The following is a 57671-nucleotide window of genomic DNA, read 5'->3' as shown; positions in this document are numbered from 1 at the left end:
GGGCGTTTTCAGGCAACGCCAGCGGCAGCAAGTGAGGCGAGTCCTGCGGTGTCTCGATGGGTTCAGCCAGCGGGGGAAGAAGCGACTCGTTTGCGGGCGCGAAGTTCGTGGGTTCGACGTGAGGAACCGACAGTTGAATGGGCTTGTCGTGCTGGCCGGGAATCGGCGGTACGCCAAATAGGTGCTCATCCGCTAAGACGGAACTGCAACAGAGAACTGCTGAGCACCACGCTGAAGCGAGGAGTTGTCGGAGTTTGGATTGCGGACTTGCCGTCATGGAGTGACCTCGATCGTGCCACACCATTCTTGCAGAACGACCACCTCGAGCAGATGCTTCAAGTGAGGTGTTCCGACACGATCCAGCAGCGTTGGAGGAAGGTGTCGGAAGTTAAGTCGCGCTGTTATACGGTAGATGCCTGGTTCTTTGGGCAAGTGTACCGGATAGCTTTGGCTTTGCTTGGAAAGAGGTGCCAGGCTGCCCTTGGCGATACGGAAAGTTGGCGGACGGCCGAAGGAAGCGGAGATACCTTCCGCCGGACGTACAATGTTGATCGGTGTCAGGAAGCGATTCACGGAAAGAATTACCGAGTGATCGGTCCCTTCCGACGTAAGTGCGGTGAACTTGTTCTGGAAATTGAGCAGGAACCGATCGTACGGAACCTTACCCCCGAGCACCGCATGGCTGTGTTCGTCGCGCAGGTCGCCGTTGTCGTCGAGATCGCCCGACGCGAAAACAACCCGTCCTTGTTCGTCATGGACAATGACCGAAACCCAGGCCTGACGCTCGGCCGTAAAGCCGGTGGGGAAGCTGTGTCCTGAAAGCTTGCTTTTCACTTCGACGTTGATGTGAACCTTGTCACCCATGCCGGCTGACTGCGGAGCACTTACAAAGAGGTCGGCGGCTTGCGACAGGACTTCGTATCGCTTCTGAGCGGCGATACGGAGGCTATGGCGGTTCTTCTTGCGAAGTTCGGTGAGCGTTTCCTTCTGATAGTCGGTCAGCATGTTCCAGTTGCGGTAATCGACCTCGAACATCCAATCGAGTTTCTCGGGGAACTCGGTGTCAGGCAGTAGCGAGTAGTCGGGACCGGCAAAGGTGTGGTCGGTAAGACGGCGAAGGGGAAGCTGGTCTTCCGGTACTTCGGGGACAACAGCAGCGCGGCCGAGGGGACGTTCGCAATCCTGGAACGGAACGCCTTGTACGGGGCCCATGTGGCACTGTTGGCAGGTAATGCCTTGCTTGGCTGCCGGGCTGTTTTGCCATTCGCTGAAGGCTTCTTCGAGACGCACGCCTTGAGGGTTGGTCACGTCGTGGCATTCGCCGCAGAACTGCGAGGTCTTGATGTAGGGTAGGCCCTGTGACTCGTGTGTGCCCATCGCCTCGCCGCCGTCGGCATCGTCGAAGGGGCCGTACATGCACGCGTCGAGCAGTTTGCCAGGTTCAACCGGAACGCGACCACTGGCCTTGTAGTGCTTGGTACTGCGGCGGTGGCAAGAGACACAGGTCACCCCTTCCATCGAGATCCGCGACCGGTGGACATTGCGTCGATTGGCGTTCTCGCCCAGGGCGGTGCCAACAGGCGTGTGGCAACGCGTGCAGAAGGTTCCCTGCGTGCCGCTGGTGCGTTCCATGAGGGTCAAGTTGAAGGCCTCGAACACAGGGCTATGCTGGGCATAGGCGTGCATCGATCGCGACCACTCGTCGTACTGCTTGGGATGGCAGGTCTGGCACTGCTTGGCCGAAGGAAACTCCATTTCGGTCAAGGGAGTGATATTGCAGTTCTCGGGCAGGGCGTATTCCAGGGCACCGTTTTCGATCCAGCGGTATATTGCTTCCTGTTGCCCTGGGGTGAGCCATTCCATCTTGTCCGGCGGCATTTCAGGCGTACGAGGCATGCCAGTTCCTGGCTGGGCGTGTTCGTCCCATTCCACGTAGGCCAACAGGGCCGAGTCTTTGGGACTGCCCGGAACGACCAGGCGGTCCTTGCCAACCTTGCCGGCCAACAGGGCTTCGTAGGTGCTAAGGTCGACCCGCTTCGTGTTGGGGCGATGGCATCCAGCACATTTGTTGGCCAGGGTCATGTAGACTTCCGGCCAATCGACATCGTAGGGGTGGGGCTGGGAAATGAGATGTGGAATCGCTTCCACCGTGGTAGGAGCTGCTCCCCAGAGCCAAAGCGCGCAGACCAGGCCGAGACCAACGGTCAGAACCGCCAATTGGGAGGTTAGTTTTCTGGCAGCGGGCATTCGGGCATCCTTCCCGTGATCGACCTTGCGCTGGCCGTCCAGTGGCCAGAACAACTTGGGGTGCGTGCACTGCATCCCCTGATATCACTGGTCGGCAAAGTGAGGGGGGAAGCCTTAGCTAACTAAGTGTGCCTATGGCTTTTAGAATAATCGGAAAGGCTTATTGTGAAGCTTCATGTTCCGCCGTCGAATCTTGAAGAATTTCGACTTTCAGACCGAGCCGAACTAGGGAGTCATGTTCAGCTGCTTTACCGCTTCTACCAAGTCTTTGTCGCGTGCCTTGGTTGCCGATTCTTCTGCTAGTTTTAGCATCGCGCCAGCAGCTTTCGTCTGGCCATCTGCTATCAGTAGCGGCACGTGCTTGATGGCGTGCTGGGCGATCGCCGCGTGAACTTTGGAAGACATACTTGAACCGGCTGCTAGCTGCATCGCTTTGAGGTGCCATTCCCCCTGATCGATCGCAAAACGCGTGTGCCAGTCTTGGATGATCTGCGAGCAAGTTGCGAAGTCACCACCGCGGGCCGACTCGGCCAGGGCATAGCGGAAGCCTGCGAACTGCTGGGGAGAACCATTGGGCATGGCCATGGCCGCGGCTGCCATTTCCTGGCCGATCTTAGCGTGGTCGTCCAGCCGCTGAGCGGATTGAATTCGGGAGTTCCATTTTTCCTGGAAGGCAGCCGCCGGTGCCGAGATATCGGCTTCGGTCGGAATGTTGGCCTGCTCGATCAGGTCGTCTGCCAGTTGATAGGGGTCGGTAAGAACAGCAACCATTTTGTCGATTTCTTCATCTGGTAGAAACGCGGTCGCGAATTCTTCACGAGCGCGATCGGCCCCGCCGTCCGGAGTGACCAGGAGAAACGCACCGATGATCTTTTTAGTCTCGGCCTGGGTGGGGAGTTCTTGTTCAGCCAGGAACTTGGCGAGCCCTGCCGGGATATCGGCAAGCGTGTAGCGGCGGTTTTCACCGTTCATGCGAATCACCAGGCGATTAGCGTCCGACTCGACAACACGAATCATGGTACCGTTCACGTCGAGTTCCGAGTCTGCCGGCAGCTTGGTAAGCCGCGATGAAACGGCCTGCCAGAACTGCTGATTCAAGTCGGCTAACTGCTTCAAGTCGTTGAACTTCTCTTGATGCTTCGGCGAGGTGACCAGAGGCGCTGCCTGGGCGAGCAACTGTTGAGCCGCAGAAGCGTTGCGGTCGATGACTTGTTGACGTGCCTGCTTCATGAGACCGGCCAGCTGATCGACATTCGCCGTCGAAGCGGCAGCCGGAGCGGTCATCATCGGCTCAGGGGTTGTGGTCTCCGTTTCTGACGGGGTGGAAGTCATTTCGGTTGGTTTCGAAGGACTATTCGCGGCGACCATGCTGCCGGCGAGGTACTTCTTCTTGCCGGCTTCCAACGCGGCCAAGGCACTTCCATCGGCACCTGATTGGGTCCACAGTTCGCGGATGTACTCGATGTCGGCCTTCGGCGAGAGCAGCAGATGCGAAGCTTCGATGCGCTGCTTGACGGTGTCTTCCCCTTTCAGGCGGCTCAGGGCGATGGCTCGCTGGAAGCCTTCGGGAAGTTGGCCTCGTTCGTATCCTTTATTTTGACCAGCAAAGCGAACCACAACGCGCATGTCATCGAGCGTGCTGATGGTGAATGTCGTGCTTCCGACGGTCAGTTCTTCGTTTTCACGCAGCGACGCGGTGCCGTCGTTGAGGGCTTTGTTGTAGGCCATCAAGTCTTGGACAAACTGATCGACGCGATCGAAATCGGTTTTACCTTCAGGCGTTTTCGGAGTCATACGCACCTGGTCGAGAGCAATCGAGGACTTGGCATAATCCTTCTCGCTGATTCCAATCCAGGCCGCTTCCAGGGCTGCTTTCAGTTCGGCTTGATCCTCGGCGGTGGCCTTGGGTTCTGGCGGCTTGCTGTTCATCGCCGGCATGCCAGCCATGGTGTCTTCGGGGTTCCCCAGGCCAGGGATCGAGTTGGCCAGATCGTTGGAAGTGGGACGCTTGCCCGATTTTGGTCCTGGAGGGGACTTTCCACCGTTTGACGTCGATTCTTCTTCTGGCTGGGCGGGAACTTCTGGGCTGGTGGTTTCCGGCTGGGGATCTGCCTGAGCGATAGGCTCGTCCGCGGGTTCAGTGAAGACGAAATACGCTCCACCGGCGACTGCGGCGAGCAGCAGAATCGCGACGCCACCCATGTACATGCCAAAAGCGGAGTTCTTGGCGCGGCTTTTGGCCGAGGTCGCGGCGGATGTCTTCTTGGCTTTCAGCGAAATATCGCCGCTGGAATCGGAAGATGGATTCGCGGCAGGTGCAGTCGGGGCCGCGGCTTGAGCGGGCGCTGCCGTCGCAGGCTGAGCGACCGCGGCAGGCGCAATCTGACCGCTGAAGTAGGCCTGCAGTTGTTGGTCGTAAGCTTGCTTTTGAGCTGGATCCAACAGGCAGTTCTGTGCCAATTGGATTTCTGAGAGCAAAGTGTGGCGAAGTGGTTCGTCGGCAGGGGCCATCGGAATCGAGGCGCGCGACATGGCATTTTGCGCGGCAACCATGATCTTGCCGGTGTCGGCCTCGTACACGGGCAGCCCCAACAGCGTATAGCAATCGGGTCGACCAGTGACGTTGAGACCCAACCACATTTGGTAGGGATTGGTAGCTTGAGTCATTCCTCGAAACTCGCAAGTACGTAATGTTTATTTCAAGGCTAGTTGCCGTTTTACCAAATTGCCCTGCCGGGACCGGGTTTCGCCTCTGCTAGTACGACGAGGAAGCGACCGATTTTGTTTCGTAAATCGGTTATATCGACAATGATGGGGGGATAATTCATTGCCTGGGGGGGTAATTGCCCCAATTGTAGCGAGTTCGAAGCACGTGGAAAGAGATGTTCTCTCCTCAATGTTAGCGTCCTCGGACAAGATCTTGGACATTTGGGTAACGATATTTTTGTAAGGGCGAAATCTAGAAAACTTCATAAAATGTCAATCACAGAAATCTCCTCGCTAATCACGTTTTACGGAAATCGCATCTTGGATTGAGATCGTCTACACCAGGGCAAGACTATATGCTTCTCAACACCCAACCCAGCAACAGAGATACCTCAGAGAGGGCACCTGATCATGAACTTTTCGCTGCAACGCACCGTTCCTATAGCCATAGTTTGCTGCTGTGCGGCACTGATGGCCGTATGGATCGGATCTATCACCTCGACAGCCCAAGAATCGGCGACTGACTTGAAACAAATGGAAAAGCTTTATCAGCAAGGAAATTACAAGGAAGCCTATGAGGCGGCCGAGAAGCTTTTCGTTGATCCTGCGCAAGATCCCAAAGAAATCGCTCGAACAATCTACGTCCCGATTCAATCGCTGCAGCGATTGGCGCGCTATACCGATGTGGATGCGTTTCTAGAGAAAACTGCCGAGGCCCAAAAGGATCAGTGGCGAGTTCTGGCGGCAATTGCGGCACAGTATCAAACTTTGACCCATTGGGGCGTGATCAACGACAACAAGTTTGAACGCGGGCCAGTGCGCGGCGGCGGACGGCGCGTGAATAGTATCGACCGAGATCGCACGCGTGCGTTGCAGTTGTATGTCGAAGCGATGAAAGTCGCGCAGACGAAAGATGCTGAGCCTGACATGGCGAACCTCTTTCAGCAATTGTCGGGCTTCTTCCTCAGCGGTGGCTATGGCCGCGCGGCTTGGCAACTCCAATATCTGACCGACATCACGACGCTGCCGGACTATGACGAAAGCTACAACTACGGTGGCTCGAATCAAGGGGCTCCGGTCGATGAAGAGGGGAATCCAATTTTCTACCACGTTCCTAAATCGTGGGAGGACGCCAAGAACGATGGTGAGCGGATGCGCTGGGCCATGGAGCAGGTTGCCGAGTACGATCCGAATCGAACCGGCCAGGTAAAGCTGCAATGGGCCAGCTTTCTTAATTCGCAGTTTGGCGTGCAAACGCTGCAGCAGTATCAGTGGTTCTTTGCTCCCCGCAATGACGAAGACGACAACGAAACACCTCATCTCCTGCAACTGGACACGCTGGCAGACAACGAAACGATTGCCCGGTTGGCTACGGGGATTAAGCGTTTCATGCTGCCGGACGAATTTAATCACATCAAAATCTGGCAGGATTTAATCGAAGACAAGGACTCGCAGCGCGGGTCTGCCTACGATCAGTTGGCGTCGGTCTTTGAGAATCGTCGGCACTATCCCAAAGCGGCGCAAACTTGGAAGGATGCAATCGCGGACGTCGGTCCCGGTTCGAACAATTATCGCAAGTCGCGACTCGAGCAGATTGTGGGCAACCTGGGGCAGTTCCAAGGGGGGCAGGTCAATGCGGCCGGCCAGGGAGCAACGCTGCAGTATCTGTTCCGTAACGGAAGCGAAGTTGAGTTCACCGCCCACGCGATCAAGATCGAGCAGTTGATTTCAGATGTTAAGAAGTATCTGAAATCGAATCCGGGTCGTCTCGATTATCAGAAGATGCAGTTTCAACAAGTCGGCGAAAAGATTCTCTTCGAATCTGGTGGCGACGTTTACCTTGGCAACCAGGTTGCCAAGTGGGGCCAGAAGCTCGACCCTCGTCCTGGGCACATGGATCGCCGCATCAACGTACACGCACCGCTGAATAATGCCGGGGCCTACATGGTGACGGCCAAGATGAAGGACGGCAACGTCTGCAAGGTCGTGGTCTGGGTAGTCGATACGGTGATCGTCAGCAAGCAACTCGACCAGAAAAAGTACTACTACGTTGCCGACGCGGTCAGTGGTAAGCCGATCGAAAAGGCTAATGTCGAGTACTTCGGTTATAAGGTCGAGCAGGTTCGCAATCAGAATCGCTTCAACGTTCTGGTCAAGAACTTTGCTGAATTCACCGATGCGGATGGCCAGGTGATTCTGGCCGACAACCCGCTGACGCACGAGTATCAATGGCTGGTCTTGGCCCGCAGCGATAAGGGACGGTTCGCGTTCATGGGCTTTCAGCACATTTGGTATGGTCGCCAGCACGATGCGACCTACAACCAGGTGCGCAGCTACGGGATCACCGATCGGCCTGTGTATCGACCGAATCAAACGGTGAAGTTCAAGTTCTGGACGCGCCGTTCGCAGTACGATCAGGCCGACGTCAGTCAGTTCGCCGGTCAGTCATTCAACATTCAGTTGCGTGATCCGCAGGGGAACGAGATCTTCAACAAGCAGTTTACCGCCGACGAGTATGGCGGCATGGACGGCACCTGGGAGATCCCTTCTGACGCGAAGCTGGGGCAGTACAACCTTTACACCAACCACGGCGGCATTCAGTTCCGGATTGAAGAATACAAGAAGCCGGAATTCGAAGTGACAGTCGATGCCCCCGAAAAGCCGGTTGAGCTGGGTGAAAAGATCACGGCCAAGATCAATGCGAAGTACTACTTCGGTTCGCCGGTCACCAATGCCACGGTGAAGTACAAGGTCGAGCGTTCGCCATATAACCGCCACTGGTACCCGACCGATCGTTGGGACTGGTGCTTCGGGAATGGTTATTGGTGGTTCGCTTACGACTACGCCTGGTACCCTGGCTACAACCGGTGGGTAGGTTGCATTCGCCCCGCTCCGTTTTGGATTGGGTGGTCGCATAATCCTCCTGAACTTGTTTTGGAGCAGGAAGTCGAGATCGGCGAAGACGGGACCGTGGAAGTCGAAATCGACACGGCCCTGGCCAAAGCGTTGCACGGCAACGAAGACCACCAGTACACCATCACGGCGGAAGTTCGCGATCAATCGCGACGTACGATCGTCGGTTCCGGCAAGGTGCTGGTCGCTCGCGATCCGTTCAAGGTTTATACGTGGGTCGATCGCGGCTATTACGATGTTGGCGATACCATTCACGCTCACTTCCTGGCCCAAACACTGGATGCTCGGGATGTTGCCGGCAAGGGAGAGCTGAAGCTTCTGAAGATCACCTACGACGATCAGAAGCAGCCGATCGAGACCGAGGTGCAGTCTTGGGACGTCGAAATAAAAGGGGAGGGAAGTGTTTCCCAAACCATGAAGGCCACCGCTGCCGGACAGTATCGGTTGAGTCTCAAGGTTACCGACGAGGCGGGCCACACGCAGGAAGGTGGGTATATCTTCACCATTCGCGGCCAAGGCTTTGACGGTTCCGCGTATCGCTTCAACGACCTGGAGCTGATTCCCGACAAGAAGGAGTACCAGGCCGGCGATACGGTCAAGCTGCAAATCAACACGAACCGAGTCGGCAGTACGGTGCTGTTGTTCGTGCGTCCCTCCAACAGGGTTTACTTGCCACCCAAGGTGATTCATCTGACTGGCAAAAGCACCGTGCATGAAATTGCCGTGCTCAAGAAGGACATGCCGAACTTCTTTGTCGAAGCCCTGACGATTGCCGATGCCCAGGTGCATGACGAAGCGAAGGAGATCGTCGTGCCGCCAGAAACTCGCGTGCTGGACCTGCAGGTCGAGACCGACGCCAAGGAGTATCTGCCTGGCAGCAAGGGGACAATCAAGCTGAAGCTGACGGACCACACCGGCGAACCATTCGTGGGCTCGACGGTGCTGACCATGTACGACAAGTCGGTCGAGTACATCAGTGGTGGGTCGAATGTACCTGACATCAAAGAGTTCTTCTGGAAGTGGCGTCGCCACCATTACCCGCAGACCGAACATAGCCTGAACTTGTACAGCTACAACCTGACCCCCAAGGGGCAGTTGGCTCTGCAGTACCTGGGGGCGTTCGGTAACAGCGTAGCGGACGAGTTTTCCGACCGAAACGAAGGCATGGCAATGGAAGGTACCGCTGGCGGATTTGGAGGAGGCCGCGCCATGATGCGAGGCGCGATGGCCAAGAACGCTATGGCTGATGCCATGCCGATGGCGGCGGCTGCGGCTCCGATGCGCACGGGAGATTTGTTAGTAATGGATGCGGAAGGGGAAGATAAATCGGGAGTACTACCTGCCCCCGGCCAATCCAATTTGGTGGACCCGACCGTGCGATCGAACTTTGCGGACACGGCTCTGTGGATTGGCAGTGTCGAGACGAACGAAAAGGGTGAGGCGGAATTCAAACTGGATCTGCCTGAGAACCTGACTGCCTGGAAGATTCGTACTTGGGCGATGGGGCAAGGAACCAAAGTTGCCTCCGCCGAGAGCGAAGTAGTCACGCGTAAGAATCTGATCGTTCGCCTTCAGGCACCACGCTTCTTCGTGCAGAAGGACGAGGTCGTCCTCTCGGCGAATGTTCACAACTATCTGAAGTCCGAGAAGTCGGCCGTGGTCTCGCTGGATATCCCCACAGGATTGATGTCGAGTGAGACGCCTCTGACGCAGAAGGTCACCATTCCGGCTGGTGGTGAAGTGCGTGTCGATTGGACGGTGAAAGTGACCCAGGAAGGGGAAGCGACCATCACCATGAAGGCGCTCACCGACGAAGAATCAGACGCCATGCAGCAAAGCTTCCCGGTTTACGTGCACGGTATGCTCAAGACCGAATCGTGGGCAGGCACCGTGCAGCCGGAGCAGAACTCGCAAGGCATCACCATCAGCGTGCCGAAAGATCGCCGACCGGAAGATTCTCGCTTGATCATTCGCTACTCGCCAAGCCTGGCCGGTGCGATGGTCGAAGCGTTGCCGTACCTGATTGACTACCCTTACGGCTGCACCGAACAGACCTTGAACCGCTTTGTGCCGACGGTGATTACCCGCAAGGTGTTGGGCGAAATGGGAATCGATCTGAAGTCGATTGCCGAGCATCAGAATAATCTTAACGCTCAGGAAATCGGCGATCCGAAGGAGCGAAACGAGCGGTGGAATGCCGCTCGGGATGGTAAGCTCAAGAATCCGGTCTTCGACGACGCGGAACTCGAAAAGATGGTTAAGAGCGGCGTTCAGCGGCTGACCGAGATGCAAAACTCGGACGGCGGTTGGGGCTGGTTCTCTGGCTATCACGAGCACAGCTATCCCCACACGACCGCAGTGGTCGTACGGGGGCTGATCATTGCCGAACGAAACGGCGCGGCAGTCGTGCCAGACGTGATCGAGCGTGGCAAGCAGTGGCTGATCAACTACCAGAACCAGGAAGTTCAAAAGCTGCAAAACGCCGACGAAAAGAAAAACCCATGGAAGCTGAAAGCGGATAACCTCGATGCGGTGATCTTCGCGGTTCTCGCGGAACAAGGTCACGATAACAACGCCATGCGAGGTTTCCTCTACCGCGACCGAACGAATCTTTCGGTGTACGGTAAAGCGTTGTTCGCCTTGGCCCTGCATCAAGTAGGAGATGCCGAGAAGCTCGCCATGCTTCGCCGCAATCTCGATCAGTACCTGGTGACCGATCAGGAAAACGAAACGGCCTATCTGAAGATGCCGGCGGATAGTTCCTGGTGGTACTGGTACGGCGACGCGATCGAAGCCAATGCCTACTACTTGAAGCTTTTGGCCGCGACCGATGCCGACAACGTCACAGCCCGCCGTCTGGTGAAGTACCTGCTGAATAACCGCAAGCACGCCACCTACTGGAAGTCGACTCGTGATACGGCGCTGTGCGTCGAAGCGATGGCCGACTACCTGCGGGCCACCGATGAACTGAACCCTGAGATGACCGTCGAGATTTTCATCGACGGTGAGAAAAAGGCCGAAACCGAGTTCACCAAGAAGAACCTCTTCACGGTGGACAATACGGTCGAACTCACCGGTATGCAAATCACCGACGGCCAGCATAAGGTCGAAGTTCGCCGCAAGGGAGAAGGTCCGGTGTACTACAGTGCCTACCTGACCAACTTCACGCTGGAAGACTTCATCACCAAGGCAGGTCTGGAGGTGAAGGTCGAACGACGCTTCTACCGTTTGGATCGTGATGAAGACGCGACGGCCAAAGCGGTCGGAGCACGCGGTCAAGCTTTGAAAGAGAAGGTCGTGAAGTACAAACGCACCTTGCTTGAGAACGAGTCTGAGATTACCAGTGGCGATCTGGTCGAAATCGACCTGGTGATCGAAAGCAAGAACGACTACGAGTACTTGATGTTCGAGGACAAGAAGGCCGCTGGCTTCGAGCCGGTCGACCTGCAAAGCGGCTACAACGGCAACTCGCTGGGTGCCTACATGGAACTGCGGGACGAGAAGGTAACCTTCTTCGTGCGTCAGTTGCCGCGTGGCAAACACACGTTGACCTACCGCTTGCGGGCCGAGATCCCTGGTAAGTTCAGCGCCTTGCCAGCGGTGGCCCAGGCCATGTACGCACCGGAACTGGTCGGTAACTCGGATGAGATGAAGATCGGGATCAAGGACATCGAGAAGTAGTCGTCATCCAATTAGGTGAAACGAAAAAAGGGTCGGCCTGCTATCTGGTCGACCCTTTTCTTTGGGAGAGATGGGACTACTTCGGTTCCCAGTCCGGGCCATTGTCGGCAGGCATCGACTTGTGCCAGTCGAGCACCGTCTCTTTAAGCGCCGCGACTGCCTGAGGGTTCTTCTTGGCGACGTTGGTGGTCTCGCTTTTGTCCTGCTCTAGGTCGTACAGTTGGACGTCGCTGCCGTCGTAGCTGCACAGCAGTTTCCATTTTCCATCGCGGACGGCCAGGTCGGGCAATTGCTTGCCCTGGATCTCGGGGCGATCAGGAGGACGGCGAAAGCAAATGGGGGAGGAATGCGATGCGTCTGATTTCCCCAGCAACACATCCGGCAAGGCCTCGCCGTCGAACTTCACGTCGGCCGGGGCACTGGCTCCGCAAATCGAAACCAGGCTCGGTACCAGGTCGAACGCCGCGAAGACGGAAGTGTCGTTCGTCGTCCCCTTTTTGTCGGCAGCGATAAGGCCTGGTCCCCAGGCAATCAGCGGCGAGCGGACGCCCCCTTCGTACAGGGTGGTCTTGTGGCCGCGATAAGGACCGGCACTGCCAGCGCCCAGTTCAGGGCCGTTGTCCGAGCACATCAAAATCAGCGTGTTGTCACGCAGCTTTTCATTACTACGCACAAAGTCGAACAATTTGCCGAGCTGTTCGTCCATCGTTTCCAGCACACCCAGGTAGAGTTGCCGTTTGGTTTGATCGCCACGGCGTTCTTTCGGCGGAAAGAAAGGAGAGTGAACATCGTCCGGCCACACGTTCACATAGAACGGCTTGTCGTTGGCCTGGGCCTGTTGGATGAAATCGATGGTGGCGTCAACAAATGTCTGTGTGATCTTATCTCGCTTTTCCCAGGTGATCTTGCCGCGTCCGAGCTTGTCGCTCCCTAGTGTATGCAGTCGCGGTTTCTTGCCGTCGTAGGCATCGAGTTCCGCCAGAACGCGGTCTCCCAGGCCTTCGAAGTTGGTGAGCGACGCATCGACGCCATACTCGGTAATCAGGGGTGCTTCACCCACATCACGCTGGCCTCCCATGTGCCATTTGCCGAAGTGCCCGGTGGCGTAGCCGGCGTCGTGCAGCATGCGGGTCAGCATCGGGGCGGAAGGATCGAGCCACTGGGCCATCCCCCGCTTCTCGTTCAATTCGCGGTGGGCCAGGTAAGACGAGATCTTCCAACGCTGCGGATACTGCCCCGTCGAGATTGCCGTACGCGATGGCGAGCAGATGGGCGAGTTGACATAAAACTGCGTGAAGCGAATCCCTTCCTGGGCCAAGCGGTCGCAGTTCTCGGTGGTGGCATCCTGATTGCCAAAGCTGGAGAAGTCCCCCCAGCCCATATCGTCGATGAACACCAGGATGACATTCGGCGGGCGGTCGGCAGCGGAAACGGAGGTCGTAAGGATGCCGCAAAGTAGCAGCAACATAGATAAGCGAACTAGCTTCATGGGGGTGGTCCTCGCAGGAAAAGCATCGGTCATGGGCCCCTCAATCTACCAAACGAGGGCCTAATTCCAATCAATTTCACCGTTGCCAGGCGTCAGAACGTGCGGTTTCATCGGCAGAATGCAACCAAGTTCATGACACTCGAAAAGGCTCTCATGATGACCGACGAAACTCCTGTGGCTGTGGTGATCGGTGCGACTGGTGGTATTGGCTCGGCCACCGGGCGGATTTTGTCGTCTCGCGGCTATCGCTTGATGTTGGTCTCGCGCAGCGAGGAAAAGCTTCATGCGCAGGCTGGCGAGCTTGATGCCGAATACTTCGTGTCCGACGCCACGCAGTTCGATCAAGTCGAAGCGGCCACAAAGCAAGCGCAGGAAGCATTTGGTCAGGTCGACTCGATTATCAACTGCGTTGGTTCGTTAATCCTCAAACCGGCGCATCTCACTACGCAAAAGGAATTGGAACAGACGCTCGCGCTCAACGTGACCACGGCGTTCGCAGCGATTCGCGCGGCCAGTACCGTGATGCGAGAGCGCGGGGGGAGCGTTATCCTGTTCTCTTCCGCTGCCGCACGCATCGGTCTAACCAATCATGAAGCCATTGCCGCCGCCAAAGGAGCCGTTGAAGGGCTGATCAAGTCGGCCGCGGCGACCTATGCCGGCAAGAACATCCGGGTAAACGGTATTGCCCCAGGATTAGTCGAAACGCCACTCACCGAGGTGATCTGGTCTCGCCCGCGATCAGCCGAGACCTCGAAAGCGTTGCATCCGCTCGGGCGTTTAGGAAAGCCGGAGGAGATCGCTTCGCTGGCCGCCTGGTTGGTCGATCCCCAGAACAGTTGGATCACCGGCCAGGTCATCGGTATCGATGGCGGGCTGGCTAGTCTGAAGACAGGCTAAGTGACCTTAGACCACCGAACGGGAATCACGGAACGTGCTGCGAGTTCCTCCTGGCAGGGCGACTGGTGTCTCATATCCCTCTCACGTTCGAGCAGGCCGTCTTCAGCCGCCGAACGCATGAGTTTGATGACTTGCCCCCAAGCATGAAACCAGTCTTTAAGTGATAGTCTTCAAGGATTGACCTGCAATCCAAAAACTAATTTACCGAATGGACGCGGTTGAAGGGGGCAGATGGTGTTCCACTCACCCAATCGTGTCCTAGATGTCCTGTTAGCTGCCAGAAGCAAGTGTGCGAGGACAATTCCTGTTTCCTTTTAAGCCAACATTATTGGCTTCCCTGTACCTCCACTACCTCCCATGAACTGCTGTCTATGTATACTGTTGCATCACCACCCATTCTAGTCTTGTCCGCAAGCGAAAAATGCACGACCCAGCGTCCATTATCCTTGCGGACAGAGCTTGTCATTAATTCAGGGGCATATCCATAATCTTGAATTGTTTGTATTGCAATCTGCAAGGCCTTCTTTTCTTCAATTCCCATCTCATTCGTTCCTCTGCAACTGGTAAGCGAAAATGTCGCTACAACCAAGGATAGCCATATAGGTGCATGGCCCTTTATATGTCGTGAAAAGCAGTTCATTAGCTCAGTTCCAAATGTTGCCTTTTGACGGTTTGGGGGAAGAAAAGGTGTCAGGGAAGAAAAGGTGTCAGGACTCTTTTTGGCCGCTAGCTGTTTTCTTTGGTCGGCCTCTGGGGCGTAGGGTCGAGTCTAGATTGAGACGGCAGGCGGTCGATTGGGTCCATTTGGGGTCGCCCAGCGGGGAGCCTCGGCGGATGGCGTGTTGGATCGCGTTCACTTCCTTTTCGGTCAGGGCCTGATTGACGCGATCTTTCCAGCGAGGTGGTCTGGCTACCGGCCACGGCGAGAGAAATTTGGACCGCTTGCCGTGATGATCCAACCAGTGGGCAAGCGAGCCCCATTTCCAGTCCTCGGCCACGGCCACCAAGCCAGCCTGCAAGGCATTGCGTTCGACATATCGGCAGACAACCAGGAAGTGCCCGTCATCCTGCACGGGAAAGCTTTTAAACCGGCCTTGGTAGAGATGCCCCTGGCCAGAGGTGTGGTAGTGGGCGTGCCGCCGCATAGTGTGGGTCAGCGTGACCCACCGCAAAAAATTGCTCATACCGCCGTCCGCCGTGGGGCGGATCACCAAGTGCCAGTGGTTGGGCATCAACTGGTAGGCCAGCAACTGGCATGGATACCGCGAAAGCCCCTCGGCTAAGATACGCTCGAAGGCATCGAAGTCCTCCGGCTTATCGAAAATAGTCGCTCGTGCGTTGCCTCGATTCAACGCATGATAAACGCTCCCAGCCTCGTCCGCTCGTTTTGGCCTTCCCATGGAAGCATGATAACACAAGCGGTGGAGAGAACAAAGAGTCCTGACACCTTTTCTTCTCCTGGACGTCAACTGGACCACGCCAGGTATTCGCCTTGGCATTTATCAATGTGGCTACTCGAAAGGTGTTTGCTACGCCTTCCACTTTCTCGACCGGCGGCAAGTGGATCGAACAGAAAGCCAGAGACTTTCTGGAACATGTGAAAACAGAGGGTCTGGCCTGCACGATCCTCATGCGAGACTTAGACAAAGCGTTCTCCGAGCGATTCAATTCGGTGTTCACCAGTCGTGGTATCGACGTGAAGCCTGTTGGTCCTCGGGCACCCAACCTGAACGCATTTATCGAACGATGGATTCAGTCGCTGAAGCAAGAAGTGTTGGACCACTTTATAGTGTTTGGCCAATCGCACTTCGACTACATAGTCCATGAATATATCGACCACTATCACGAGGAACGACCCCATCAAGGAATTGGCGACCTACTACTAGCGAGTCGTGGCGAGCCAGATAATGAAGATGTGGACGATGAAGTAACCACCCTCAGCATGGCTGATATCCGGTGCAAGACGCGGCTGGGTGGGATCCTGAAGTCTTACACTCGCGTTGCTTGAATTGGGTTCGGGTAATCTATTTGCATCTACTTCTACGATGGTGATGCGCGCCGACCGTGGATTTGGCTTGATTCTGGTTCTTTACCTCAATCTTATTGGCTGAAATCGTCAGTTTCAGTTGGCATTCAGAATCGTGATTGGTCGGAATTTTGCTCAGAAATTGCCGCTGATTTCTGTTGGCATCGTTTCTATACAGGGCGGTGCGGCCTCATTTGTTTACGTAGGTTTTGAAACAGCTTCTAGTCTGACGTCTTATCGCTCTTCTCAGAGGACAATTCTCGGACTAGGCGATCGAAGAAGTTTTTTGAGGCTTCTCTAAGCTCTTCACGGTTGCACTTTAATCGCAGGTCTGTTTCGATAACACGCGTCTCACCTTTCGTATTAGCGAAAATCATGCTCCCAAGTTGCAGTTCTTTGGTAGCCTTCCCGGGTGCTTTCACTAACAAATGATCTTGACTCAACAAGAGTCGCGCAGGAGGGTTCTTGGAGCCGTTTCCATTTTCGTAGATAAGAAGTCCAATCAACTCAACATCAGAATTAGTTTCATAGCTTTTCAAAAAAGCAGCGCCAATCCATCGTTTGTTTTTAAATTCCGACGAAAGCGTAAATGATTCGATAAAGTACTCCGTCTCTTTCTTAGACATTACGAGAGAGTCAACAACGGCTTCAATCTTGTTAGGCCCGCTTAACTGGTTCATGGGTAAACCAATCAACGTTTCGCCCGCAGTTGCGTTACTTGCTAACTCCAAGATGGCAACTATCTGAAAAAGTATCAAACACTTAAACATGTATTTCACAGTACAATTCCTTCAACTTCGATAAATACGGTGCAAAATGCTCTTCTCGCGTCTCCGATACAAAGTGCTTCCTACCCTCCAGCGATTTCATCTAAGTCATCCGGGTCGTAGATAGGAGGAGACGGTGGCGGTGAATGCCCTGGAGGATTGTGCCCCTCACTTAATCTTTGCGCATTTTTTAGCAGGAAGTGGTTGAGGAACGGACCTCCGGGTAATGTCGAGGTAGCCATGTTCCACAAGAACATGGCGGACAGCTCGACGATGATGTATCGCTAACAACATATCGGTCAGTGCATCCCCGCGGGTGCATGCTTCATGGTTCAGTTCTCGTTCGTATTGTAGACCAGCGGTACGGAACGTGTCACGCTCGATGTCGTTGATGGGAACGCGAGCCGCGAAGCGGCTGGCGGGTGTTCCGGCGGCGAAGCCGCCGGGGTAGCTCGCTTCGTTGGCCCAACGCTGGGCCGCATGAAGATCATCGGTCGTCCAGTCCAGGTAATGCCCCTGGCGGGCGGCCAGGTATTCGGTGCGGCGTTTCGCCGCCCCGATTCCGGCCTCGCAGGCCCCGTTGTAACGAGGCACGCGAACCGGTGACAGCAGCGGTACGACCTGATGCTCCGTTAGCCAGGCACCGAAGTCGCCGCTCTTGAAGGCCGAGCCGTTGTCGCTCTTGAGCACCAGCGGTGCTCCATACTCAAGTCCGAGTGCCTGGAGTACCGAGACTGCCTCGGCCGCGGTGACATTCGCCACCGGCGTCCAGGCCAGTTGCATGTTAGAACGCTTCCTTCTTGTTCGAGAAAGGAAGAAGCTATTCCGCCATCGCTTCCGATTCGGTTTTCATCGTGGCGATCGACTCGAAGACCTTGTCGAGGCTGTCTTTGAACAGGTCGCCGATCAGCAGGTCAGTGATGTCGCCGCGGTGGTCGGGGAAGCGGCGGACGAAGCGGCCAAAGTTGAAGCCGTCGTAGTATTCGCAAACCAGCTTACGCATGCGTTCCATGCCCACCAGGTAGGCCGGTTCCCAGTGCCCTAGCTGTTGGCGGCTGGTGTCCCCCTTCTTTAGCCCCTCGACGATCGCATCGGCGGCGAGTTCGCCTGACTTGAGTGCTAGAAGGACGCCGGAAGAGTAGAGTGGATCGAGGAAGCCAAGGGCATCGCCGATCAGCACCCAGCCATCGCCGGAGGCCTGCTTCGATTTGTAGGTGAAGTCTTTGGTGGCGAAGATTTTGGTGACCTGCTGGGCCCCTTCGATACGCATCTTGGCGGCAGGGCAGCGCTCGAGCTCTTCGGCGAAGACCTCTTCGTGCGAACCTCGCCCTTTGAATAGATAGTCAAAGTCCCCCACGACGCCGATGCTGACGATGTCGTCGTGCAGGGGGATGTACCAGAACCACCCCTTCTTGTTTTCGACCTGCAGAACGGTGGTGGCCCCTTCGTCCCGGCCGGCATCGCGTTTGGCACCTTGGTAGTAGGTCCAGATCGATCCCTTGTTCAGCGACGGGTCTGGGACCTTCAGTTTCAGCTTGTTGAGCAACAGCGAGCTTTGGCCGCTCGCATCGACCACGACATCGGCGTAGACCTCTTGCTTTTCGCCATTCTCATCCATGATCTGGATGCCGGTTGCCCGGTCGCCATCGAAGAGGACGTCCAGCACGCGGACCCCTTCATGGGTCTTCACGCCATGCTCTTCGGCGTTGCGGAGCATCATTTCGTCGAATTCGCTACGACGAACTTGCCATGTCTGCGAGCAGTCGTGATCTTTGTTGTCGTGGAAGTAGAACGGGGCCGACTGCTTGCCAGAGTCGCTGACGAACTGAACGCTGTACTTCTTGATGAACTGGCTGTCTTTTAACTTGGGCAGCATATTCAAGCGTTTTAGAACCCAGTAGGTTTCCGGGATCAGGGATTCGCCGATATGGAAGCGCGGGAACTTCTCGCGCTCGAACAGTTCAACGCGAACCCCTTGCTGGGCGAGCAGGGTAGCAACCGTGGCTCCTGCAGGACCACCCCCGATGACGACGACTTGTGGCTTGTTCTGAATATCGATCATGCTCAAAAGTACTTGCTCGCTGATGGTCGGGCTTATTCATCGACCAGTGACAGGTTGGTTTCATCTTCGTGAGGCTCGCGGGCTTCTTTGAGTAGCGAGGCCAACTGACGAAGTGCGTCGGGAGAAAGGTGCCCCAGTTGCTTGCGGTGGCACTCGCGAACTTCTGAAGAAAGCTCTTCCAGCAGGGCCAAGCCTGGGGGGGTAACGGTTACCTCGACCACGCGTCGATTCTCGGGACGTCTCTCTCGTGACAGTAAACCGCGTTGTTCGAGTTTATCTAACAGCCGAGTCATGTCCGGAGCACGAGAAATTAATCGTGAGCCAAGCACCAGGGTCGGCATCGAGTCGGGGTAGACGGATTTCAGCAGACGCAGCGTATTGTATTGTTGGGCGGAAAGGCCGGCGTTGCCGAAGACCTGTTCCTCAAACGCTTTCAGGCGATCGTAGGTACGCCATAGGTTCAAAAAGACTTCTTGCTCCAGGGAGTCGAACTTCCTGGAGTTTGTGTGCGTTCGAGGCTTTTGCGGAGTAGGAGCCATACCCCCAGGATAGGCGTTGCTACAACAAACGTCAAGACAACTGTAAATGCACGGCAGGCCAGCGACGGGCATGATGTTCTATTTGCCTGGCGAGGGGGACAATAAAAAAGCGAGCCCCGGTGGAGCTCGCTTTCCGTTGAATGGCTAGGATGCTTGAGTTACGCCAGTCCGGCTTGGTCCAGCACGGTGGTGAATTCCTGGTAGGAACTTCGCACGCGTTGACCGATCGTATCGCTGGCTTCGCGGATCGTTTTCATGCCGCCGAGCATTTCCTCGACCATGGCTTCGATTTCGCTGCCGATCTGGCGGACCTGTTCTGCGGAACTTCGCTGGTCGGCGGACGATGCTTGAATGAAACGATTCATTTCATCACTCATCGCACAAACTTGGCCGATCACTTCGGCTGTTTGGCTGAGGTTAGAGGACACCTGGCGGGTATCTTGGCGAATGCGTGAGATTCGACCGCTGATCTGGTCGGTCGATTCGGACGACGCCTTGGCGAGCTGCTTCACTTCCGTGGCGACGACGGCGAAGCCTTTGCCGGCTTCGCCAGCTCGGGCGGCTTCGATCGTCGCATTGAGAGCCAGCATATTGGTTTGCTCGGCGATCTCGCGGACCATGTCCAGCACGCTCTCGATTTCGTGCGACGACTCACTCAGCTGGTTCATGGTTGTGCCACTGCTGTTGGCGGTGGCCACACCTTGTCCGGCCAAGGAAGCGGCCTCTTGCATTTGGCTCGAAATGGTTCCTAGTGACTGCACCATCCCATCGATTCGAGCGAAGATCTGCTGAACCGATCCGACCAGCTTTTGGGCGTTCGACGACGAGCCTTCAAGGATCAACTGCAGCGAGTTACGCTGCTGATCGATCGACTCCAGGCTCGCTTCAACCTGGGTTCGGTACTTGGTCAGACCGGCCTGGGCCAGTTTCTTTTGACGCTCGAGCGATTCGACTGCGGCCTCGGTACGCGAACGCTCAGAAGTGATCGCTTCAATCAAATGGTTGAACGCGTGAGCCAGGTCTCCCGCTTCGGTGCCGATCTCTGGTTCGACACGAAAACGCTGGTCGATGTGATCGGCCGTGGCTGCTTTTTGCATGGTCGCCGCGAGGTCGAACAGAGTGCTCTTGGCACCATGTTCCGAGATGTTCAAGCCGATGATTTCGTCGTGTTCGTCGACACGGACAGGAGTAATGCATTTCAAGAGCGAGATCAGCACGATCGCACTGCCAAAGCACCAGCCGAAACATGCCAGAACGCCCACGGCCTGCACGCCAATCAGATCAAAGCGAGTCATGCCGGAATCGAGCAGCACATCGGGGCGAGCGAAAAGGCCCACCGCGAGTGTTCCCCAGGCACCGCAGAAGCCGTGGACAGGAATGGCCCCGACGACGTCGTCCAGCTTCAGTACGCGTTCGATAAACATCGTACCGAGGAACACGAGCACCCCGCTCATCAAGCCGATCATCACTGCACCGCCTGCCGAGACACTGGCGCAACCGGCGGTGATACCGACCAGACCGCCGAGCACACCGTTGGCAACATCTTCCGCTTGGGGAAGCTTTTCGCTACCGAATATCCAACTGACAAAGGTCGAACTGATTCCAGCGAAACAGGCCGAGAGCATGGTTGTCATGGCAATCGGGCCGACGTCCGAGGTGGCTTCCAGGGTGCTTCCACAGTTAAAGCCGAACCAGCCGAAGACCAGGATGAACGTTCCCAGGTACATCAGGGGCAAATTGTGGGGATGAAAGCGATTGGCTGTTCCGTCCTGGTTGAACTTACCCAGGCGTGGGCCAATGACGATGATCGAAGCCAACGCAACCCAAGCTCCTGCCGAGTGGACTACCGTCGAACCGGCGAAGTCGATGAAGCCCCAGTTTTCCAGCCAACCGCTGGAGTCGCCGTGATACAAACTTCCCCAGGCCCAGTGCCCAAAGATCGGGTAGATGACCACCGACGTCACGAACGAGATAAACAAGTAGGTCGCAAAGCGAGAACGCTCGGCCACAGCACCTGAGTCAATCGTGGCCGCCGTGCCGCAGAACGTTGCCTGGAAGACAAAAAAGACCGCCAGCCACGGTGCGTTCTCGAAGGAGACACAAAAGTCGCTGGTTCCATAGAGTCCGTAGGCGGTCGTTCCGAACATTAGCCCGAAACCAATCAACCAGAAGCCAGCGACCGACAGAACGAAGTCGGCATGTTCTTGACGGCCACGTTGATCGAATTCTTGGCTCGGGCCAGCCCCGATTCCAGACACATAAATCCGGCTTGCATCAGCATGACCAGCGAGGCGGCGAAGATCACCCAGGCATAGTCGACCATCGAGTGCTCGTCACCAGATACTTCGACCACGTCGGTCGTGGTAGCCGCTTGAAAGGCTTCCCCTTCCGCCAAGGCGGTTGGCGTTATCAGGCCAGCGATTAGTAGCGTTGTGCCGACCAAGAAATAGGCGGCGTGTGATCGTTTGAACATCCAACAACTCTCTTAAGGGGGCAAATCAGAGATACACGATTTGTGATCGTTTGTTGGGCAAAGATAGGTTGATGTTTGTCTATCGTTGAGCTTTCTTATTGCTTTTTAGATTTTCCTGACCTCTGTCGTTCGAGGGGGCATTCTCGGCCCTCTCAATTATTGCTGCAGTGTGGTTTGATTTCACATAACCATTGCGGTGGATAGAAAATGGCCACATCCATTCTCTTTCGGGGGGATCCTGGGTTTGAGGGCCTTTGTTGGTTTATGTATAACCACTGCTACTTCGTGTAGGTGGTGTGAAGGTTGGTGGCTAGTTGCACGATCTTGCTTGCTGTTAGATCGACCGAGCATTAACATGCCGAGAACGTCATGCCCTAGAAGCAAACGAAACTCCTCTGGTAGCCAAGCCTCAGGTCGAATTCGACGGGATGGAATCGGGTTGACTCACGAAAAACCAGCTTCGCAGAAGCTCTACAGGACGCGGAATCGGTACGCGAAGGCCAAGGTCTTGGCAGGCCTATTCTCCTCGTTCTTTGCAATTCTGCTGGGAGTGGTTCTCGGACTGGGGGCATTCACGTTTGGCTACGGCAAAGGGGCCAGCTATCTCAGTAACGACCCCAAAACCTGTGTCAACTGCCACGTGATGCAAGAGTCGTACGATACCTGGGAGAAGTCGAGTCATCATGACGTGGCCGTCTGCAACGATTGCCATCTTTCTCACGACCCAATCGGCAAATGGGTAACCAAAGCGGATAACGGTTTCTTCCATTCGCTGGCGTTCACGTTTAACGACTATCCCGATCCATTGCGTATCAAACCTCGCAATCGCCTGGTCACGCAGCATGCTTGTTTGCATTGTCATGCCGACTTCGTTCACAACATGTTGCCGGCCAGCCCGCATAGCGAGACGATGTCCTGCGTCCATTGCCATGCGGACGTAGGGCATTCGCTTCATTCGAGGGTGTATCCCACTTTGGAACCTGACTCCCGTTGATAGGTATGCATCATGAGCCCTGACAACTCTGCCGGTAGTTCTGCCCGTGGTCCATCGTTTGTTTCGTTGGCTGGGCTGATGCTTTTGTTTGCCGTCGTCACGTTTGGGCTAGTGGCGCTTTTGACCAACATCTTCGAGAAGAAACAGGAAGCCCAGATTCCCTTCGTTCGCCTGGAAGAGGTGGACGAAATAACGACCGATCCTCAGCCGTGGGGCGTGAACTGGCCCGATCAATACGATTCTTACCTACTGACGGTCGATTCCGAAGAGTCTGAGTATGGCGGATCCGAGGCGCTAACGGCCAGCAAGTTGGAGGCCCATCCCTGGCTCAAACGTTTGTATGCGGGATATGCGTTCAGTCTCGACTATCGCGAGGCCCGCGGGCATGCCTACATGCTCAGCGATCAGGAGGTTACCAAACGCGTGACCGAGCGAAAACAGGCCGGAGCTTGTCTGCATTGCCATGCGTCGATTATTCCTACATATCGCCGGATTGGCCTTATGGAAGAAGGTATGACGGAAGTCACTGCGGAAGACCTGGCCCAAGACTTCAATTGGCCGGCGGTGATGACCGGATTCCAAGCCATGAGTGCAATGGAATATGCCGATGCCCATGCCGAGTTATTGAAGACTCCCGATGGGACTTCCGGTGAAGGTAAGGCTCATCCGGTTAGTTGCATCGATTGCCACGACCCCAAATCGATGGCGATTCGCGTGACCCGGCCAGGCTTCGTGCAAGGGATTGCCGCATTGGCGAAAAGTGACGATCCGGTCGTCCATTTGCCAAGCGTCGAGCGGTGGAGAAACGGAAAGCGTGAGCGGGACTACGATCCGAATCTTGATGCTTCAAGACAAGAGATGCGCACGTTCGTTTGTGCCCAATGTCACGTCGAGTATTACTGTGCCAGCAAAGAGACCTTGTTCTTTCCGTGGGCCAACGGGCTGAAGGTAGAGCAAATCGAAGAGCTTTACGATGGCCACAAATTTCCTGATGGCAGCGATTTCGTCGACTACAAGCATGGCGAAACAGGGGCCAAGATCTACAAGGCTCAGCACCCCGAGTTTGAGCTGTGGAGTCAGGGGATCCACGCCCGCAGCGGTGTGAGCTGTGCCGACTGCCATATGCCGTATGAACGCAAAGGGGCGATGAAGGTCAGTAGTCATAACGTCCGCAGCCCGATGTTGAACGTCAACCGCTCGTGCCAGACGTGCCACAACGTGAACGAGGGAGAGTTAAAACAACGCGTGGAACTCATTCAAGCCAGGACTCAGGACCTCATCGAAAGAGCAGCGGTGGCGATGACTTCGATGCTCGATGCGATCAATGCGGCCAAGGCAGCCGGAGCTACCGACGAGCAGTTGGCTCCCATTCTGGAACTCCAGAAGAAGGGGATGTGGCGACTCGACTTCATCAGCAGCGAGAATTCCAAAGGATTTCATGCCGACCAGGAAGCGGCGCGAATCCTGGGCGAAGCGATCGACTACTGTCGTCAGGCGGAAGTCGCAGCCACCAAGCTTCGTGCCCCTGAGTCTCCCGATGTCGCGGTAGAGGCCGTCGAGATTGAAGGGATCACACCGGACGATAAGGCCCCCATTCGCTAGGTGTGCTAGCAGGGGTTGGGGTAAAGCTGGCCTTGCTTTCTGGGCTCGGTTTTTGGTATTCCCTGCTCACCGTCTGTATCGGGGTCCGCAGACTGACGATGGTGTTGGTGACCCAGGCTGGTGGCTTCTGTAGCTCGGATGAACAACCTGCATAATCCTGTTTCCAACGATCGCATCGCCAAGCCATCGTGGCTTCGTTGGTTGCCTGCCGGCCTGCCACCTCAGCGGGCATTGGTGACGGATTTAATGTGGCTGCACAAAAGCATGCCAACCGTATCGCAGGTAAAGACGTTCGATCTGCGAGAATTGCAGGCCGTGCGGGAAGCCTGTCCCCGTCGTATTTCCTGGGCGATCGCATTTCTGCGGGCCTACGCGCTGGTTGCGGCCGAGTATCCCAGCCTGCGACGCACCTACATTTCGTGGCCCTGGCCGCATCTTTACGAGCATCCCGAGGTCATCGGTAACCTGGTGGTATCGCGGCAGGTCAATGACGACAATTGGCTGTTTTTCGCACCGATCGCCGATGCTGAGAATTTTTCGCTCGACCGGCAGCAGGGACTTCTCGAACGTTATCAATCAGGGCCGGTCGCAGAGGTATTTAAAAACCAGGTGCGACTGTCGCACTATCCCCACTTCCTGCGTCGCGTTCTCTGGTGGCTGCGATTCAATTTTTCACCTCGGAAACGTATCAAGCGACTAGGAACCTTCGCGTTGACGACCGTCGCAGGGCAGGGGGTGACGATCCTGGATCCGCGAGCTCCGGTAACGACGACATTAACCTACGGGCCGATGAATGACGCCGGACAATGCAATGTCACGATCGCATACGATCATCGGGTGATGGATGGCAAGGAAGTGGCTAGTATCTTATGCGCCACCGAACGCATCATGCAGACTCGCATCCTTCAAGAGTTTCATGAGCTGACCGAGCAGCATCGATCGTCGCGCCAAGCCGCTTAGTACAGTTCGTCATCGAAGTCTGATAGTTCGACACCCCATCGCTCGGTAATCCAGTCAGGCACGACGTTGAATGATGCGCGCCCGTCTGCCCAGTGGATCGTCTCACTGCGTTTGGCTTCATCGGTGTTCAGATAATGCGGGTGCGGTTTCATGCCGACACGCCCCAGGTCCAACCGGTCGGAATCCCAACAGGTTCCAATAGTGACATCTGCGTGATGTCGACAGTGCGTGTGTCCGCGGCACGCTTCCAGTAAAAGCGCAAACTGCGAGTCGCGTAGCTCGAACAACTCGCCACGAAGCTCCTTGGCCAGTTCGGCCCCGCGCTGGCCGTGATCGGGATCATGCCCTTCGTTACGCCGCTTGGAGTCGTGAAACAAAGCAAACAGCGCCACCACGTCTTGGTCCGCCCCACTCACTTCGGCCAGGCGTTGGCCGTTATCGTACACGCGTGCCCAGTGAGTGATGCCATGAATTCCCAGCAGGGGCAACTCGTACTCGCGTACGATATGTCGGGCAATCCCTCGCATTTCAACGGCCATTTCCTGGTCTTTCTATTGAGGAAGGTAAGGCCTGCACGACTGTCAGATAGGAACATAGAGTGGTTACGTCGTGCGGAACTGACTCATTCCGGTGAATCTCACCAACTGGTGGCTCCCTTAATTGTGGTGGTCAATGCAGCCGGAAGATAGCGTTCTGCGCTGTTTGACAGGGCCGGTTGATGTGGATTTCCGATAGCTGAACTCTCCTAATCGGGCCGTTGCGGAGTAGTTGGCTTCGGTGTAAGTCGTTTTGTTATATGTGTTTACTGTTTCTCAATGCACGCCTCTTTCCCTCCCCGCGTGGCGTCGAGTTCTAGCTGTAACGGATCTTGCTTCATCGATTCAACAAAAAATGTGGGGGTTTCGGATGCGTTACAAAACCACGCCCTAGGTTTCAGCATTACTGCGAACTGTTACGTGGATTCAAGTGAAGATGAAAAGGGGCATTGTTGATGAAAGCAGTAGGCAACTCGCAAGGAAGTTCTCGCAAGCGACGCAACACAATCCGACTCAGCACCAAACTGATTGGTGGCTTCTCGCTGGTGATTTTATTGACGTCGGTAGCGTGCTACCTGGGCTATTCTGGGCTTTGTGGTCTTGAGGTCGAACTGGTCCATATCTCGGCTGACAAGCAGATTTACGGCGATGCGCAAAAGATCAAGAACCTCATGTTGCAGCATCGACGCTACGAGAAAGATCTCTTCCTCAATATTGGTGATCGCGAAAAGCAAGTCGACAAATACGTTCCGAGCCTCAAGGCCAAGGAAGCAGAAATTCAGACGTTGCTGACCAAAATGCAGCAGGTCGTCAATGAGGATCCTCGCTTCTCGCCAGAGATCAAGCAGATTGCCAACCATCTTCCGCAACTGCATCAGCAATACATGGAAGGGGTGTGGCTAGTCAGTGAAAAGGCGATTGATGACGGCAGTCTTCCGCCGCAAGAAGCCAACAAGATGATGATGCCGTACAAGTTGCCAATTCATGATCTGGAAGAAGGTATCGATCAGGTTGCCGACGCCGCAACGCAGCTATTCGAGCAGCGCGTGCAAACCTCGCAAGCGGTTGGCGCGAACGCACGTTGGGCGATGATCGCTGGAACGATCATTGCCCTGGTTCCATGCCCGTTCGTAATTCTGTGGGTGATGGGGCCACTGAGAAAAGTGTCGAAGATGCTGGCCGAAATCGCCAAAGCAGAAGGGGACCTGACACGACGTTTACCGGTTGAAGGAAACGACGAAGTCGGCGAACTTTCTCAGTGGTTCAACACCTTCGTCGATCAAGTTCAACAGGTAGTGATTCGCGTGGGGGGAAGTGCCACCTCGTTGGTCGAGTCTTCCTCGCGGTTGTCCAATACTGCCGGAGATCTCTCGGGGCAAGCAGACAACACAACCCTGCGATCTTCCCAGGTCGTTGCGGCGGCCGATCAGATGACCCTTCGAATGGGCGAAGCATCTCGGTCGACGCAAACAATGCAGGCCAACATTTCGACCGTTGCCAATGCGATTGAAGAACTGGCGACGTGTATTCACGATATTTCCGGCAACACCGAGAAGGCATCGAGCGTGGCCGGCCAGGCTGCAAGTGAACTCGAACTGAGCAACTCGAACATCGTCGAGTTGAGTTCCGCTGCGACCGAAATCAGCCGCGTGATTGAGACGATTGAGGATATCGCCGAGCAAACCAATTTGCTGGCCCTTAACGCCACCATCGAAGCGGCTCGTGCAGGCGAGGCAGGCAAAGGATTCAGCATCGTCGCGAATGAAGTGAAAGAACTGGCGCGCCAGGCGGCAACCGCTACGGAAGACATTCGCCAGCGTATCACCGCAATTCAAGATGCCACCGAAAAAACTACCCGGTCGATTGGCGACATAGGTCGTCATGTGGCCCAGGTGAATGAGTTTTCAACGATGATCGCGGCTGCGATTCAGGAACAAAACTGCACCACGCAGTCGATCGCAGAGCACATCAATCAAACGTCGTACGCCGTTTCGCAAATCAGCGATGGTGTTACGGAGTCGGCTCAGGCCAGCGAAGAGATTCGCGCCAGCATGGTGGTCGTCGATCAATCGGCACGCGACACCGCCAGCGGTGCCAACAGTGCCAAGGCAACCGGCGACGAGTTGCACCGTATTGCTGACGAGTTGCAAGCCTTGATGGGTAAATTTCGCGTCTAGTGAACCGCCTGCAAACGCCATGCAGACCTATCCCTCTCAGCGTCCGCGCTGGGAGGGATTTTTTTGGGGCTTGCGTGAAAGAGCGGCGTTTGAGTGATACAACAAGGAAAGTGGTGCTTTCCTAGGAGTTGTATCGATGGATGAATTCGAGAACCAGCCGTCGCGCAAGAGCTCTTGGTTTCGATTCAGTCTCCGCTCGTTGCTCCTCTTAATGCTGCTGGTCGCTGTCTACCTGGCCGGCCGCTATGGAAACCGACATGTTTTTCCCTCGCAGCTTAGCGGGGCTTGGGAAGCAACGCTGCCAAGTGGCTTTGTCCGAACGGTAACGCTGATCCATCTTGAGGAAAACCGTTTTCTGTTGAAGTCGGGCGGTTCTGTTTTCAATGGCGTTTATCAGTGGCAAAGCGATCGCCTGGTCGTCATTCAGCCTGATGATAAGCGCATGAAGGGTCTGATCTGGAAATGGGATGACGGAAACATGACCCTTATCGGTGAACCACCTGGCAATCCGACTGGTTCCAGCTATTTGGGGGCGAAGATGGAGCGTTTAGAGAAAACGGAGGACGAGAAGTAATGCCAGATTCCAAGGCGGTGTTTTGCACTCAAGTAACGTAGCGGAAACATTCGCAGCAATATCTCCAAGATTTTGTCGATTCTGGAATAATCCGCGTCAGTTTTTACGAACTAAAGACGTAAAGAGGTAGCTAGTCTCGCAATTCTCTTCCTGCATTGAATCGATTCTCAACAGCCTGCCCCGTGGCTTGCTGGAGTGATATTGAAATGAGCGAAACAACGACGGCCTCGCCTCAGGCCGGTACGCGTCGTCCAGCACGACAATCTGAACCACAGACATCGGATGTGACGGATGCTTCCGAAGCTACCGGAGAAGAGACGTCATCAAAGCGAAATTGGCTGAAACTTGCCGCATTGTGGAGCATGCCAGCCTGGTTGGTCAGTTTGATCTTTCATTTTCTGGGCCTGACGGCATTGGTCGTCGCTACGATCAGCCCTCCACCCCTTCCGCAGACGCTAAATCTATTGGCTGCCAGCGACGAGCCGATCGAAGAGCTCGAAGAGATGGTGGTCGAGTTCGAACCTGAGTTCGAGCCGGAAATGGAAGTCGAGATGGAGGCTCCTGACATGCTGTCGGAGTCGTTCGAGTTGACGGCGCTATTGCCTGACTCAGCAATGATGAGCGAGTCGGTTTCGGTCGAAGCACTGATGCCATCCAAGCCAGCCGATTTCGCTGGCATGGATCCCAATGGACTTATGGCCGACCTGGAAGGGATGGGGGCTGAGGTGGGGCAGATGGCGAAGTTCTTTGGCACCAAAGCCAAGGGGCAACGCATTTGTTTCGTGGTCGATAACTCGGCCAGTATGACTTCCGGTCGCATGGAGACAGCCTTGGTAGAACTCGACAAAGCGATCGATTCGCTGTCGGCCAAGCAGAAGTTCTACATTGTCTTTTATAGCGATACGGCCTATCCGCTGTTCTATCCATCGCCCGCCACGGACATGCTCAATGCGAATGATAAAAACAAGAAACTGGTTCGCGACTGGCTAAGTACCGTCCAGATGTGCTGGCGAACCGATGGGCGAGACGCGATTACCCTGGCCCTCAACTTGAAGCCGGATCTGGTCTACATCCTGGGTGATGGGGCATTTACCGACAAAGCCGACATTGAGCTGGCCGGTACGCCGCTTAAAGGAGTTACCATCCACACCATGGGCATGCAGGTCAAAAAGCAGGATCGTGATAAGTTCGCAGCGATCGCCGAGGCTCACGGTGGAACCTATAAGGACGTGGGGATTACCGACGAAGGCAAGCAACTAATGAAGATGAATGGCCCTATCCCGCGGAATCAAAAACGCAACGGAATTTGGGGGATCAAGCTGAAGTAACAGGCTGCTGCTTACTCTGGCTGGTCCTGTGCGACGACCATTTGATTGCGATAGCTCCTCCGGTACTCCAGCGGAGTCATTCCCATGTGCTTGCGGAACAGCCGACTGAACGTGCTTTGATCCGAGAAATCGTGGTCGACAGCGATCTGGCAGACCGAAAGATCGGTCTTGGTTAAGTCATCTGCTGCCGAATTCAAACGCGTGCGGATCTTGAAGTCGCGGACGCTCATCCCAAAAACCGCCTGAAACTTACGATTCAGTTGGCGAGAAGAGAGGTGAGCTCTCTGTGCGAGTTCTTCCACGGTGGCCAGCGAGCCTTCTGGCGTCCGCATGTATTCCACAATCTCTTCAATTTCCGAAGCAGGGGCTGCCCAGCGTTTGCCGGCTTTGTAGCTGCGCATGACGCCTGCCACGCCAATGACTTCGCTCCCGTCGGCGTTGAACAGGGGGATCTTGCTTGTGATGTGCCAGTCGAGAATCTTGGTTTCGTTGTAGAAGACTTCAACTCGGTTGTTGATTGGCTGGCTGGTTTCCATCACAAAGCAGTCGTCAGCGCGGTACTTTTTAGCGATTTCCATGGGGAAGAATTTGGAATCGTATGCCCCGATGACGTCCTCTTCGCTTCGTGCGCCGAGCCGCTTGATCAGTTGTCGGTTCGCCCAAACCATGCGGCTATCCCGATCCTTCGTGAAGAAGAACACGTCCGGGATGGCATCGTAAAGGAACTGAAACTGGTGCCGGGGGCCCATCTCAGCGAAAAACTGCTGCTGGAACTCGGTATGCATGGTGATGACCAACGAACTCGACGAATCGGGAAGATACTTTTCTACCATAACTCAGACCGTCTCGTCATGCCGAATAACGACAACTGGACGCATCTGGGGGATGAAGCCACCACGGTACCTTATCTGGGAGTTTAACGTGGATTCCGCCACGAATTCCGAGAGATAATGCCGTATCAGAAAACCTTCCGGCCAGCTTCGTCGTCCTGGTTAGAGTACTACCCATTAAGAACACTTGCGGAGGCATCCATGCTATCGCGAATCTTGATCGCCGCTATCGTGGTTACGTTGTCTGGCAGCGATGTCTTTTCGGCCGAGGTATCGGAGTTGGCTAAGGGGAAAGTCCCGGATGCTGCCTTGCTAAAGCTGGCCCCCAAATCGGGGTTCATCACCGATACCAAAACGTTTGCAAAGCTGTGGAAAGCGTGGCGACCTGACCAGGCCGTACCAGAGATCGACTTCACCAAAGACATGGTCATCGTGGGAACGGCCGACGGACCGAATCTGGTAATGTTCGAACCGAAGCTACAAGGGGACGGCGACCTGAAATTTGTAGTGGCATCGACTCGCATGTTTGGACCAGGCTTTGGGTACCGTCTGGTGAAGATTGCCCGCCAAGGCGTTAAGTCCGTCAATGGTAAATCGATCGAAGAAGGCATTGTGCAAGGAACGATCACGATTCCCGATTCGACCACGGTCGAGCAAGGGGAGACGATCGAGGTAAAGCTATTCGAGTTCGATCCGCTGCTTGCCGATGCCCCTGCGAAACTAATCGATGAGAAGATCCTTACAGAAATCCAGCACGAAACAGGCCCATCGACCGAAATACCATTTGCCCTAGGGAGCGATTTGGAAGTCCAGAAAGATTGTCGCTACTACATCACCGTGTTTGTGCTCCAGGGATCGGACCGAACGCACATTGGTGAAATCGAAGGGAAACGCGGTCTCAACGTCGTGCTGCAAAACGGTGATCGCTCGCCTGTGAATTTGATTTTGCGACCGTTGAAAAAGTAATCCGAAGCGATCGATATTTGGATCTACCGCGGCAATTTTGGTGAAAAAGATGTCATCTCGTCCTGAATTTGCAGGATTTCCAGTTTGGGCTTCGCTAAGCTGAAATGCTGGGTGAATAATTTCGTTTCCTGGCAAGGATTCAGCGATGAAGTCCAAGGTTACCTGGATGGGGATTGGGGTCCTCTTCTTTGCGGCGGCAATCGTACATGCTCAAGAAGCTGCGCCAAAAAGCGGCGCAAAAGACCCGGCCTACGAAGGCATTAAGAGTGCTGTCGAAGCCTACGCCGCCGCTTACAACGCTCACGATGCGAAAGCGGTTGCCAATCTCTTTGCGCCCGATGCCGAACTGGTCGACTCCTCTGGTGTTGTTTTCCATGGGAAAGAAGATATCCGAGTAGAATACGAGGCCTTCTTCAACGCGCATCCCAAGGCCACGTTGTCCATTCATGTCGCGTCAGTGCGTATGGTCGGGCCGTCGGTTGCGATTGAAGAAGGGCGGACGGCATCCACTTTGGCCGAGGGAGCGGCACCGTCGCTTTCACGGTACGTGGCGATCTATTTCAAGGTGGACGATGCCTGGCTCTTGGCGAGTGTTCGAGACGAAAAGATCGAGCCTGAGCCGGGGCAGCACTTGGAGAAGCTCGACTGGCTGATTGGCGAGTGGATCGAGGAATCGGAAGACTCACGCATGGAAATCAAGTGCTACTGGGATGCCAGTGGTTCTTACTTAATTCGGGACTTCAAAATCTCTATTGAAGGTTTACTCGCTTCGAGTGGGACAGAACGCATCGGTTGGGATCCACTCAAACGCCAGATTCGCTCATGGCTTTTTGACTCCGCTGGCGGTCATATCGAAGCGGAATGGATTCCCGGCGATGGCTATTGGACAGCGACGGCAAGCGGCTATCGAGCCGATGGTCAGCCAACATCTGCGACCTATAAGATGACTCCGTTGCGCGACGACGCCTATCACATGGTTGCCAGCAATCGTCGAGTAGGTGACGACGCGTTGGTTGATTTTGAAATGACGATCGTGCGACAGCCCCCGTCTCCGGGCGAGGTGCCACTGTTGGAAAAGCCGGTCGCCGAAGCGACCCCGGCGAAGGCGGATAAGGAGTAGACCATGTATCTGCGAAGTTCGATTACGGCGTTGATGTTCATGCTCTTAGGCTGTGGTGTGACACTGGCGAAGGGGCCGAAAGATTCGTCGAAGTATGACCGGGATAGCGGCTATTCCGGAAAAGGAACTCCGTCGGCGACAGCCCCATCGAAATACAGCAAGTCGAGACCATCGGTCCTGCCGTCGACGCCAAGTTCGCCCCCCAAGGCGATGATGAAGCCACGAACTCCCGTGCCAACGCCAACCGCTACGCCCCCGAGTTCGTCGAAGTACTCTAAATCGCGTCCTTCTTCATCGCCGACAATTAGCATACCTTCCCCGTCATCGTCGAAAGGGAAAGTGACTTTCCCTAGCTCTTCTTCCTGGGGTGGGAATACGTCAAGTAAGAAGCCGACAGCAACGGTCACGCCGAGACCGTCTCAGCCAACCACACCAGGTACGCGGCCATCAATGTGGCCTACGAAGCCATCTACGGGCTCTCCCTCGGCTTCCACTGGAACTCCGCGTCCGCCGGTGGTGTTTTATCCACCGCAGAGTACCACGACAAAAAAACCAACGACGTCATCCCCTCCGCCGATGACGACTCAACTGCCGGGTTCCACCACAGGTAACTTGGGTACACGCGACCCATACATACGTCCCAGTAAACCAAGTTATGGCGGATTGCGACCTCCGACGGTCAATAACACGACCGTCATTCAGAATAATACGACCAACAATACGACGAATAACACGACCAACATCACCAAGAATTGGGTGCAGGACAACAGTACCAATGTTGTTCACAGCCACTCCAATACCAACAATTGGTATCAAGACAATCGTTGGCAAAATCGTCCGACCATCAACAGCCAGAATTGGAACGGCCGACCCTGGTGGTATACGCCTGACTATGGGGCTTGGCATCATGGGCATTGGGATCGCCACAGTTATTACCATGGGCACGATTCGTGGGAGTATGTCGATCGCGGTGATAATGCCTGGCTCGGAGGGCTGGTTGCCTGGGGCTTGGGCAATATGGTTTATCGAACCGGTTACCAGGTATACGTTAATCCGTACGTCACGCGGCCTGTGGTGATCGGTGTTACGAAAATTGATTACTCGCGACCGATTACTGTTCTGCGTTCTCCGTACGAACTCGCGTATCTCAACGATCAAGTCAAAGCCCAGGAGCTTCACGATCGGGCGCTGGAATACTTCGAGGCCGCGCGGACGGCCTTCTATTTTGGCGACTTGAACAAGGCGTACGAGAACGTCAACCTGGCGATTGCTTTGATGCCAGACGATTCCACCTTGCATGAGTTTCGTGCCTTGGTGCTATTCTCAGCCGGGAAATTCAATGAAGCTGCAGAAGTGATGCATGCCGTATTGGCGGTGGCACCGGGATGGGACTGGACAACATTAAGCAGTCTCTACCGGGATCAGGATCAATACACGGGTGAGCTGCGGCGGCTCGAACAGTACATCAAAGCCAATCCTCGGCAAGCGGACGCGAGATTTTTGCTGGCGTATCATTACATCACTATGGGCTACCCGGACAGTGCCCGGCGACAGCTGCAATCGGTGCTGCTGTTGGTTCCGGACGATAAGCTAAGTGCCGATTTGATTGCCCTTTTGGATGAAGATCAACAACAAGAGTTTGCCACGCAGTACGGCAGCTTAACCGCTGTGGACACGCGACTTTTGCAAGGCGATTGGAAAGCAGCCCGAGCAACGGGAAAGATTGAGTTGGAATTGAAGGATGGCAACTTCACGTGGGATTACGATTTGATCGAAAACGATCAGAAATTCCACGGACGCTACGCCGTTGATAATGCACTGCTTATCATGGCAACCGAAGATGGTTCGCAGATGGTGGGCACGGTCCAAATGCAGGACCGCGACCACTTCGTATTCAAGCTGCTGGGAAATAATGCATCCGATCCCGGGCTGCAATTCACCCGGGAGTAAACCAGCCAGTTTAGTTGTCGCTTTTCGATGCGAGAGCAGACTCAATCGCCTTAGCGACTTGTTCGGCGAGGGCCTGAGAGCCGGCATCGGTAAAGTGAACATTCTTCGGACGCTGAAGCTTCTCGATCTGCGGATCGCAGAAGGCGAAGAGATCGTTCACGCTGACGCCGTGCTCTTTCATGATCTTGACAGCCGCAGCATTGTATTTCGATGGAGACTCAGGCTCACGTAGGGGACCTGTCGTCCCAGGCACAACCGGGGTAGTGGTGGCGAAGATCAATTTCGCACCTGTCTTGTCGAGTCGCTCGACAATCTTCTCGATGTTTTGCGAATACTGCAGGACAGTTGCCTGGACGGGATCTTCGGCCTTGTTGGAAACCGTGTTTCCGCCTGGTTCGGTCACATGTTTCAAGTCGTGAAGTCCCCAGTTGAAGTGAATCACGTCCCACTTGCGATCCCCTAGCCAGCGATCGATCGATTCGACCCCTTTGGTGGTTCCGCTGCAATTCTCAGGCTTTGTTCCATCAGCTGTATGCGGCCGAAAGACGTTCGCTTTCCCTTTGAGCAGGTCGCGCACTTGCAGTGTGTATCCAATGGAAATGGAGTCACCAAGGATCAGAACGTTCGGCAACTTGGGATCTGGTTTCTCGGCCCATTTGCCAGGCTTGTCGGCTGCAGCAAGGGTGGTCGAAATCAGAAGGACAAAGCAAAAGGGAGTGAAAGCTTTCAGCATGGTTTTGCTCGCATGAGGAGAAGTCGGCAGGAAGGTCAAAGAGAAATCGTAATCGAATTCTCAGGCAATCTCAAATTGTCGACTTGGCGATTCATCGATATGCGAGTTTCCAGCGAGATTGGAAAGACCTACCGACGAAGTGGTTGCTCAGATAGCTTTCTTATCCAAAAAGATGTAATCCAAGCTGGCAGTCGATCGATCATCGGCGCTGTCGGGGTACGAGCCCGAGCCAAGCCCCCTTGCAGGCTTCAGCGTCATTTAACAAGACAGCGCGAACCTCTGCGGGTTCGCGCTGGTAAAGCAACTGTCTCGATATCGCAAGAGATTGTCAGCGTTTCTTTTTCGATTCGAGATCGAAGTTGGCGGTGTCGGTCCCGCTGGAAGGAACGGTGAAGGTTAGTTCTGATCGTTCGTTGTATTTCAAGGGAACGGTTTCCTTGGCGGTAACCTCTTGCGTATTCATATCGACAACCATGGTCGAGATCGAAACGACATGATCACCTACCACAGCGCCGTTCTCCCCTCCAAGAGATTGGAGGTGAAATTTGCCCGACGCGTCGGTCATTCCGGTTGAGGGTCGACCGGATTCCAGGCCAGAGCTTTGGGGAACGAAGGCAACCGTTGCGTTGGCCAAGGGTTCGCCATCCATCGTCACGGTACCAGAGACCGGCTGATAGGAGAACTTTCCGTTATCTGCCCCGCATCCTGTCATCGCCGCAAGCAAGACGACGATGATTGAGAAACAATGAAATTGGAACATAGTGGATCCATTACCTCGTGGTATAGATGGTTACTGATTTCGCGATACTGGATTACTCGCTTGGAATAACCTGGCCGTCGTCGCGTTGAATCAGGTATTGATATACCACAAGGTTGATTGTTTCGGCGTAGAACCGGACTGAGCCATCGCATAGGGCAAAGTTGGCTCCGCCGGGATGCAGCGAGTGGGCTAGCCCCCAGGTATTGGTCGAGTTGATACCATTGGTGTAGTTGGTGGCACTATCCGGTCCGCGACCAATGCAGGTGTATGATCCACTCTCGTTGCTTCGAGGTCCTACCCATAGGCCTGCTTTGAAGTCTGATGAGCCCACCGTCTTTCCGGTTCGTTCACCAAACAAAATAGTGTTTGAGGTGCCGTCCGTGATGTCACGCAGACCAACATGACTATCTCGAGTAAAGATTCCCTGATGGGCGTTGGTCACAAAGCTGCTTGTGTTGAGCCCCTTGTTGCCGTACGAACCAATGTAGTTGGACGTACCGTTATTGTTTTCTTTTCCGTTAAGCGGGCCGGTAATGTCGCTCGGACAAACGTAAGCGTTGATAGGTGTTGTCGATAAGCCGGCGTTGGGATTACCCAGGGAGGAATTGTTGACCCACTCCCAACCAAAGTCGATGCGGTCGGCGATGTTATTCTGCTCGATGTATGGCAGCAATAAGGCACCCCAACCCCAGAAATTATTATTCTGGTAGTTCGGACCGCCAACGGTTTGACGAATCCAGCCCGATGGGAAGACCCCCAGGGTGTCGTGATAGTTGTGTGTTCCTAAGGCAAGTTGCTTCAAATTGTTCGTGCACTGCATTCGCCGTGCGGCTTCGCGTGCTTGTTGGACAGCAGGAAGAAGTAGGGCAATAAGAACCCCAATAATGGCAATTACCACTAACAGCTCTACCAAAGTAAAACCAGATCTAGCAGGTGCTCTTTCGGACATTGAATTTTCCTATGAGTTACAAATAGATAAGAACGAAACGCGATAAGTTGAGCATGCCTCTTGCTCTGCGGTCTTTGCCGTAGCGGCTTATAACGTCCGGCTCCTCATGGCTCGGCTAAGTAAAGTAGGTCCGAGCAATAGCAATGATGGATTGATGAGCTAGGAAAAGGAGTTAGCCACGTCCGGGCTTGGAAGTCGCACAGCGAACGAACGACTTCCGATACACCCTATTGCTACGCGCGATATCAGATTCCGGAAAAAAGTTGAGAGTTTCCATTTTTTTCCAGAATTACCTTCCGAAGTGCTCAATCTCATATGAGGCAGTAAGTTAAGCAGGGTGGGATGGCATTCCCCTAACGCTAGGCGCTTTTGAATGCGTGGTATCGACGACGATTTCGTAATGGCGTTCCTTGAGGCGCAAGGTCCGCTGCTGCAATACATTCAATCAATCGTTCCACGTTTGAAGGACGCTGAGGACGTGTTGCAGGAGACGGCGATCACGCTGTGGGAAAAGAGGGCCGATTATTCGCCTGAGCGGGGCAGCTTCATCGCTTGGGGACGCGGTATCGCCCGTCTTAAGGCGCTCGAATTCATGCGTAAGAATCGCCCGCAAGCGATTTTCAGCGAAGTTATTTCGATCAAGCTCGACGAACTTGCAATCGCCTCAACGGAAGACGATAGCCAGCGCGAACGGCAAATCGATGCCTTGCAGTGCTGCATCGAGCGCCTTTCTAAGAGCGAACAAGTGACGTTGGACAAGCACTATCGTCAGAAGAAGTCGATCAGCGAAATCGCGGCCGAACACGGCAAGGGGCTTAGTACCGTCTACGAACGGCTCCAAAAGATACGCAGTCGTTTATCACGTTGTATCCAGCGGAACATGGAACCCGGAGTCAACCCACTATGATCCCCGATGCCCAACAAGCACGCTTCAACGAACTTGCCAGCCGCTGGTGTGCTGGCGACATTGAAGCCGAAGAAACGCTGGAACTGGAATCGCTCTTTACCGCATACCCGGAACTGCTGCAGGAATTCTCCGAAGGGACGAGGCTCAATTCGTTGCTTGCGCAGCAGTATCGAGGCGAAGCTTTCGCGACAAAGCTTTTGCTTAATAGCCCCGTGCATGAGCCGTCGGACGACGATCCGCCGATGCCTGGCAAGGTGTATGCGCACGCTCAAGATATGCAGCGAATCGTTGCCAGCCGTTGGGCTTTATTGGCGGCCAGCGTTATCTTCGTGGCTGGCTTGCTAGGCTACGGATACCTGATGTCGGACCGCGGCGCTGAGCAATTGGCCAAGAGTAATTTGCCTGCCCCAGTTGAGATTATCCAGCGGATCGACTGCGTGTTTGAGAGTGAACGCTGGGGAGTCGTGCAAGAGAACCATTTTCAAGTTGGGGAAACACTACGAATTGCCAAAGGCTTGGTACTATTGCAGTTCGCTCGTGGGGTGAAGCTGTCCATCGAGGGACCAGCTGAGCTAAAGATCCTTTCCGACAACAGTGCATATCTGAATGAGGGGCGAATCGCAGCTGTGGTTCCGATAAATGCTTCGGGTTTTGAGATTGGCACCCCGAGCGGTAAGGTCATTGACTATGGTACCGAGTTTGGTGTTCATGTTCTTCCCAATGGTGCGGCGGAAACGCACGTATTTCAGGGGGAAGCCGAGGTTATTCCTGCCATAGGCAAGGAATCATTTCGGCTGACTACGAATATGGCGGCTCGTACTCGTGTGAACCGAAAGTACGTCGAGATACCAAACAACCCAAGTCTCTTTATTCGCGTGCCAGAGAAGCTGGCAGCCGACGCGATTCCCAAAGAAGGAATCGCCGCGGTTGATTTTGCCGACAAACCCAAACTGTGGCTCGACGCAACCATTGGAGTCCAGGTAGACGGCAAAGATCGTGTCATCTGTTGGCAGAACATGGGCGATGCAGAAATCGAAAGCAATGCCTGGCAGGTAGATCCAAACCATCGTCCGGCGTTCGAATTCGAAATGGCCAATGGCCGTCCCGCCTTGCGATTTGACGAGAACCAGTTCCTTTCCACAACGCCGGTGACGTTTGGCAATGAAGTCTCTGTGTTGATTGTGGCTTCTACAAATCCTCGGAGCAAACCGGACAGAAACGCCCAGCTCATCAACTTCAATAGCCCTTCGGTCCTTGTGCTTGACGTGATAGACGGACCCACCTTGGAAGGCCGTATCTACGCCATCGAAGGCCCGTACGTCGGTAATAATCTCTTACACAGCTCAAAGCCGTATACTCATGGCGAACTTTTCGTGAGTGGTTGCCGCTACAGTACCAAGGAGAACCTGTTTCAGCTCTTCACCAACGGCCAATTGATGGCCGAATCGATGGCTTATGGCCCTATCGCTGGTAAATCATCCCGAATCATTGGAGGTCACCGTTGGCGCACCCAGGACTTTTACTCTGGGGTCATCGCAGAGGTCGTCATCTTTGATCGACTACTTAGCGAGCAGGAATACCAACTGGCGATGAAGGCATTGATGGCCAAGTACAAGATCGATTCGAGTTCAGCGAACGTGGACCAACCGTAGAGTCTGGATTTGAGGGTCTAGCTGCCTATCGGAACCGACGCGAGGCACCCTTCACGTTTTGCGTGCGGTACTGACCCGGTGTCTGGCCGAGTTCTCGTTTGAAGACGACGCTCATGTACTCTGGGTGATCGTAGCCAGATAAGCCGGCAATGCGTTCCAACGGAAGATCGGTCTCACGTAGGAGTTGCTTCACACGTTTGAGCTGCACGTTGCGGATCTCGGCTTGAGGGCTGCGTCCGATGAACTTGCGGAAGCGGCGTTCCAGGATGCTTCGCGAGACTGGCACATGCTGCAGAACGTCGACCACCGAGATTCCGTCGCAAGCGTGCTGACGGATGTACTTCACGGCGGAAGCAACCAGTGGGTCTTCGATGGCCAGTACGTCGGTCGATTGCCGAGTCACGATACCCAGCGGTTCGACTAGCTTGCTCATCTGGGTGGGTGCTTCCCCTTTCATGAGGCGATCGAGCAGGGCCGCGGCCTCGAAGCCGATACGCTGTGGGTTGGGCATCACGCTCGAGAGGGGCGGATCGCATAGCTCACAAACTAATTCGTCGTTATCGACCCCGATCACGGCGACCTCTTCCGGAACGGCGGCACTAATCCGGCGGCAAGCATCTAGGACGTGCTGGCCTCGCATATCGTTACAGGCCATGATGCCGATCGGGCGGGGCAGACCGCGCAACCAGTCACAGAGTTGTGCTTGTTGTTGTTCCCAGGTAAGGGCCGAGGAGCTGTCCCAAGGACCTTCCAGTAGTTCGACGGGGCCAGCGGTTTTCTCGATCGCGTCCTTAAAGCCTTGGTATCGGCGGGTCGACCAATTGTGTCCACTGAAGCCACAAAATGCGAAATGACGGAAGCCACGTTCCAGCAGGTGAGCCGCACCCATTCGCCCGACCGCCTCGTGATCGGTGCCGATATGAGGGAGCCCTTGATCCCCGTAAATGTCGGTGAGGTCGACGGTGGGGATGTTCCACGCCTTAAGCTGTTCAGCCAGGGCAGGGGTGGTACTTCGGGTGATGATACCGTCGCCGTCCCAGTTCTCTAGCCATGCAGGTGGGCGGTAAGCCAATTCGCGCAGATCGACAAACATCGACCACGGCTCATTGGCCACTACATAACGATTGATACCACGGAGGACCTCGCGTCCGTAGACGAGAGAGGTCTCAACAATGAGCATGACGCGACGACGTTGCATGGAAAAGGGGCTCAGGCAGCGATGAGGTTGCTTGTCAGAACAGGTTTCCCATTATGGGCCGAAATGATTCTCAAACGCAATCATGAGGTAATTGTGGGGACAAATTTTCTAAGAATTTCTTTCCACCACAAAGTAGGCTGAAACAGATAGAGAACCTCGGCTGCTGCACGATTTTCAGTGTGAACGTAAGTCAAGTTGTCGCCCTAGATAGCAGCCAGGAAAAGGCTCTCAATACGTTTTCGGTAAATCTCATTGATTCACCTCCTTACAAAGTGAAGAATAGAGGGAACGATGGAGTAAAGCTTCTCTCAACCCTAGCGATGCCTTGTCGAAAGCGTTTCGCTTCCGCAAAGTATAGTCCTACCTCAACTACGCTGTAAGTTACTATATATGCTCTACTTAAGTAATGTTATGCGGTTCCCCTTAACTGCGTTGACATGTCTTGTCATGTTGGTCTGCACCGGGATGGTTCAGGCTCAAGAGTCCGCAGAGCCAACCGTCAAATTCAATCGCGACGTGAAGCCGATCCTGGCAAAAAAGTGCTTTGCCTGCCATGGACCCGCGGAACAAGAGAGCAGCTTGCGTCTGGATGAACGGGAAACGTCCGTCGCCGAGGCCGACTCTGGCATGATTGCGATCGTTCCCGGTAATGTGGAAGAAAGCGAACTCATTCGACGTATTACTTCCCATGACGAGTCCGAGAGAATGCCCCCCGAAGGTGAGGGGGTAAAGCCGGAAGAACTAGCCATTCTTAAGACATGGATCAAGGAAGGTGCTCAGTTTCAAGGGCATTGGGCTTTTGAGCCTGTTTCCGATCCCCAGCCGCCAAAAAACAAGCGTGAAGGCTGGGCCCAAAACCCAATCGATGAGTTCATTCTTGCTCGCCTGGAAGATAGCGGTTTAGAGCCGAATGCACCTGCCTCGAAGCGTACCCTGATTCGTAGGGCCTACTACAACCTGACCGGCTTGCCGCCGACGAAAGAAGAGATTGAAGCGTTCGAGAAGGATAATTCGCCAGATGCGTGGAAGAACCTGGTCGAAAAGCTTCTTGCTTCCGAGCATTACGGCGAGAAGTGGGGGCGACATTGGCTCGACCTGGTCCGTTTCGCGGAAACCAATAGTTACGAACGGGATGGCGTTAAACCAAACGCCTGGAAGTACCGCGACTACGTGATTCGCTCATTCAACGAAAACAAACCGTACGATCAGTTTGTTATCGAGCAGTTGGCGGGGGATGAAATCGAGAATCCGACGTCGGAATCGATTATCGCCACGGGCTATTACAAGTTGGGTGTCTGGGACGACGAGCCGGCCGATCCTCTGCTGCACGAGTTTGACCAATACGACGATATTATCTCGACCACCAGCAAAACGTTTCTGGGGATCACGATCGGGTGTGCTCGCTGCCACGATCATAAGATCGATCCGATCAGCCAGGAAAACTATTACCAGTTCCTGTCGTTCTTTCGCGGCATGAAGCCTTACGGCAATCGCGGGGACGTTTCGTTCAGTCAGCGTGAGATCTCTTCGCCGGAAGTGATTTCGGCTCACGAGAATCATCAACGCGAACGCCAGGCAGTCGAGAATCGCATGAACGAGATCATCTCGGCGGCGATTGAGCAGTTGCCCAAGGAAGAACAAAAGGATATCAAGCGGCAGCGTGATCCGAATCGACGTCGTGAACGCATGGATGGTCGAATTGCCGAACTCGTTCCTAACGAAGCTTCCGAGTATGCCGAACTCAAGCGGCAACTGGATGCGATCAACGACAAGGAAAAGTACCTGCCCGCTCGCGACTTCGCCTTGGCAGTGAATAAGGCCGATAAGAACCCGCCGGAAACGAAGGTCATGCTGCGAGGCAATCCGCACGTCCCTGGCGATGCGGTCGTTCCTGGCTATCCAAAATACTTCAATACAGCGAATCCAGAGATCCCTCAGCCAACCGCCGAGCAGCAAACTGCGGGACGCCGGTTGGTATTGGCGAAGTGGATCGCCTCGGAAGACAACCTGATGACGGCTCGCGTGATGGTCAATCGAATCTGGCAGTACCAGTTCGGTCGCGGCCTGGTGCGATCGTCCAGTAACTTCGGCCAACTGGGCACGCCCCCCACGCATCCGGAACTGTTGGATTGGCTGACGAAGGAGTTCGTTCGCAGTGGGTGGGATATCAAGCACATGCAGCGACTGATGATGCTCTCGGCGGCCTATCAAATGTCGTCCGCCGGTGCGGAAAAAGGGTTGGCCCAAGATCCGGCAAACGAGCTCTTCTGGCGATTCAATTCGCGTCGACTGACGGCCGAAGAGGTGCGGGATTCGATCTTGCTGGTCAATGGACGACTGAATGAAAAGATGTACGGTCACGGCTTCTACCCGAAGATCTCGGCCGAAGTGATGGCCGGTCAGTCGAAGCCTGGCGATGGCTGGGGCAATTCATCGTACGAAGAGCAGGCCCGCCGTGCCGTTTACATTCATGTGAAACGATCGCTGTTGACGCCGATCCTGTCGAACTTCGACTTCCCTGAAACGGATGCTCCTTGTGAAGACCGTTTCGTGACCACGCAGCCGGCCCAGGCCCTGGGCATGATCAACGGCGACTTCGCTAACGCCCAGTCGACCGAACTGGCCAAACGTGTTCGCGAGACCGGTGCAACTACGCCAGAAGATCAGATTCGCGAGGCGATCCAATTCGCCATGGCTCGCGAGGCAAACGATCAGGACGTCAAGGTTGGCATCTCGCTGATCAACGACCTGAAGAAAGATCACGGACTCGATGACCAGCGGGCATTCGATTTGTATTGCCTGATGCTGATTAACTTGAATGAATTCTTCTTCCTGGACTAACACTCTGCTTTTCTACGAGAAGCGGTGCCTGTTCAGTGAATGAAATATATTTTGAAGGAAGGTAAATCATGTCGAACTCGGAAATGCCCAAGCCAAGTTATTGTGGCAACACACGACGCGAGTTCCTATGGAATGCCGGGGCCAAGTTTCCTGGTCTGGCGCTGACCTACATGCTGGCTAAGGATGGATTTCTGGCCAATCAGGCGGTTGCCGCTGACGGCGTATCGTCGTTCGACAATCCTCTGGCAGCCAAGCAGCCCATGTTCCAGGGGAAAGCCAAGAACGTGATCTTCCTGTTCATGTATGGCGGTCCAAGCCATATCGATACGTTCGACTATAAGCCCAAGCTATACGGCCTGGACGGGAAGACCGTGCCCGTCAAGACCAAGGGGCGTGGCGGCGAGAAGAACGAAGGGCGTGTCGTTGGGCCGAAGTGGAACTTCAAGCAGTACGGCGAATCGGGGCAGTGGGTTTCGGACCTGTTTCCGAACCTGGCAACGTGCGTCGATGACATCGCCTTCTTGAAATCGTGTCAGGCCGATTCGCCGATTCACGGCTCGGCCATGTTGATGATGAACTCGGGGCGTATCCTCAGCGGTTTCCCAACGCTCGGTTCGTGGGTTACCTACGGCCTGGGGACGGTTAATCAAAACCTGCCAGGTTATGTGGTCATGCTCGACCCAACTGGTGGGCCGATCAGCGGAGCGAAGAACTGGACTTGCGGCTTCATGCCGGCGAATTACCAGGGCACGATTTTCCGCAGTAAAGGGGCCCCAATCATCGATCTGGCCACGCCGGATGGGATGACCCGTGAAGCGCAGCGTCGGATCCTGGATGCGATGAAAGAGGCCAACCAGCAGCACTTCGCCTCGCGAGTCGACAATACGGAACTGTCGGCTCGGATCCATAGCTATGAACTTGCGTACCGTATGCAGGAACACGCTCCCGAGGCGGTCGATATCGAAAACGAATCGGAAGACACAAAGAAGCTGTACGGAATCGATAACCCTCAAACTGAAGAATTCGGTCGCCGCTGTTTATTGGCTCGCCGGTTGGTAGAACGAGGCGTTCGCTTTGTTCAGCTCTATTCCGGTGGCCACCACAACGACAACAACTGGGACGCTCACGGCGACCTGGAAAAGAACCACAACTACCACGCTGGCCGTACCGACAAGCCGATCGCCGGTCTGATTCAAGACCTGAAGCGAAAGGGCATGCTCGACGATACGCTGATTGTGTGGGGGGGGGAGTTCGGTCGTCAGCCAACCGCTGAATACGAAAAGGGAACCGGCCGCGATCACAATTCGTACGGTTTCACCATGTGGATGGCTGGTGGCGGCATCAAGGGGGGCATTTCGTACGGGGCCACCGATGAACTGGGGTCTACCGCCGTCGAGAACCCGCTGCACGTTAAGCGAATTCACGCCACCATTCTGAACCAGCTCGGTCTCGATCCGAACCACCTTAGTTATTTTTACAGTGGCTTGGATCAGAAACTGGTCGGTGTGGAACATACCGAACCGATTCACGAAATCATTACATAGCGTTCCTCTGGGCGGTATCGCCAAGAAAACGAAAACCAAGCCAAAGCGTCTTACTCTCTTCGAGCGAGACGCTTTTTTGTTGCACGTTGGTTGGGGTCGCGTCAGTTCGAAAACGGGGTAGAATACGGAAAGATGTGGAGCGAGGCATTTCTTTCGACCAAGTGGTGCAGCGATGAGCAAGATCGATTTAAAAGGATTGGATATCGATGTCGAAGACGTACGCCGGAACATGGCCCCTTCGACACTCTACGAAGAAGCAATTCGCGACGAGGAAGACGCAGCCATTGCCGATTCCGGGGCTTTGATTGCCTATAGTGGCGAAAAAACGGGACGATCGCCCAAAGACAAACGGGTTGTCGAAGCCGAGCAATCGAAGGACGACGTTTGGTGGGGACCGATCAACATTCCCATCGAAGACTACACCTACCGTATCAATCTCGAGCGGGCCAAGGATTATCTCAACACGCGTAAGAAGCTTTATGTAATCGACGCGTTTGCTGGCTGGGACCCAAAGTACCGTTTGAAGATTCGCGTGATCTGCTCGCGGCCTTATCACGCGTTGTTCATGCATACGATGCTGATTCGACCGACTGTCGAAGAATTGAAGAACTTCGGCGATCCGGATGTCGTGATTTACAACGCCGGCCGCTTTCCGGCCAACCGCCACACGCCTGGGATGACCTCGAAAACCAGCGTGGACGTCAACTTGGAAGACCGCGAGATGGTAATCCTCGGCACGGAATACGCTGGGGAGATGAAGAAGGGGGTCTTCACGATGATGAATTACTACATGCCCAAGCAGGGCGTGTTGTCGATGCATTGCAGTGCGACCTGTGCGTCTGACTCCAATCAAAGCAGCATTCTGTTTGGTCTGTCGGGCACCGGTAAGACCACGCTATCGGCCGACCCGAAGCGGCTTCTGATCGGCGATGACGAGCACTGCTGGAGCGATGATGGCGTGTTCAATATCGAAGGTGGATGCTACGCCAAAGCAATCGACCTGACGCCGGATAACGAGCCAGAAATCTTTCAGGCCCTGCGATTTGGTGCGGTGTTGGAAAACGTGGTCTACGACAAGGAAGACCATCACGTCGACTTCACGGATACCAGCATCACGCAGAATACGCGTGGGGCGTACCCGATTGAGTTTATTCGCAACGCCAAGATTCCTTGTGTTGCGGGACACCCGAGCGATGCGATCTTCTTGACTTGCGACGCGTTTGGTGTGCTTCCCCCAGTTAGCAGGCTGACGCCGGCTCAGGCCATGTATCACTTCATTTCCGGTTACACGGCCAAAGTTGCCGGGACCGAAGTGGGTGTGACCGAACCGCAAGCGACCTTCAGCCCCTGCTTTGGCGGTCCATTCCTGGTGTGGCATCCCGGCAAATATGCAGAGCTTCTGGCCGACAAGCTGAGGAAGCACAACACGAACGTTTGGCTGGTGAACACTGGCTGGACTGGCGGCGCACACGGTGTTGGATCGCGAATCAAGCTGAAATATACGCGGGCAATTATCGACGCCATTCACAGTGGAGAGTTGGCCAAAGCCTCGACGAAGGTCGATCCCGTGTTTGGGCTGCATGTGGTTCAGGAGTGTCCTGGGGTGCCAAGCGAGATGCTTAATCCCCAGACCACCTGGCAGGATCCTGCCCATTACTTCGCGACGGCCTCGAAGCTGGCGTCACTATTTATTGACAATTTCCAGAAGTACGCCGACGGGGTAAGTGAAGAAGTGCGACAGTCAGGACCGGTTGTCCAAACTTCTGTGTAAAACAGGCTCGGCTCTGGGTGATTCTCATCTCGATTCCGATTATGCTCAAACATCGGCCTGCGCGGATTGAAACGTTCAGGCCAGTTGGCATCGTGAATCCCCCACCTGGAGATGAGACGGCATGACGACTCGAATCTTCCCTGGCCTGCTGTTTTGTTTGTTGGTTTCAAGCTGCCTGGTTACCACTGCCCAGGCCGCGGAAGCCAAGCGACCAAACTTCGTCTTCTTTCTCGTCGACGACCTGGGTTGGGCCGATCTGTCGTGTTACGGCAGTACATTCCACGAGACCCCCAATATTGATGCCCTGGCTGCCAGTGGGATGAAATTCGATCAAGCGTATACCGCTTGTCCCGTCTGTTCTCCAACGCGGGCCTCGATTCTGACCGGTCGTCATCCGGTACGAGTCGATATCACCGATTGGATTCCGGGCAACGGGAACACGGGCAAGTTTCTTCAGGTGCATGATCGCGACGATCTGGCCTTAGAGGAAGTAACGATCGCTGAGGTGCTGAAAGGGGAGGGGTACCAAACCTTCTTTGCCGGCAAATGGCACTTGGGGGATGAAGGGCATTGGCCCACCGATCAAGGTTTCGATACGAACATTGGGGGCAACCATAAGGGCTCCCCACCTGGCGGCTATTACGCTCCCTGGAATAACCCCACGTTAGAAGCCAAGAAGGAAGGGGAATATCTGACCGAGCGGTTAACGGAAGAGTCGATTCATTTCCTCGAAACTCGCGATACTGAGAAGCCGTTCTTCCTTTACCTCTGTTACTACAACGTCCATACGCCGATCACGCCCTACAAAAAGCGGGTCGAGCATTTCCAAGAGAAGGCCAAGCAGTCCTTCGACGGCGAGACCCCCACCATTGTCGAACATCAGGGCAAATCGCGAGCCCGGCAAGACAATGCTGATTACGCTTCGATGGTGGCCGCCGTCGATCAAAGCGTGGGAGATATCCTCGATAAGCTTGAAGAACTAAAGCTCGACGAAAATACGGTTGTCTGTTTCTTTTCGGACAACGGTGGACTGTGCACCCTGCGTGGTCCCGGGCCGACAAGTAACTTGCCACTACGAAGTGGTAAGGGGTGGCTCTACGAAGGTGGCGTGCGAAGTCCCATGATTGTGCGGGCCCCCGGTGTGACCAAAGCGAGGAGCATCACCCAGTCGCCAGTCGTGAGCACCGACTTCTTTCCGACCATGCTGGATCTGGCCGGATTGCCGCTGCAGCCCAAACTTCATGCTGACGGACAGTCGCTGCGAAGCTTGCTGGAAGGGGAGAAATCGCCGGAAGCACGTACGTTCTACTGGCATTATCCGCACTACCATGGTTCGACCTGGACCCCTGGGGCGTCGATTCGGGACGGCGACTGGAAGCTGATCGAGTTCTACGAATACGACGAGGTCGAACTCTACAACCTGGCCAGCGACCCTGGCGAACAGGACGACTTGAGCAAGTCGCAGCCGGAAAAGACGGCCGAGCTTCGCGAGAAGTTAAAGGTCTGGCAAAAGGATCTGAACGCCAAAATGCCACAGCCCAATCCCAAGTATCGCGGCGGCGCGAAATAGAACATTGCCCCGGGTTTGTGAAGGCTGCTAGCTGAGCTACAATCGAGCCCCAACATCCCACCTATTAAATAGCTATTCCACGTAAAAAGCGCTTAAAGGAACCTGGTTGATGCTGAATTCCAAGGTCATCGGACTCTCGGTGATGATGTTCCTCCAATTCTTCGTTTGGGGAGCATGGTACGTTACGGTCGGTAATTTCATGGCTGCCAATGGAATGAGCGATCAGATCGGGTGGGCTTACACCGTGGCTCCGATCGCGGCGATCATTTCTCCATTCTTCTTGGGGTTTGTGGCCGATAGGTACTTTGCCTCGGAGCGGGTGTTGGGTGTGTTGCACCTTTTGGGTGCCGCAGCCATGTTTGCCGCTCCCTATACGGCGAACATCAGCCCAACGGCTTTCCTGTTTACTTTGCTGCTACACGTGTTGTGCTATATGCCGACGTTGGGGCTTACTAATACGTTGGCCTTCCAGAACATTGACGACCAGGAAACGCAGTTTCCGATCATTCGTGTGTTCGGCACGATTGGCTGGATCGTGGCCAACCTGACAGTGAGTTACGTCTTTGGTGCGGATACGACCGCCACCATGTTCTACGTGACGGCGACTGCTGGCATTGTGCTGGGGATTTTCAGCTTCTTTTTGCCGCACACGCCGCCACCATCGGCCGGAAAGGCAGTTACCTTTGGCGAGATCGCTGGTGTCGACGCCTTGTCGATGTTGAAGGAACGTTCCTTCCTGGTGTTTATCCTGGGGTCGTTCCTGATCTGCATTCCTCTGGCTGCCTACTATGCGTTCGCCCCTGTGTTTGTCGGGGACGTTGGCTTTACCAAGCCAGGTAGTGTGATGCCGTTTGGGCAGATGTCCGAAATCGTGTTCATGCTGCTGATGCCGTTGTTCTTCTCGCGTCTGGGCGTGAAGTGGATGCTATTGGTCGGTATGGCTGCCTGGGTGCTTCGCTACGGCTTGTTTGCCGGGGGAGCTGCAATGGGGGGCGACCTGGTCTACCCAATGGTTTTCGTGGGGATTCTGCTGCACGGTATCTGCTACGACTTCTTCTTCGTGACCGGCTTTATTTACACGGATAAGAAGTGCCCGAAGAATATCCGTGCCCAGGCTCAAGGCTTCCTTGTTCTGGTCACCCAGGGCTTGGGGCTGGGGATCGGGGCTCCGATGATGCAGACCTTGAAGAGTTCGCTGACGACCGAAGCCGGAACCAACTGGCAAATGCTGTGGTTGGTGCCATGTATCGCCTCGGGCGTCGTGATGATCCTGTTTGGACTCCTATTTAATGACAAGGTCGATGCCTCGGATGATGAAGCGGGCTACGGAACTAATGAAGCACCGGCTACCGAGCCGACGCATTAAGCGCTAATCTTCGCATTGAATCACCCTGAAAACGCCGCCGCGGGATAACGTGAGCGGCGTTTTTCGTGCGTGCGAGACACTTTTGATTATTCGTAAGTACTTGTTTGGCAGTGGTTTAATCGACTCCCATGGAAAATTCTGATTGATTTGCCGAGTTTTTCTAAAGCTCGCAGTTTGACACTCTAGAGAAGTGACATAGGTTTCAGGTGTTCAGGGAGTGCATCGCACAACCTGGATGGCAACCGGATTAGTTGCCGGACATTACTCGTCTCATCTGGAACTCATCAACACCTAATTAGGGAATCGAGTTTCCCGGTGCGCGGGCAAGGTCTGCCGCCAAATGTCCCCCGACAAAGGCAAACTGGTCGCGAGGCCAGGACGCAAAGCCAAGGACCACTTCAAGGTGGTAGCCGGGCTGCCGAAGGGTTGACCACGGACGTTTTCGTCCACTTCCTGATGGCTGTGTATGGGACTGAGGCATCCTTAGAGGACCGCATCCAACCGAGTTTTTGCAGACCAGCGTGATGGATTCGCTATGGTTGGACAGCGGTAGTAAGCATCCTTAGTATTGTGCCGATTTTAGGCAACGTTGGAGAATTCTCATGCAAGGTCTCATCCAGAAGGTACAGAACTTTCTCGTATCGGAAGACGGTCCCACCGCGGTTGAATATGCCGTGATGCTGGCTCTGATCGTCATCGTATGTCTGACCGCTATTCAAGCGATCGGTACCCAGGCGAACGCTACGTTCACCAAGATTGGTACGGACATGCAAACCGCCAACACCACTGGTGGTGCGGTATAAGCCGCCTAACCAAACGACGCGTGTGCCTTACGGCTCACGCGTTTTTTCATGAAGTACTTGAAAAGCCCCGGGGCACCCTATCACGGGGACCAGCGGGGCTTTTCTCTTTTTCGGGTTAGATCGGTTTTAGCGGGAACAACGAATACCGCGCTGCGGAAACCTATTCCGGACAGGCAGAAATCGGCGAAAAAACGGACCTTAGTGGCTTCATGGCTGCCAGGGTGAGCTACTGTTTTGTGCCGGAGCCTGCTGGCAGTGCTGCCGGAAACAAGTCGTGGTATCCCTTAATTTGCGCATTTAGTGGTCGGCCTCGCATAAGACGCGCGAGGTGAGGAGAAAGTCATGGATCTTTTTGTAAGCTTGGCGGAAGCAATCGCACACAATTGGCCCGTCTGGGTCGTTACGTTTACCTTGATTCTGGCCGCTGTCATCGACGGTTTTGAATTGAAGGTCCCCAATTGGATCACCTTCCCCTTTGTTGCCAGCGGCTGGGTCTACAGCTTTTGTGCATTCGGGTTGGAAGGACTGGGCTGGAGTTTGCTAGGCACGGTTGTTGGCCTGCTACTACTACTTCCGGCCTACTCGATCGGCGGCATGGGTGCCGGCGACGTGAAGCTTTTGGCTGGCGTCGGAGCCTGGATGCACGGTACGCACACCTTCTATGCCTTCTGCATCTCGGCGATTGTCGGTGCGGTTCTGGCAGTCGGTATGGTTGCCGTTCGCAAGGCCTGGAAGAAGCACTCGAACAACGCTCGAATCATCCTGAACGAGATCATGACCATTCGTGATCCCAACCAGCTTTCGAGCATCGCAGCAGAGCGTAAGCCAACCATGCTGCTGCTCCCTTACGGTATTCCGATCGCGATCGGAACCATTGGTTACTTCCTCTGGATGGGACTGCTTGTATGAGCCTGACACCTGCTGCATGCACAGACTGCGCAACCGAAACTGTTAATGTAGGCGAAATGAATGGGACTTTGCGTCCTCGACATTTCGGTCTTGATAAGGCATGCCGATTATTCCGATTGAAACGATCAGGGGCGGCGGTAGTGGAGTTTGCCATTGTGGCTCCGCTATTCTTCCTGCTGATTTTCGGAATGATCGAGTACGGTCGCATGGTGATGGTGCAGCAAGTGATTACCAACGCTTCTCGCGAAGGTGCTCGACGAGCTGTCTTAGACGGAGCGACTACCTCCGGGGTTATCTCGGCGGTAAATGAATTCCTGGATTCGGCAGCGGTTGATAGTGGTGCTGCCGACGTCATTGTTTCTCCCGACCCACCTGAGAATGCTGGGTTTGGCGGGGCCGTGACTGTTACCGTACAAATTCCCTTCGCCGAGGTCAGTTGGTTACCGTCTCCCATGTACCTGGGATCGACAACGTTGGAAGCAAAGACCTCAATGCGTAGAGAAACGGTTAAATGATCGTTGATGCAATTTATTCCGATTGTTCGGGAATTGCTAAACGCATTGATCGTCCGACTCAGAACGTTACTTGTGACCTTCTGAACGCAGAGTCCCGATGAAACCCCCTACATCGCAACCGCGATCACAGGGGCTTGAGGAGCTAGCAGAATCACCCGCAGGGAGGCTAGCTGAACTAAGGAAAAGCACATGCGTCCTAAATCACTAATTCTGATCATCATCGCACTCGGGTGCGGGCTGGTTGCCTCGATTGGCATCAGCCAGGTGCTCGAACAGCAAACGGCTCAGCCGGTACCTCAGGTCGAAATGGAGAACATCTTCGTCGCGCTTGAGGACATCGACATCAACGAGCAGATCAAGCCAGAGATGATCAAGCTGGAACCATGGCCAGCAGATAAGATTCCAGAAGGCGCGATTCGTGAACTGGAAAACGTCGAAGAACGTCGTCCTCGTTCGCGTCTGTTCGCCGGCGAAGTCATTTTGGAAGGCAAGCTCTTCGGCTCGGACGAAGACCAAGGTGCCTCCAAGCTGATTCCTAAAGGGTATCGCGTTCACTCGGTTCGCGTAACCGCCGAAAGCTCGGCTTCCGGTTTGATTCTGCCCGGTGACCGCGTTGACGTTCTGGTTTACCTGCAAGTGATGAACCAGAACAACCGCAGCCAAAAGAAGCAAATGACTCGCACGATTCTGACGAACTGCCGGGTGTTTGCTGTGAACGAACAAATTCATCGCGAAACCGATTCGCAAGGCAACTCGATTGCCGCCAAGACGGTCTCGTTGTTGGTGACCCCGAAGCAAGTCGAGATCCTCGTGCTTGCCTCGCGATTGGGGAGCCTGAGCTTGTCGTTGCGTCCGCCAGATGAAAGCGGTGACGACGAAGCCGGCACGACCGACGATGCAACGATTTCGGAACTGCTGGGCATTACCGAGAACGCCGACCCAGGCATGGATGAAAACAAGCCAGCCGAACCGGCTGTGGCCCAAGACAAGAAGCCTTCGGGCGGTGGTTTCCTCGATTTCCTGAAGAACTCGCAAGCTGCTCTCACTTCGCCAACTGTTGGTGCCATGCCGGCTCCGCAGGAACCGGAATGGACAATGGATTTGCTCAGCCCGGATGGCGTGCGTCGTTTTGAGTTCGGCCAGGATGAAGAACTTCCGACGGAAGTGAGCCCAGGCTCCTCCGCGAGCCGGGCCAGCACGATGCGAACCTCGATGCCAGCACCCCTGCCGACCTTGCCACCAGGCTCGGTCGGTCAACCATCGCAGCCTGCGGACAACGGTTCCGCCGACGGCGTGGATATGAAGCCCAGCGATAATGACAGCGACTCCATGCCAGCGGAGTCAGACACAGACTTTGGACCGGACGACGCCTAAACACGTCCAGATTTTTCCACGGATTGGGAAATCGTAATTTCGGCGCAAGGAAGATCACGGATGATTACCAAGTACCGCTTCGCGCGACAACTTGTCACGACTGCAGCCTTGATGATGCTGTCCGCAGTTTGCGGAAGCGTTCAGGCTCAAAACGAGGCCCCCGGCGTCAACTTTCAGGTCGCCAATCCTAACCAGCGGTTGGAGATGATTGTGAACTCCAGCCGCATCTTTACCTTGGATGAGAAGATCCCCAAGGCACAGGTCAACAACCCAGATCTGATTCGGTTGACTCCACTGTCGCCGAACAAGATTCAGGTTTCGGCCCTGAAGCCCGGTGTCACGCAAGTGAACCTCTGGGCCGAAGACGGCACCATCTTCACCGTCGACGTCGTCGTCATCGGTGACGGCCGCGAACTGCAGATGCTTCTGGAAAGTGAATTTCCGAACGCTTCGATCAAGGTTCGTCCCCTGGCCAGCAGCGTGGTGCTCTCAGGCTTCGTCGATCGCCCTGATGCCATCAACCGCATCGTGCTGATGGCTGAAGACTATTACCCGAAAGTGATCAACAATATCACCGTGGGCGGTGTTCAGCAGGTAATGCTGAAGGTCAAAGTTTACGAAGTTTCGCGAACCAAGCTGCGAACGATGGGCTTCGACTGGGCTGCTGTGAGCGGAAACGATTACATCATCCAAAGCGTCAGCGGTATTATCTCGAGCGTCGCTCAGGGTGGTGGCTCGGTCACAACCGCCGGTGCTGAGACGGTCACGTTTGGCGTCATCGGCAACAACAGTTCGTTCTTCGGTTTCGTGGAAGCTTTGCGTCAGAACAACCTGGCCAAGTTGCTCTCCGAGCCGACTATCAACGCTATGAGCGGTCGTCCGGCCAGCTTCCTGTCTGGTGGTGAAGTGCCGATTCAAGTTGCTTCCGGTCTGGGTACTACCTCGATCGAGTTCAAGGAATTTGGTACTCGCGTCGACGTGGTTCCAATCGTCCTGGGCAACGGCAATATACGCCTGGAAGTGCGTCCACTGGTTAGCGAAGTCGACTCCAGCCTGGCTGTCGATGGAACGCCTGGTTTCCGTACTCGCTGGGTCGACACGGCTGTCGAAATGAAGGCCGGTCAAACGTTCGCCCTGGCTGGTTTGATCCAGGAAAAGATCGAAACCTCGAACCGTGGTATTCCTTACCTGGCTGACATCCCTTGGGCCGGTGCTGCTTTCCGCCGCGTGCAAGATCGTCGTAACGAAGTGGAACTGCTGATCATTGTGACTCCAGAACTGGTCGGTCCGCTGAATCCAGGCGAAGAACCTTGTGCACTTCCTGGCACTTCGAGTGGTCCGCTCAACGACACCGAGCTGTACTGGCGAGGTTACATGGAAGTTCCCAACTGTGGTCCTGGGAGCTACGAAACCGGCATGATCGGCCCATCGGGTCCATCTGTGATCGAAGGGGAGCTGATCGAGCAAGGTACTCCGCTGATGGAAGTTCCTTCGCCAACTTCAGCCCGGGCACCGCAGTTCGAGACGAATACCCAGATGCGAGGTGTACACACTCCGTCGGGACGACGAACGACTCCGGTATCGATCCAAGCTAACCCTGGCGTACGGCCATCTTCCGGTCAATCGTCAGTACCGGTTCAACCATCGGGACCAATGCCCTCGATGATCGGTCCGTCGGGCTACGATACGCTCAATTTTTAACACGTTCGCACAATTTGCGTACTAGAATTCCCTCAAACCCATTGAGGGAATTCTTTTCGTATCTAGTTAGTGTCGAGTCAGGAAAGTACGTGTCGCTATGAGCAATGTATTACGAGTCGCCCTTGTCGATCCGAAGGACTCATCGCGAGAATCGTTAAAATCGACACTTCTGGGTATGGACATCGTTTGGCTGGAAGCCGAATGCTCGCGTTACGAATTCTTCGCCGACGTCGTCGGCCAAACCAATCCTGACATCGGCATTGTGGCGATCGATTCCGATCCCGAAAAAGCCATCCGTTTGATTCGTGAAGTGCACGAAAACACGCCGGAGTGCAGCATCCTGGTTATCAGTGGTTCCAGCGATGGCCAGTTGATTCTCAAAGCGATGCGTGCCGGTGCAAAAGAGTTCCTCACGCAGCCGCTGGACATTGAAGATCTGGTTAGTGCCCTGGAACGAATCGGCCATCATCGGTTCGGCAAAGGGGATACCAAGTCGCGCGGATGTAAGGTGATCACAGTCTGTGGTGCAACCGGCGGCGTTGGTTCGACCAGCATGGCCGTCAATCTGGGATGCATCCTGGCCGCGCAAGAGGGCAACAACGTCGCCCTGATTGACCTCGATCTGGCACTGGGGGATAGCGATGTCTTCCTGGACACCATTCCTGATTACACGCTGTTGGACGTTGCACAAAACATTAAGCGTCTCGACTTTAACCTGCTGAAGCGTTCGCTGACGCGTCACAGCAGTGGCCTTTATCTGCTGCCACGTCCGGTGCAGTTGCAGGAAGAAGCCCCAATCAGCCCGGATGACCTGTCTCGCGTGATCGGCCTGATGAAGGCGACCTTCACGCATTTGATCATTGATACCTCGAAGTCGTACTCTTCGCTCGACATCGTCGCGATGCAGGAAGCGAATATCAATCTGATGACCATTCAGTTGGACCTGCCGTGCTTGCGAAACGTGGTTCGTCTGATGATGAGCTTCAGCGAGATTGACGGGCTGAAGGAAAAGACACGCGTCATCGTCAATCGTGTCGGTTTGGACAACGGTGAAATCAGCCTGAAGAAGGCGCAGGAAACGATCGGCAGCGAAATCTACTGGCAGATTCCTAACGAGTACCGCGTGATGGTCGAGGTTCGCAACAATGGCGTACCGCTGATCGAACAGGCTCCTCGCGCGGGTATCACCCAGGCACTGGTCGGATTGGCCGAGTCGCTCTCTGGCGATGCTTCGAAAAAGAATTCCGGTGGAAAGTCCGGCATTGGCCGATGGTTCGGTTTCCTCTCTTCGAAGGGGGAAAAGACCGCAAAGCCAGAAGAATCGGAAGCCCAGGCAGCCGATTAAGATCGCTGCATCAACAAGCGTGGATTATCTCTTGCAATCCGCGAAGGTTATAGCGACCGCACATCCCTTGCGGTTTGCCAATTTCGCAACTTCCTTCCTCTCGCGCAACTTTACGTGAGCTATGTTTTCAGGGACCGTAGCCTGGCATTCGCCTGGAACGGCCCTTGTCTCCTTTTGGGTAGCTCCGTCTATCGATCGATGATTGAAATGAAGCAATCGTCTCGATAGTTCCCTTCGGCTGACTACGGCAACAGGAGACGCGACAAAGCGGTAAGAGCGTCCTTGGCAGCATTTCAGAAGACGAAGGAATCGGATCATGCGATCAGCGGCAACGGATCCTAAAGCATCGAACTCGAAACAAGCAGAATTCGAAAACCTCAAGCGTAAGATCCATGGGAAGCTTGTGGATAAGCTCGATCTTTCGAAGATCGGCGAGTTGGAAGGGGAGGTCCTCCGACGAGAGATTCGCCTGGTGGTTGAACACCTGTGCGATACCGAAGAGACCCTGCTCAATCGCACCGAACGCGAACGCCTGATCGAAGAGGTTCTCGACGAAACGTTTGGTCTGGGCCCGCTAGAGCTTTTGCTGAAGGATCATGGGATCAGCGATATTCTGATCAACGGTCCACACCAGATCTACTGCGAAAAGGGTGGCAAGCTCGAACTGAGCAGTGTCAAGTTTCGCGATAACGAACACCTTCTGCAAATCATTGACCGTATCGTATCGAAGGTAGGCCGGCGCGTCGACGAAACCTGCCCGATGGTCGACGCGCGTCTCCCCGACGGATCGCGTTTCAACGCAATCATTCCGCCGCTTGCCCTTGATGGAGCGGCGGTTTCTATTCGTCGGTTCGGTTCCAACCCGCTGAAGTTGGAAGACCTGCTGAACTACAAAG

At 54.9% G+C, this 57671-nt stretch carries 44 protein-coding genes, 1 pseudogene and 1 riboswitch (2 of these 46 running past the window's edge); of the genes and pseudogenes, 26 read left to right on the top strand and 19 right to left on the bottom strand.

Annotated features, from left to right (window positions below; all coding sequences use genetic code 11):
- The 3 genes from C5Y96_RS26825 to C5Y96_RS26815 all read right to left on the bottom strand — a co-directional run.
- Positions 1 to 277, bottom strand: partial view of a hypothetical protein gene (locus C5Y96_RS26825; protein ID WP_105359785.1) — the 5' portion only. 1373 nt of this gene lie to the left of the window's left edge; the window shows 277 of its 1650 coding nt (coding positions 1-277); the start codon lies at positions 275 to 277; its stop codon lies off the left edge, out of view.
- Complete coding sequence (locus C5Y96_RS26820) at positions 274 to 2247, bottom strand: multiheme c-type cytochrome (protein ID WP_158261443.1); 1974 nt, start codon at positions 2245 to 2247, stop codon at positions 274 to 276. The genes C5Y96_RS26825 and C5Y96_RS26820 overlap by 4 nt, the downstream gene beginning before the upstream one ends.
- A 225-nt stretch (positions 2248 to 2472) precedes the next feature.
- Positions 2473 to 4914 (bottom strand): hypothetical protein, encoded by a 2442-nt coding sequence (locus C5Y96_RS26815; protein WP_146115824.1) that lies wholly within the window; start codon positions 4912 to 4914, stop codon positions 2473 to 2475.
- A gap of 450 nt (positions 4915 to 5364) precedes the next feature.
- On the opposite strand from C5Y96_RS26815, the gene C5Y96_RS26810 reads away from it, so the two are divergent.
- Complete coding sequence (locus tag C5Y96_RS26810; RefSeq protein ID WP_233199178.1) at positions 5365 to 11547, top strand: alpha-2-macroglobulin family protein; 6183 nt, start codon at positions 5365 to 5367, stop codon at positions 11545 to 11547.
- 76 nt (positions 11548 to 11623) lie between these two features.
- Here C5Y96_RS26810 and C5Y96_RS26805 read toward each other — a convergent pair whose 3' ends face one another.
- Complete coding sequence (locus C5Y96_RS26805; RefSeq protein WP_233199177.1) at positions 11624 to 13036, bottom strand: sulfatase; 1413 nt, start codon at positions 13034 to 13036, stop codon at positions 11624 to 11626.
- 132 nt (positions 13037 to 13168) lie between these two features.
- On the opposite strand from C5Y96_RS26805, the gene C5Y96_RS26800 reads away from it, so the two are divergent.
- Positions 13169 to 13933, top strand: a complete 765-nt coding sequence (locus C5Y96_RS26800) for an SDR family NAD(P)-dependent oxidoreductase (protein WP_233199176.1) — start codon at positions 13169 to 13171, stop codon at positions 13931 to 13933.
- Positions 13934 to 14258: 325 nt separating this feature from the next.
- On the opposite strand, the gene C5Y96_RS26795 is transcribed toward C5Y96_RS26800, so the two are convergent.
- Both C5Y96_RS26795 and C5Y96_RS26790 read right to left on the bottom strand, forming a co-directional pair.
- Positions 14259 to 14474 (bottom strand): hypothetical protein, encoded by a 216-nt coding sequence (locus C5Y96_RS26795; protein WP_105359777.1) that lies wholly within the window; start codon positions 14472 to 14474, stop codon positions 14259 to 14261.
- 166 nt (positions 14475 to 14640) lie between these two features.
- Positions 14641 to 15333 (bottom strand): transposase, encoded by a 693-nt coding sequence (locus C5Y96_RS26790; RefSeq protein WP_105359775.1) that lies wholly within the window; start codon positions 15331 to 15333, stop codon positions 14641 to 14643.
- Positions 15334 to 15440: 107 nt separating this feature from the next.
- Here C5Y96_RS26790 and C5Y96_RS26785 point away from each other — a divergent pair, with 107 nt between their 5' ends.
- Positions 15441 to 15941 (top strand): integrase core domain-containing protein, encoded by a 501-nt coding sequence (locus C5Y96_RS26785; RefSeq protein ID WP_146115823.1) that lies wholly within the window; start codon positions 15441 to 15443, stop codon positions 15939 to 15941.
- A 239-nt stretch (positions 15942 to 16180) separates the two neighbouring features.
- Here C5Y96_RS26785 and C5Y96_RS26780 read toward each other — a convergent pair whose 3' ends face one another.
- The 6 genes and pseudogenes from C5Y96_RS26780 to C5Y96_RS27950 all read right to left on the bottom strand — a co-directional run.
- On the bottom strand, positions 16181 to 16738 hold the full coding sequence (locus C5Y96_RS26780; RefSeq protein ID WP_105359770.1) for a hypothetical protein: 558 nt from the start codon (positions 16736 to 16738) through the stop codon (positions 16181 to 16183).
- Between the two features lie 156 nt (positions 16739 to 16894).
- Positions 16895 to 17509 carry a DDE-type integrase/transposase/recombinase gene (locus tag C5Y96_RS26775; RefSeq protein WP_105359769.1) on the bottom strand — a complete coding sequence of 205 codons (615 nt, stop codon included), beginning with the start codon at positions 17507 to 17509 and terminating at the stop codon, positions 16895 to 16897.
- A gap of 37 nt (positions 17510 to 17546) precedes the next feature.
- On the bottom strand, positions 17547 to 18788 hold the full coding sequence (locus C5Y96_RS26770) for an NAD(P)/FAD-dependent oxidoreductase (RefSeq protein WP_105359767.1): 1242 nt from the start codon (positions 18786 to 18788) through the stop codon (positions 17547 to 17549).
- Positions 18789 to 18820: 32 nt separating this feature from the next.
- Entirely contained in the window at positions 18821 to 19252 is a 432-nt protein-coding gene (locus C5Y96_RS26765) for a MarR family winged helix-turn-helix transcriptional regulator (RefSeq protein WP_233199175.1), read from the bottom strand.
- Positions 19253 to 19485: 233 nt separating this feature from the next.
- Positions 19486 to 20058: a methyl-accepting chemotaxis protein gene (locus C5Y96_RS27955; protein ID WP_261341410.1), complete on the bottom strand. Its 573-nt coding sequence runs from the start codon at positions 20056 to 20058 to the stop codon at positions 19486 to 19488.
- A 453-nt stretch (positions 20059 to 20511) separates the two neighbouring features.
- Positions 20512 to 21587: pseudogene (locus C5Y96_RS27950) on the bottom strand (ammonium transporter); the annotation flags it as partial.
- A gap of 652 nt (positions 21588 to 22239) precedes the next feature.
- Between C5Y96_RS27950 and nrfH the strand changes: the two are divergent.
- The 3 genes from nrfH to C5Y96_RS26740 all read left to right on the top strand — a co-directional run bounded on the left by nrfH (position 22240) and on the right by C5Y96_RS26740 (position 25356).
- Positions 22240 to 22794: a cytochrome c nitrite reductase small subunit gene (gene nrfH / locus C5Y96_RS26750; RefSeq protein WP_233199172.1), complete on the top strand. Its 555-nt coding sequence runs from the start codon at positions 22240 to 22242 to the stop codon at positions 22792 to 22794.
- Between the two features lie 12 nt (positions 22795 to 22806).
- Positions 22807 to 24396 (top strand): ammonia-forming cytochrome c nitrite reductase subunit c552, encoded by a 1590-nt coding sequence (locus C5Y96_RS26745; RefSeq protein ID WP_105359758.1) that lies wholly within the window; start codon positions 22807 to 22809, stop codon positions 24394 to 24396.
- Positions 24397 to 24516: 120 nt separating this feature from the next.
- Entirely contained in the window at positions 24517 to 25356 is an 840-nt protein-coding gene (locus C5Y96_RS26740; RefSeq protein ID WP_158261442.1) for a hypothetical protein, read from the top strand.
- Here C5Y96_RS26740 and C5Y96_RS26735 read toward each other — a convergent pair.
- On the bottom strand, positions 25353 to 25895 hold the full coding sequence (locus tag C5Y96_RS26735) for an HD domain-containing protein (RefSeq protein ID WP_105359756.1): 543 nt from the start codon (positions 25893 to 25895) through the stop codon (positions 25353 to 25355). The genes C5Y96_RS26740 and C5Y96_RS26735 overlap by 4 nt on opposite strands.
- Before the next feature lie 452 nt (positions 25896 to 26347).
- Here C5Y96_RS26735 and C5Y96_RS26730 point away from each other — a divergent pair, with 452 nt between their 5' ends.
- From C5Y96_RS26730 to C5Y96_RS26720, 3 genes are all read left to right on the top strand, one after another.
- A complete protein-coding gene (locus C5Y96_RS26730; RefSeq protein WP_105359755.1) occupies positions 26348 to 28069 on the top strand; it encodes a methyl-accepting chemotaxis protein in 1722 nt (573 codons plus the stop codon).
- A gap of 136 nt (positions 28070 to 28205) precedes the next feature.
- Positions 28206 to 28643, top strand: a complete 438-nt coding sequence (locus C5Y96_RS26725) for a hypothetical protein (RefSeq protein ID WP_105359752.1) — start codon at positions 28206 to 28208, stop codon at positions 28641 to 28643.
- 206 nt (positions 28644 to 28849) lie between these two features.
- Positions 28850 to 29971 carry a vWA domain-containing protein gene (locus C5Y96_RS26720; RefSeq protein WP_105359751.1) on the top strand — a complete coding sequence of 374 codons (1122 nt, stop codon included), beginning with the start codon at positions 28850 to 28852 and terminating at the stop codon, positions 29969 to 29971.
- Positions 29972 to 29982: 11 nt separating this feature from the next.
- On the opposite strand, the gene C5Y96_RS26715 is transcribed toward C5Y96_RS26720, so the two are convergent.
- Positions 29983 to 30804 carry a helix-turn-helix domain-containing protein gene (locus tag C5Y96_RS26715; RefSeq protein WP_105359750.1) on the bottom strand — a complete coding sequence of 274 codons (822 nt, stop codon included), beginning with the start codon at positions 30802 to 30804 and terminating at the stop codon, positions 29983 to 29985.
- A 198-nt stretch (positions 30805 to 31002) separates the two neighbouring features.
- On the opposite strand from C5Y96_RS26715, the gene C5Y96_RS26710 reads away from it, so the two are divergent.
- Complete coding sequence (locus C5Y96_RS26710; protein WP_105359748.1) at positions 31003 to 31767, top strand: hypothetical protein; 765 nt, start codon at positions 31003 to 31005, stop codon at positions 31765 to 31767.
- Between the two features lie 145 nt (positions 31768 to 31912).
- Positions 31913 to 32887: an SgcJ/EcaC family oxidoreductase gene (locus tag C5Y96_RS26705; protein WP_105359745.1), complete on the top strand. Its 975-nt coding sequence runs from the start codon at positions 31913 to 31915 to the stop codon at positions 32885 to 32887.
- Positions 32888 to 32997: 110 nt separating this feature from the next.
- On the opposite strand, the gene C5Y96_RS27555 is transcribed toward C5Y96_RS26705, so the two are convergent.
- The gene (locus C5Y96_RS27555; protein ID WP_105359743.1) at positions 32998 to 33294 is read right to left on the bottom strand and encodes a hypothetical protein; all 297 of its coding nucleotides are present in this window, start codon (positions 33292 to 33294) and stop codon (positions 32998 to 33000) included.
- A 256-nt stretch (positions 33295 to 33550) separates the two neighbouring features.
- Here C5Y96_RS27555 and C5Y96_RS26695 point away from each other — a divergent pair, with 256 nt between their 5' ends.
- Entirely contained in the window at positions 33551 to 34837 is a 1287-nt protein-coding gene (locus C5Y96_RS26695; protein WP_105359741.1) for a tetratricopeptide repeat protein, read from the top strand.
- A gap of 10 nt (positions 34838 to 34847) precedes the next feature.
- On the opposite strand, the gene C5Y96_RS26690 is transcribed toward C5Y96_RS26695, so the two are convergent.
- From C5Y96_RS26690 to C5Y96_RS26680, 3 genes are all read right to left on the bottom strand, one after another.
- On the bottom strand, positions 34848 to 35570 hold the full coding sequence (locus tag C5Y96_RS26690) for an SGNH/GDSL hydrolase family protein (RefSeq protein WP_105359739.1): 723 nt from the start codon (positions 35568 to 35570) through the stop codon (positions 34848 to 34850).
- 328 nt (positions 35571 to 35898) lie between these two features.
- The gene (locus C5Y96_RS26685) at positions 35899 to 36330 is read right to left on the bottom strand and encodes a DUF6795 domain-containing protein (protein WP_105359737.1); all 432 of its coding nucleotides are present in this window, start codon (positions 36328 to 36330) and stop codon (positions 35899 to 35901) included.
- A gap of 52 nt (positions 36331 to 36382) precedes the next feature.
- Entirely contained in the window at positions 36383 to 37279 is an 897-nt protein-coding gene (locus C5Y96_RS26680; protein WP_105359735.1) for a DUF1559 domain-containing protein, read from the bottom strand.
- Positions 37280 to 37652: 373 nt separating this feature from the next.
- Here C5Y96_RS26680 and C5Y96_RS26675 point away from each other — a divergent pair, with 373 nt between their 5' ends.
- Together C5Y96_RS26675 and C5Y96_RS26670 are read left to right on the top strand one after the other, a co-directional pair.
- Complete coding sequence (locus tag C5Y96_RS26675) at positions 37653 to 38186, top strand: sigma-70 family RNA polymerase sigma factor (RefSeq protein ID WP_105359733.1); 534 nt, start codon at positions 37653 to 37655, stop codon at positions 38184 to 38186.
- Positions 38183 to 39838: a hypothetical protein gene (locus C5Y96_RS26670; RefSeq protein ID WP_105359730.1), complete on the top strand. Its 1656-nt coding sequence runs from the start codon at positions 38183 to 38185 to the stop codon at positions 39836 to 39838. Before C5Y96_RS26675 ends, C5Y96_RS26670 begins: the two co-directional genes overlap by 4 nt.
- Before the next feature lie 25 nt (positions 39839 to 39863).
- Here the strand turns inward: C5Y96_RS26670 and C5Y96_RS26665 are convergent, their stop codons facing one another.
- On the bottom strand, positions 39864 to 41036 hold the full coding sequence (locus C5Y96_RS26665; protein WP_105359728.1) for a XylR family transcriptional regulator: 1173 nt from the start codon (positions 41034 to 41036) through the stop codon (positions 39864 to 39866).
- Between the two features lie 447 nt (positions 41037 to 41483).
- Between C5Y96_RS26665 and C5Y96_RS26660 the strand changes: the two genes are divergently transcribed.
- The 12 genes from C5Y96_RS26660 to C5Y96_RS26605 all read left to right on the top strand — a co-directional run.
- Positions 41484 to 43877: a PSD1 and planctomycete cytochrome C domain-containing protein gene (locus tag C5Y96_RS26660; protein ID WP_233199170.1), complete on the top strand. Its 2394-nt coding sequence runs from the start codon at positions 41484 to 41486 to the stop codon at positions 43875 to 43877.
- Between the two features lie 68 nt (positions 43878 to 43945).
- Complete coding sequence (locus tag C5Y96_RS26655) at positions 43946 to 45421, top strand: DUF1501 domain-containing protein (RefSeq protein ID WP_105359726.1); 1476 nt, start codon at positions 43946 to 43948, stop codon at positions 45419 to 45421.
- 172 nt (positions 45422 to 45593) lie between these two features.
- On the top strand, positions 45594 to 47192 hold the full coding sequence (pckA, locus tag C5Y96_RS26650) for a phosphoenolpyruvate carboxykinase (ATP) (protein ID WP_105359724.1): 1599 nt from the start codon (positions 45594 to 45596) through the stop codon (positions 47190 to 47192).
- Between the two features lie 121 nt (positions 47193 to 47313).
- Positions 47314 to 48762 carry a sulfatase gene (locus C5Y96_RS26645; protein WP_105359721.1) on the top strand — a complete coding sequence of 483 codons (1449 nt, stop codon included), beginning with the start codon at positions 47314 to 47316 and terminating at the stop codon, positions 48760 to 48762.
- Positions 48763 to 48871: 109 nt separating this feature from the next.
- Positions 48872 to 50128, top strand: a complete 1257-nt coding sequence (locus C5Y96_RS26640; protein WP_105359719.1) for an MFS transporter — start codon at positions 48872 to 48874, stop codon at positions 50126 to 50128.
- A gap of 345 nt (positions 50129 to 50473) precedes the next feature.
- Positions 50474 to 50551, top strand: a riboswitch (cyclic di-GMP riboswitch).
- 179 nt (positions 50552 to 50730) lie between these two features.
- Positions 50731 to 50931, top strand: a complete 201-nt coding sequence (locus C5Y96_RS26635; protein ID WP_105359717.1) for a Flp family type IVb pilin — start codon at positions 50731 to 50733, stop codon at positions 50929 to 50931.
- Between the two features lie 342 nt (positions 50932 to 51273).
- On the top strand, positions 51274 to 51840 hold the full coding sequence (locus C5Y96_RS26630) for a prepilin peptidase (RefSeq protein WP_105359714.1): 567 nt from the start codon (positions 51274 to 51276) through the stop codon (positions 51838 to 51840).
- Positions 51841 to 51980: 140 nt separating this feature from the next.
- Positions 51981 to 52355, top strand: coding sequence for a TadE/TadG family type IV pilus assembly protein (locus C5Y96_RS26625; RefSeq protein WP_233199169.1), 375 nt, complete (start codon positions 51981 to 51983; stop codon positions 52353 to 52355).
- 189 nt (positions 52356 to 52544) lie between these two features.
- Complete coding sequence (cpaB, locus tag C5Y96_RS26620) at positions 52545 to 53729, top strand: Flp pilus assembly protein CpaB (RefSeq protein ID WP_105359712.1); 1185 nt, start codon at positions 52545 to 52547, stop codon at positions 53727 to 53729.
- 60 nt (positions 53730 to 53789) lie between these two features.
- On the top strand, positions 53790 to 55430 hold the full coding sequence (locus C5Y96_RS26615) for a type II and III secretion system protein family protein (RefSeq protein WP_105359710.1): 1641 nt from the start codon (positions 53790 to 53792) through the stop codon (positions 55428 to 55430).
- Positions 55431 to 55527: 97 nt separating this feature from the next.
- Positions 55528 to 56775, top strand: coding sequence for a response regulator (locus C5Y96_RS26610; RefSeq protein ID WP_105359707.1), 1248 nt, complete (start codon positions 55528 to 55530; stop codon positions 56773 to 56775).
- 316 nt (positions 56776 to 57091) lie between these two features.
- Positions 57092 to 57671 carry the start of a CpaF family protein gene (locus C5Y96_RS26605; protein ID WP_105359706.1) on the top strand. Its footprint extends 740 nt past the window's final position, so the window shows 580 of its 1320 coding nt (coding positions 1-580); its start codon is at positions 57092 to 57094; the stop codon falls past the right edge of the window.

Source organism: Blastopirellula marina (assembly GCF_002967715.1).
GTDB classification, from domain to species: Bacteria; Planctomycetota; Planctomycetia; order Pirellulales; family Pirellulaceae; genus Bremerella; species Bremerella marina_B.
Note: the sequence above shows the minus strand (reverse complement) of the source record. Positions and strands in the feature narration are given on the sequence as shown.

What these genes read in the sequence shown, in the direction of transcription:
- C5Y96_RS26660 (WP_233199170.1), top strand. Translation starts at nt 41,484, where the DNA reads ATGTTGGTCTGCACCGGGATGGTTCAGGCTCAAGAGTCCGCAGAGCCA.
- C5Y96_RS26690 (WP_105359739.1), bottom strand. Translation starts at nt 35,570, where the DNA reads ATGCTGAAAGCTTTCACTCCCTTTTGCTTTGTCCTTCTGATTTCGACC.
- C5Y96_RS26685 (WP_105359737.1), bottom strand. Translation starts at nt 36,330, where the DNA reads ATGTTCCAATTTCATTGTTTCTCAATCATCGTCGTCTTGCTTGCGGCG.
- pckA (WP_105359724.1), top strand. Translation starts at nt 45,594, where the DNA reads ATGAGCAAGATCGATTTAAAAGGATTGGATATCGATGTCGAAGACGTA.
- C5Y96_RS26710 (WP_105359748.1), top strand. Translation starts at nt 31,003, where the DNA reads ATGCTATCGCGAATCTTGATCGCCGCTATCGTGGTTACGTTGTCTGGC.
- C5Y96_RS26645 (WP_105359721.1), top strand. Translation starts at nt 47,314, where the DNA reads ATGACGACTCGAATCTTCCCTGGCCTGCTGTTTTGTTTGTTGGTTTCA.
- C5Y96_RS26775 (WP_105359769.1), bottom strand. Translation starts at nt 17,509, where the DNA reads ATGCAACTGGCCTGGACGCCGGTGGCGAATGTCACCGCGGCCGAGGCA.
- C5Y96_RS26630 (WP_105359714.1), top strand. Translation starts at nt 51,274, where the DNA reads ATGGATCTTTTTGTAAGCTTGGCGGAAGCAATCGCACACAATTGGCCC.
- C5Y96_RS26725 (WP_105359752.1), top strand. Translation starts at nt 28,206, where the DNA reads ATGGATGAATTCGAGAACCAGCCGTCGCGCAAGAGCTCTTGGTTTCGA.
- C5Y96_RS26665 (WP_105359728.1), bottom strand. Translation starts at nt 41,036, where the DNA reads ATGCAACGTCGTCGCGTCATGCTCATTGTTGAGACCTCTCTCGTCTAC.
- C5Y96_RS26820 (WP_158261443.1), bottom strand. Translation starts at nt 2,247, where the DNA reads ATGCCCGCTGCCAGAAAACTAACCTCCCAATTGGCGGTTCTGACCGTT.
- C5Y96_RS26800 (WP_233199176.1), top strand. Translation starts at nt 13,169, where the DNA reads ATGACACTCGAAAAGGCTCTCATGATGACCGACGAAACTCCTGTGGCT.
- C5Y96_RS26640 (WP_105359719.1), top strand. Translation starts at nt 48,872, where the DNA reads ATGCTGAATTCCAAGGTCATCGGACTCTCGGTGATGATGTTCCTCCAA.
- C5Y96_RS26715 (WP_105359750.1), bottom strand. Translation starts at nt 30,804, where the DNA reads ATGGTAGAAAAGTATCTTCCCGATTCGTCGAGTTCGTTGGTCATCACC.
- cpaB (WP_105359712.1), top strand. Translation starts at nt 52,545, where the DNA reads ATGCGTCCTAAATCACTAATTCTGATCATCATCGCACTCGGGTGCGGG.
- C5Y96_RS26795 (WP_105359777.1), bottom strand. Translation starts at nt 14,474, where the DNA reads ATGGGAATTGAAGAAAAGAAGGCCTTGCAGATTGCAATACAAACAATT.
- C5Y96_RS26790 (WP_105359775.1), bottom strand. Translation starts at nt 15,333, where the DNA reads ATGGGAAGGCCAAAACGAGCGGACGAGGCTGGGAGCGTTTATCATGCG.
- C5Y96_RS26610 (WP_105359707.1), top strand. Translation starts at nt 55,528, where the DNA reads ATGAGCAATGTATTACGAGTCGCCCTTGTCGATCCGAAGGACTCATCG.
- C5Y96_RS26735 (WP_105359756.1), bottom strand. Translation starts at nt 25,895, where the DNA reads ATGGCCGTTGAAATGCGAGGGATTGCCCGACATATCGTACGCGAGTAC.
- C5Y96_RS26670 (WP_105359730.1), top strand. Translation starts at nt 38,183, where the DNA reads ATGATCCCCGATGCCCAACAAGCACGCTTCAACGAACTTGCCAGCCGC.
- C5Y96_RS26805 (WP_233199177.1), bottom strand. Translation starts at nt 13,036, where the DNA reads ATGAAGCTAGTTCGCTTATCTATGTTGCTGCTACTTTGCGGCATCCTT.
- C5Y96_RS26655 (WP_105359726.1), top strand. Translation starts at nt 43,946, where the DNA reads ATGTCGAACTCGGAAATGCCCAAGCCAAGTTATTGTGGCAACACACGA.
- C5Y96_RS26680 (WP_105359735.1), bottom strand. Translation starts at nt 37,279, where the DNA reads ATGTCCGAAAGAGCACCTGCTAGATCTGGTTTTACTTTGGTAGAGCTG.
- C5Y96_RS26635 (WP_105359717.1), top strand. Translation starts at nt 50,731, where the DNA reads ATGCAAGGTCTCATCCAGAAGGTACAGAACTTTCTCGTATCGGAAGAC.
- C5Y96_RS26770 (WP_105359767.1), bottom strand. Translation starts at nt 18,788, where the DNA reads ATGATCGATATTCAGAACAAGCCACAAGTCGTCGTCATCGGGGGTGGT.
- C5Y96_RS27955 (WP_261341410.1), bottom strand. Translation starts at nt 20,058, where the DNA reads ATGCAAGAGGCCGCTTCCTTGGCCGGACAAGGTGTGGCCACCGCCAAC.
- C5Y96_RS26745 (WP_105359758.1), top strand. Translation starts at nt 22,807, where the DNA reads ATGAGCCCTGACAACTCTGCCGGTAGTTCTGCCCGTGGTCCATCGTTT.
- C5Y96_RS26815 (WP_146115824.1), bottom strand. Translation starts at nt 4,914, where the DNA reads ATGACTCAAGCTACCAATCCCTACCAAATGTGGTTGGGTCTCAACGTC.
- C5Y96_RS26675 (WP_105359733.1), top strand. Translation starts at nt 37,653, where the DNA reads ATGCGTGGTATCGACGACGATTTCGTAATGGCGTTCCTTGAGGCGCAA.
- C5Y96_RS26705 (WP_105359745.1), top strand. Translation starts at nt 31,913, where the DNA reads ATGAAGTCCAAGGTTACCTGGATGGGGATTGGGGTCCTCTTCTTTGCG.
- C5Y96_RS26730 (WP_105359755.1), top strand. Translation starts at nt 26,348, where the DNA reads ATGAAAGCAGTAGGCAACTCGCAAGGAAGTTCTCGCAAGCGACGCAAC.
- C5Y96_RS26720 (WP_105359751.1), top strand. Translation starts at nt 28,850, where the DNA reads ATGAGCGAAACAACGACGGCCTCGCCTCAGGCCGGTACGCGTCGTCCA.
- C5Y96_RS26615 (WP_105359710.1), top strand. Translation starts at nt 53,790, where the DNA reads ATGATTACCAAGTACCGCTTCGCGCGACAACTTGTCACGACTGCAGCC.
- C5Y96_RS26810 (WP_233199178.1), top strand. Translation starts at nt 5,365, where the DNA reads ATGAACTTTTCGCTGCAACGCACCGTTCCTATAGCCATAGTTTGCTGC.